Annotated in this window: 36 protein-coding genes and 1 pseudogene; 25 read left to right on the top strand and 12 right to left on the bottom strand. The window is 44.4% G+C overall.

The annotated features are described in order from the left end of the window. From NDI42_RS17995 to NDI42_RS17970, 6 genes and pseudogenes are all read left to right on the top strand, one after another. Nucleotides 1-105, top strand: a pseudogene (locus NDI42_RS17995) (IS1 family transposase); the annotation flags it as partial. A gap of 678 nt (nt 106-783) precedes the next feature. Further along, nucleotides 784-1,470 (top strand): response regulator transcription factor, encoded by a 687-nt coding sequence (locus tag NDI42_RS17990; RefSeq protein ID WP_190459229.1) that lies wholly within the window; start codon nt 784-786, stop codon nt 1,468-1,470. Between the two features lie 78 nt (nt 1,471-1,548). Beyond that, entirely contained in the window at nt 1,549-2,043 is a 495-nt protein-coding gene (locus tag NDI42_RS17985; protein ID WP_190459227.1) for an adenylyltransferase/cytidyltransferase family protein, read from the top strand. 124 nt (nt 2,044-2,167) lie between these two features. Then, nucleotides 2,168-2,908, top strand: coding sequence for a GUN4 domain-containing protein (locus NDI42_RS17980; protein WP_190459225.1), 741 nt, complete (start codon nt 2,168-2,170; stop codon nt 2,906-2,908). A gap of 270 nt (nt 2,909-3,178) precedes the next feature. Then, on the top strand, nt 3,179-4,783 hold the full coding sequence (locus NDI42_RS17975; protein ID WP_190459223.1) for a GAF domain-containing sensor histidine kinase: 1,605 nt from the start codon (nt 3,179-3,181) through the stop codon (nt 4,781-4,783). Between the two features lie 103 nt (nt 4,784-4,886). Continuing rightward, entirely contained in the window at nt 4,887-6,299 is a 1,413-nt protein-coding gene (locus NDI42_RS17970) for an IctB family putative bicarbonate transporter (protein WP_190459221.1), read from the top strand. 100 nt (nt 6,300-6,399) lie between these two features. Here NDI42_RS17970 and NDI42_RS17965 read toward each other — a convergent pair whose 3' ends face one another. From NDI42_RS17965 to NDI42_RS17955, 3 genes are all read right to left on the bottom strand, one after another. Continuing rightward, entirely contained in the window at nt 6,400-6,705 is a 306-nt protein-coding gene (locus tag NDI42_RS17965) for a WGxxGxxG family protein (protein ID WP_190459220.1), read from the bottom strand. Nucleotides 6,706-6,856: 151 nt separating this feature from the next. After that, a complete protein-coding gene (gene smpB / locus NDI42_RS17960) occupies nt 6,857-7,324 on the bottom strand; it encodes an SsrA-binding protein SmpB (RefSeq protein WP_190426023.1) in 468 nt (155 codons plus the stop codon). A gap of 165 nt (nt 7,325-7,489) precedes the next feature. Next, complete coding sequence (locus NDI42_RS17955) at nt 7,490-9,442, bottom strand: serine/threonine protein kinase (RefSeq protein ID WP_190459217.1); 1,953 nt, start codon at nt 9,440-9,442, stop codon at nt 7,490-7,492. 26 nt (nt 9,443-9,468) lie between these two features. Between NDI42_RS17955 and NDI42_RS17950 the strand changes: the two genes are divergently transcribed. The 7 genes from NDI42_RS17950 to NDI42_RS17920 all read left to right on the top strand — a co-directional run bounded on the left by NDI42_RS17950 (nt 9,469) and on the right by NDI42_RS17920 (nt 19,246). Further along, nucleotides 9,469-9,666 carry a hypothetical protein gene (locus NDI42_RS17950; protein WP_190459215.1) on the top strand — a complete coding sequence of 66 codons (198 nt, stop codon included), beginning with the start codon at nt 9,469-9,471 and terminating at the stop codon, nt 9,664-9,666. Between the two features lie 218 nt (nt 9,667-9,884). Continuing rightward, nucleotides 9,885-12,017, top strand: coding sequence for a tetratricopeptide repeat protein (locus tag NDI42_RS17945; RefSeq protein WP_190459212.1), 2,133 nt, complete (start codon nt 9,885-9,887; stop codon nt 12,015-12,017). A 138-nt stretch (nt 12,018-12,155) separates the two neighbouring features. Continuing rightward, the gene (locus tag NDI42_RS17940; protein ID WP_348231446.1) at nt 12,156-13,607 is read left to right on the top strand and encodes a protein kinase domain-containing protein; all 1,452 of its coding nucleotides are present in this window, start codon (nt 12,156-12,158) and stop codon (nt 13,605-13,607) included. 94 nt (nt 13,608-13,701) lie between these two features. After that, the gene (locus NDI42_RS17935) at nt 13,702-14,271 is read left to right on the top strand and encodes a Uma2 family endonuclease (protein ID WP_190459208.1); all 570 of its coding nucleotides are present in this window, start codon (nt 13,702-13,704) and stop codon (nt 14,269-14,271) included. A gap of 109 nt (nt 14,272-14,380) precedes the next feature. Beyond that, nucleotides 14,381-17,383 carry an excinuclease ABC subunit UvrA gene (gene uvrA / locus NDI42_RS17930; protein WP_190459206.1) on the top strand — a complete coding sequence of 1,001 codons (3,003 nt, stop codon included), beginning with the start codon at nt 14,381-14,383 and terminating at the stop codon, nt 17,381-17,383. Between the two features lie 503 nt (nt 17,384-17,886). After that, the gene (locus NDI42_RS17925; protein ID WP_190459204.1) at nt 17,887-18,474 is read left to right on the top strand and encodes a peptidoglycan-binding protein; all 588 of its coding nucleotides are present in this window, start codon (nt 17,887-17,889) and stop codon (nt 18,472-18,474) included. A 349-nt stretch (nt 18,475-18,823) separates the two neighbouring features. Beyond that, nucleotides 18,824-19,246 carry a hypothetical protein gene (locus NDI42_RS17920; RefSeq protein ID WP_190459202.1) on the top strand — a complete coding sequence of 141 codons (423 nt, stop codon included), beginning with the start codon at nt 18,824-18,826 and terminating at the stop codon, nt 19,244-19,246. Between the two features lie 320 nt (nt 19,247-19,566). Here the strand turns inward: NDI42_RS17920 and NDI42_RS17915 are convergent, their stop codons facing one another. After that, nucleotides 19,567-20,448 (bottom strand): DUF2927 domain-containing protein, encoded by an 882-nt coding sequence (locus tag NDI42_RS17915; protein WP_348231445.1) that lies wholly within the window; start codon nt 20,446-20,448, stop codon nt 19,567-19,569. 586 nt (nt 20,449-21,034) lie between these two features. On the opposite strand from NDI42_RS17915, the gene NDI42_RS17910 reads away from it, so the two are divergent. After that, the gene (locus tag NDI42_RS17910) at nt 21,035-22,357 is read left to right on the top strand and encodes a hypothetical protein (RefSeq protein ID WP_190459200.1); all 1,323 of its coding nucleotides are present in this window, start codon (nt 21,035-21,037) and stop codon (nt 22,355-22,357) included. An 83-nt stretch (nt 22,358-22,440) separates the two neighbouring features. Here NDI42_RS17910 and NDI42_RS17905 read toward each other — a convergent pair whose 3' ends face one another. Then, a complete protein-coding gene (locus NDI42_RS17905; protein ID WP_190459197.1) occupies nt 22,441-22,857 on the bottom strand; it encodes a C6orf136 family protein in 417 nt (138 codons plus the stop codon). Between the two features lie 384 nt (nt 22,858-23,241). On the opposite strand from NDI42_RS17905, the gene NDI42_RS17900 reads away from it, so the two are divergent. From NDI42_RS17900 to NDI42_RS17890, 3 genes are all read left to right on the top strand, one after another. Beyond that, nucleotides 23,242-26,055 (top strand): sensor domain-containing phosphodiesterase, encoded by a 2,814-nt coding sequence (locus tag NDI42_RS17900; RefSeq protein WP_190459196.1) that lies wholly within the window; start codon nt 23,242-23,244, stop codon nt 26,053-26,055. A gap of 140 nt (nt 26,056-26,195) precedes the next feature. Further along, entirely contained in the window at nt 26,196-26,825 is a 630-nt protein-coding gene (locus NDI42_RS17895; RefSeq protein ID WP_190425948.1) for a cytochrome b N-terminal domain-containing protein, read from the top strand. A gap of 112 nt (nt 26,826-26,937) precedes the next feature. Further along, complete coding sequence (locus NDI42_RS17890) at nt 26,938-27,807, top strand: alpha/beta fold hydrolase (RefSeq protein WP_190459194.1); 870 nt, start codon at nt 26,938-26,940, stop codon at nt 27,805-27,807. Nucleotides 27,808-27,940: 133 nt separating this feature from the next. Here NDI42_RS17890 and NDI42_RS17885 read toward each other — a convergent pair whose 3' ends face one another. Further along, a complete protein-coding gene (locus NDI42_RS17885; RefSeq protein WP_190459191.1) occupies nt 27,941-28,606 on the bottom strand; it encodes a Uma2 family endonuclease in 666 nt (221 codons plus the stop codon). 231 nt (nt 28,607-28,837) lie between these two features. On the opposite strand from NDI42_RS17885, the gene NDI42_RS17880 reads away from it, so the two are divergent. The 3 genes from NDI42_RS17880 (at nt 28,838) to NDI42_RS17870 (ending at nt 39,619) form a co-directional block, all read left to right on the top strand. Next, the gene (locus tag NDI42_RS17880) at nt 28,838-35,281 is read left to right on the top strand and encodes a CHAT domain-containing protein (protein ID WP_199311392.1); all 6,444 of its coding nucleotides are present in this window, start codon (nt 28,838-28,840) and stop codon (nt 35,279-35,281) included. A gap of 425 nt (nt 35,282-35,706) precedes the next feature. Further along, the gene (locus NDI42_RS17875) at nt 35,707-36,690 is read left to right on the top strand and encodes an Hpt domain-containing protein (protein ID WP_190459234.1); all 984 of its coding nucleotides are present in this window, start codon (nt 35,707-35,709) and stop codon (nt 36,688-36,690) included. A gap of 688 nt (nt 36,691-37,378) precedes the next feature. Beyond that, nucleotides 37,379-39,619, top strand: a complete 2,241-nt coding sequence (locus tag NDI42_RS17870; protein WP_190459190.1) for a PAS domain S-box protein — start codon at nt 37,379-37,381, stop codon at nt 39,617-39,619. Between the two features lie 174 nt (nt 39,620-39,793). Here NDI42_RS17870 and hisA read toward each other — a convergent pair whose 3' ends face one another. The 3 genes from hisA to NDI42_RS17855 all read right to left on the bottom strand — a co-directional run bounded on the left by hisA (nt 39,794) and on the right by NDI42_RS17855 (nt 43,758). Continuing rightward, complete coding sequence (gene hisA / locus NDI42_RS17865) at nt 39,794-40,567, bottom strand: 1-(5-phosphoribosyl)-5-[(5-phosphoribosylamino)methylideneamino]imidazole-4-carboxamide isomerase (protein ID WP_190459188.1); 774 nt, start codon at nt 40,565-40,567, stop codon at nt 39,794-39,796. A gap of 79 nt (nt 40,568-40,646) precedes the next feature. After that, nucleotides 40,647-41,594, bottom strand: coding sequence for a hypothetical protein (locus tag NDI42_RS17860; RefSeq protein WP_190459186.1), 948 nt, complete (start codon nt 41,592-41,594; stop codon nt 40,647-40,649). Nucleotides 41,595-42,063: 469 nt separating this feature from the next. Beyond that, nucleotides 42,064-43,758, bottom strand: a complete 1,695-nt coding sequence (locus NDI42_RS17855) for a transglutaminase domain-containing protein (protein WP_190459184.1) — start codon at nt 43,756-43,758, stop codon at nt 42,064-42,066. 381 nt (nt 43,759-44,139) lie between these two features. On the opposite strand from NDI42_RS17855, the gene NDI42_RS17850 reads away from it, so the two are divergent. From NDI42_RS17850 to NDI42_RS17840, 3 genes are all read left to right on the top strand, one after another. Further along, nucleotides 44,140-45,294 carry a DUF928 domain-containing protein gene (locus tag NDI42_RS17850; RefSeq protein WP_190459182.1) on the top strand — a complete coding sequence of 385 codons (1,155 nt, stop codon included), beginning with the start codon at nt 44,140-44,142 and terminating at the stop codon, nt 45,292-45,294. Nucleotides 45,295-45,722: 428 nt separating this feature from the next. Next, a complete protein-coding gene (locus NDI42_RS17845) occupies nt 45,723-46,496 on the top strand; it encodes a DUF928 domain-containing protein (protein ID WP_190459180.1) in 774 nt (257 codons plus the stop codon). 609 nt (nt 46,497-47,105) lie between these two features. After that, nucleotides 47,106-49,037: a ShlB/FhaC/HecB family hemolysin secretion/activation protein gene (locus tag NDI42_RS17840; protein WP_242017827.1), complete on the top strand. Its 1,932-nt coding sequence runs from the start codon at nt 47,106-47,108 to the stop codon at nt 49,035-49,037. A 68-nt stretch (nt 49,038-49,105) separates the two neighbouring features. Here NDI42_RS17840 and tgt read toward each other — a convergent pair whose 3' ends face one another. Beyond that, nucleotides 49,106-50,203, bottom strand: coding sequence for a tRNA guanosine(34) transglycosylase Tgt (tgt, locus tag NDI42_RS17835; RefSeq protein WP_190459178.1), 1,098 nt, complete (start codon nt 50,201-50,203; stop codon nt 49,106-49,108). A gap of 245 nt (nt 50,204-50,448) precedes the next feature. Further along, nucleotides 50,449-50,898: a hypothetical protein gene (locus NDI42_RS17830; protein WP_190440309.1), complete on the bottom strand. Its 450-nt coding sequence runs from the start codon at nt 50,896-50,898 to the stop codon at nt 50,449-50,451. Between the two features lie 202 nt (nt 50,899-51,100). Between NDI42_RS17830 and cobS the strand changes: the two genes are divergently transcribed. Then, complete coding sequence (gene cobS, locus NDI42_RS17825; RefSeq protein WP_190440095.1) at nt 51,101-51,880, top strand: adenosylcobinamide-GDP ribazoletransferase; 780 nt, start codon at nt 51,101-51,103, stop codon at nt 51,878-51,880. 78 nt (nt 51,881-51,958) lie between these two features. On the opposite strand, the gene NDI42_RS17820 is transcribed toward cobS, so the two are convergent. Then, nucleotides 51,959-52,402, bottom strand: coding sequence for a PPC domain-containing protein (locus NDI42_RS17820; RefSeq protein ID WP_190459176.1), 444 nt, complete (start codon nt 52,400-52,402; stop codon nt 51,959-51,961). A 579-nt stretch (nt 52,403-52,981) separates the two neighbouring features. Between NDI42_RS17820 and NDI42_RS17815 the strand changes: the two genes are divergently transcribed. After that, nucleotides 52,982-56,293, top strand: coding sequence for a CHAT domain-containing protein (locus tag NDI42_RS17815; RefSeq protein ID WP_199311390.1), 3,312 nt, complete (start codon nt 52,982-52,984; stop codon nt 56,291-56,293). Nucleotides 56,294-56,647: the final 354 nt, after the last annotated feature.

Genomic DNA, 56,647 nt, shown 5'->3' with positions numbered 1-56,647 from the left:
CGTTTGGTAAGAAAAACTCTTTCGTTCTCTAAAAAACTCTCCAATCATATAGGAGCTATTTGGTATTTTATTCATGAATATAACGCCAGTTTATCTATAGAATGAAAAACTGGCGTTATCATTACTATGCAGGACTACCACTTACTTTAAGTATTTATTGGGAAGTTTTAGGGCAAAAATATCCGAGCGAATTTGGAGAGGTAATCTAAGACATATTTGATAATTTCTGCCATTTTGGTGAAGTGAGGAAAGTTTAAATGTTAAAAAATATATGGTTAATGCTGCAATATCAGCATTAGTTTTAGAGAAAAATTTGGTACTGGTTGCTTAAGATACTGCGCTCTCAACCAAATGCTTAAGCAAAAATACTTAATAGTTTTCTGCGAATATTTCAGCTAGAACATCGCGCCTGCTTGATTTTCATCAACTGAAAGCCAGAAAGCGCTGACATGACAAAATAGGAAGAAAATTATAGCTCATAACAGCCATTTTTTGCTGTCAAATGCTTTTCGATGCAGCATTGAGCGCAGTCAGACATCAGCCATTATGCTGAAGTAGGGTAGAGCGAGCGCGATTGCCCCCGTGCGATACCTCTTTATACCCCAGTTTCACTACCACTGGTTGAGACACTGCTAAGAGTGCCGATTATTTACAAGCTGATATAAAAAAGATATATGCTGCACAACCAGCCTCTGTACTTTCCAATAACACAACTCACGATAAAGCGGGATAATCCAGTTTGCACATGGCTGATATGGATGGTAAGGGCCCTCTAGAATAACGATGAAAAAGATATTAGTCGTTGATGATGACAGAACCCTGCGAACCGTCTTGACACGCTACCTGCAAACCCAAGGGTATCAGGTTCAGGATGTAAGTTCTGGTATGGAGGCATTAACTGTTTTTGAACAAGATGCACCGGATGTAGTGGTTAGTGATGTCATGATGCCAGAAATGGACGGTCTAGAATTTTGCCGCCGTCTGCGAGGGATACCTTCAGGACAATTAGTGCCGTTTATATTTCTATCAGGAAAAGGAGAATTAGAAGACCGCATTCAAGGACACACCATAGGAGCAGATGATTATCTGACAAAACCTTTCGATCCACGGGAATTAGTTGCAAAAATTGAGGCACAGCTAGAGCGATCGCGCCGCATCAATGCAGAAATGGTACGGTTAATGCAGCAGCTGGCTACCAGCGCTGCCCCTGCTGAAGAGAAATCACAACACTCGGATGTTCCCCCAGTAATGTCGCTGCCCTTAACCCCAGCAGAGCAAAGAGTTTTTTGGGAGGTAATTCAAGGTTTTACCAACAAACAAATTAGCGATCGCTTGTTCATCAGTCCCCGCACAGTTCAAACCCATCTGAGTAACATCCTCGGTAAGCTGGAGCTAGATAATCGCTCTCAACTGGTTCGCTTTGCCTTTGAACGCGGATACCGCCGTCCCAGCAATGAGGAGCAATTATAGAGGAAAATGCTAGTTGCTTGTTCATTGCTAATTGTTAAAAGCCATTACCCATTAGTTATTAGCCATTAACTATTAGCCATGATTACCAGCGTCTACACATTGAGTGAAATAAGTCAAGCAATCGCGACCGATCATTCGCAATGGAGACCGTTAGTATTTACTAACGGGTGCTTTGATATACTCCATGCAGGTCATGTGAGATATTTACAAATAGCAAAGTCCTTCGGGCGATCGCTTGTGGTGGGGTTAAATAGCGATCGCTCAGTCAGTGCCATCAAACCGCACAAACAGGGATTGCCTCCTCGACCTATAGTTCCCCAACAGCAGCGCGCAGAAGTTCTCGCCGCCCTAAAGTCCGTCGATGGGGTAGTGATTTTCGACACCTTAACCGCCACTAGCTTAATTGAAGCACTCAAACCTGATATTTATGTCAAAGGAGGCGACTACAGCACAGAAACCCTGCCAGAAGCACCAGCTGTTTTGGCATACGGGGGGCGTATAGAATTAGTCAAAGTGGAAATTCCTACCTCAACCACAGCACTTATTGACCGCATCCTGCACTCAAGTCAATAGCTATAGGTCATTGAAACTTTGAAACGTTGGGTAGGGATTCTCGTTCTCACAACGCCTCCAGCGTCTCCAATCTTCAAACGTTCCAACGCTTACGGAAAAAAGACAACAGACTGAAACTTGCTTCATGATTGACCCAAAGACTGCCGATCTACCAGACACCACCTCTAACGATATCGCTGCCCTCCGCTTCAAGTTCGAGTCGGGTTCTCCAGCAGGGCAACTACAACTCATTCCGGAACTCATAAAAGCTGGAGAATCCGGTTTAGAGGTACTGATGGAATTTTTACTTCAAAGCAAGTCAAACCCTGCCACTTTGGTTGCTTTCAAAGCCTACCAGACCCTTGAGAGCGCCAACTCAAAAGTCGCAGATGAATTTCTGCAAACCCATTTCCCTAACGGGATCGTACCGCTAAACTCAGAACGCGGCATCGACTACACACCCCTGCAACAGCTGCTCAAAAAACAGGACTTTCTTTCAGCTGATCGGATGACCTTGCAAAAAATGTGTGAATTAGCAGGAGTTGATGCCGTGCAGAGAAAATGGTTGTACTTTACTGAAGTAGAAAACTTCCCTATTAAGGATTTGCAAACCATCAATAACCTTTGGTTCGTCTACTCAGAAGGGAAATTTGGCTTTGGAGTGCAGCACGAAATTTGGTTGGGTGTCGGCAAAAACTTCTTAAAATTCTGGCCGAAAATCGGCTGGAAGAATGGAAACAACTGGACTCGATACCCTAACGGGTTTACCTGGGATATGTCCGCGCCTAGAGGTCATCTCCCTCTGTCAAATCAGCTACGAGGTGTCCGGGTGATTGCCTCCTTGCTATCTCATCCCGCCTGGTCGAATAAAAGTCCTGAATCTTGAGTGTTAAAGAGCGATCGCATTGCGTTAGCGTTAGCGCTATTGTGTGGTTCGCGTCAACCGATAGCAGCGCTCTCGAAAACCGACTAAGTTAGCAATGTTGCGATCGCTCTTTAAGCTAACGCATCCTACCTATCTTCATCCTTGCTTGTTCAGCTTTTTAGGCAATCTTTCCTGAACGTGTTGATTATTGGCTTGATTCGGGAACGCTAAATATAGCTGGAAATTATTAATGATGTCATACAAGCAACGTGTATGGGGGTAGGGATAGTAATGGTAGGCCCAGAAAGTAGACTTTTTTGCCGTTTGGATGGTTTGACACCACAAGTTAGAGAACAACAAAGACTCAAGGCTTTGCGAGACTTGGGGCTACTGGAAACAGAAATGATTCCCGTTTTTGAGGAAGCTACACAAACAGCAGCCCGCTTTTTGGAAGCGCCAATCTGCTTTTTGGGTTTAATAGCACAAGAAACCCAGTGGCTCAAGTCAGCTGTGGGTTTATCGCGAGTGGGACTGATGAACGAGCTAGCGACTTCGCGGCAAATCCCACGCCATGAAACCTTCTGCGTTTATGTAGTAGATAGTCATCAGGTATTGGCAATTTACGATACTAATGACAAGCTTTGCCAGCCAATATTTGCTGAGAGTTTGCTGGTGCAGCACTACGGCATCCGTTCCTACTTAGGCACCCCCCTGTTGACATCTGATGGAATTTGTCTGGGTACGCTGGCAGTAATGGATTTAGTGCCTCGTAGTTTTACCAGCAAAGATATTGAATTCTTGGCACTCATGGCACGCTGGAGCCTCAGCGAATATGAGCGAAACCTTCTGCTTCTGGGAACACGGCAAGTGGATTCGCCACAGCGTATCAGCTCCAGCAGTCAATGGTTTGCTAAATCGTCGCTACACGCGCCACCAGACTCTTACGATCACTTAGGACACAACGCCCCTACTCCCCTGAATTCGAGTGATTTGCTTTCCCTGACCCGTTCAGCCCCCAACCCATCTGCAACTACCTCTGTTAAAGCTAAACTGCTATCTCAGCTGTCGCAGGAACTGCGAACCCCACTAACTTCGGTGATGGGAATGGCGAGTGTTTTGGGTCGCGAAGTTTACGGGCCATTAACAACTAAGCAGAAGGAGTATCTGGAAATTATCCACCACAGCGGACGCCACTTAGTTTCGCTAGTGGATGAAATTTTGTCTTTGGGAGGGCTAGATGAAGGTAGCCAAAAACTCGATTTTACGTCTGTAGACATTGAAATGCTCTGTCAACAGGCAATTAATAGCTTGGAACAGTTTGCGTCTGGGCGGCAGCAACAGATTCGTTTATCAATAGAACCTGGTAAGCGCATCTGGTTGCTGGATAAGGAGAAGGTGCGGCAAATTCTCTACTACCTGATTTTTAATTTAATTAACTCAGGCAGTGCGGGTGGTGTGGTTCGCATTCATGTCTCTCGCAAAGGAGAAAGGCTGAACATTTCTGTCTGGGTTTCTCACCCTTGGTTAGGAGATGGTCTGCCTCAGATTGAGTTTTACTCGCATTCGGAAGTTTCGACGCTCTCGGAGCGATCAGAAGTGGCGCTGCACGCCAGCATCATCCACGCTCAGCAATCGCAATCATCTATGTCGTGCCTCCAAGCAGCTAATCCAATGCTGCTGAATGGTTCTGGTACCGCTAATCTTCCCAGTCCGGAACCAGTACCTGGGCAGCAACAGAGCAATAGCAACTCTCGCGAAAATCTTGGACTTTTACTCAGCTGTCTGTTGGCGGAAATTCATGGCGGACAAATTTCTGTTCAAGGCTCTCCAGACGCAGGTTATCGCTATGTTGTCAGCTTGCCGCAAATGGAGAGTGAGGAAACATTTGACGATTGACTGACAATGGGCTATAGACTATGTACTTGGGAATAGGTAATGGCTAATTGCTAACGGCTAATGGCTAATGGCAATTAGCGCTTGAACAATTAGCAATTAGCAAATGACCAAGTACATAACTGTTTGGCAACGATTTACCATGTCCAATTTGCCGCTGTATCAGTGGCAAAGCACCAGCTATTTACATCGGTTGGTTGGTATCCTGCGATCTTGGCGGCAAAGTAGCTGGCTGATGCAGTGGGAGCAAGCGATAGGAGCTGTGTTGGTAGCTTTAGTGTTTGTTTTAGCTCCTTTCGTGTCAAATGTCCTGATCGGCGTGTTAATGGCTGCTGGTGCTGGTTTTTGGGCGCTGCTGACACTCTCGGATGATCGGGGGTACGTCCAAGGCTCCCCAAAGGTAACGCCTATTCACTGGCTGGTTTTGCTGTACTGGGGTATTGCTACGATAGCAACGGCTTTGTCTCCGGAGAAGGAAGCAGCTTTTAAGGGATGGTCGAAGCTAACGCTGTATTTGCTGTTTTTTGCGCTGATGGCGCGGGTATTGCGATCGCCTCGTCTGCGCTCAATACTTATTACTGTCTACTTGCACGTGGCGTTGATTGTCAGTGTATATGGGTTGCGGCAGTGGTTTTTTGGGGCAGAAGCTTTGGCAACTTGGACAGATCCCACGTCTCCCATGTCTAAAACTACGCGAGTTTACAGTTACCTGGGTAATCCTAATTTACTGGCAGCTTATCTGTTGCCTGCGATCGCTTTATCTTTGGCAGCTGTTTTCGTTTGGCGCGGTTGGGTTCCCAAAGCCTTAGCGTTGACGATGTTTGTGGTAAATTCTGTCTGTCTGGTTTTAACTTTTAGCCGCGGCGGTTGGATTGCCTTAATATTTTTGCTGGGCGCGTTTGGGATGATGGTGGTTTTCTGGTGGAGTATCCAGATGTCTCCTTTCTGGCGAACTTGGTCGCTACCGTTGTTATTGGGAAGTTCGGCGGTTGTACTATTGTTGGCGTTACTATTTGTGGAACCATTACGCGATCGCGTTTTCAGTATGTTTAGTGGTCGCAAGGATAGCAGCAATAATTTTCGGCTCAATGTCTGGAGTGCGGTGAAAGAAATGATCCGCGATTACCCGATTCTGGGTATTGGCCCTGGTAATGTTGTCTTCAATAAAATCTATCCGGTGTATCAGCTTCCTCGTTATAACGCTTTGAGTGCCTATTCTATCTTTCTGGAATTGCTTGTAGAAACTGGTTTTATCGGATTTACCAGTTTTATGTGGCTGCTAATTGTCACCTTTAACCAGGGATGGTTACAACTCACTCGGTTGCGGGAAGTACAAAGACGCGACGGGTTTTGGCTGATGGCGGCGATCGCTGCTATGTTGGGTTTGCTGGGACACGGATTGGTAGATACAGTCTGGTACCGGCCCGAAGTTAATACTCTCTGGTGGATGATGGTGGCGTTAATTGCTAGTTATTACGTTGTCTCCCCTGCAAGCGATCGCACTCTGCCCATGAGCTAGAGATATAGCGATCGCGTTTGATAATTTTCTCCTTCTCTTATGAAAAAAAAAGCAGAAAGATTTTTTCGTCTTTCTGCTTTTCTTTTAAATTTTAATCTTTTTACTCTCTATATCCAGTACTACCAGTGCGAGTTGCTGGATCGGGGTCGCGGTATGCTGTCGGCTCATTGTTCTTGCGGCCAGCCAACCCAGCTAAACCAGCTAGACCAAGTAAGCCCAGCCAGCCCCAATCGAAACCATCATCTTCGTTCTCAACAACAACATCTTGGCCCGAAGTAGCGGGGTCTACAGTAGTTGTATTATCGGGATTTGTTTGAGCAGAGGCGGGCATAGTTAAGGGGAGAAGTGCCATACTCACGGTGAGAACGCCAGCTCCAACAACTTTCGACAAATTAGAACGCTTCATAAGTTAAATTAAGTAAAGTGCTTTGTGAGTTCCTAACTTATAAAGGTATGCTTATTCCCCAAAACTAGAATCAATCTGTGGCTATAAAGTTAGCTGCTTGTTCCCTCTAACTATAGAGATAGAAGATGTACTTTTTCCGCACTTTCTGACTTTAGTAATTTTTCATCGCTCGTTCCATATCGCGTTTATCTTCACGTTTCTTGATGTCTTCGCGCTTATCGTGCAGCTTTTTCCCTTTGCCAAGGCCAATTGTTAGCTTCACCCAACCCCGCTTCAAATACATCTTCAAAGGCACTAAAGTTAAGCCCTGCTGTTCCACCTTGCCAATCAGTTTGCGGATTTCCTGTCGGTGCAGCAGCAGTTTGCGCGTGCGCCTGGGGTCGTGGTTGAAAAATTCGCCGATACCCTTGTACGGCGAAATGTGGACGTTTATCAGCCATACTTCACTATTGCGAATCAAAGCATAGCCATCTCGCAGATTAACCTGACCTTGGCGAATCGATTTAACTTCCGTACCAGTTAACTCAATTCCAGCCTCATAGGTTTCCAAAATTTCATAGAGGAAACGGGCTTGTCGGTTATCGCTAATAATTTTAATACCTTCGTTCTTTTCACTCATCGCAACCCAGCTGTGGAAAACCTTGTCTTAACGTAGCCTTAAAATGCAAGCGATCGCAACAACCCAGAAGAGGGAGACAGGCAAATTCTCCTGATTATCTCGGTTTTCAGTCTATAACTAGGAACGAGAATAATTTCCCCAGTTGCCAGTCCCTGCTTTGCACAACTATCGGGAACGGACTTTAATAGTAACTTCTTGGAGGCGGCTACCAGGGTTCATATCTTGATACTTCGCGTCGGTGTTGCTGGTGGATGACACTTTGTTGACTGAAGAAGACTTGGCGGTTGACATTGCAGCCTTTTGAGCCTCAGTCTGGATGTCCTGCTTTTTGGTGTACTCAGCAATTTTGGCTTGAGCTTGAGCGTAGGCGGGAGTGTCTTGAGGAATCTGTTGGAGATAGTTTAAGGCACCAGCAAAGTTTGTTTTGGCTGCTCTTTCGTATGCTTGTTGTAACAAATATTCGGATTTAATCCGCTCTTTCTCAGTATATTCTACCAATTTTTGTTGAATTGTTACATCGGCCGTATCTTTAGGAATTAATTTCAGATAGTTAACAGCGCTGGTAAAGTCTTTTTCTGAAGCTTTTTCATAGGCTTTTTGAATTAATTGTTTTGCTTCTGCTTCTATTTTGGGTTGCGCTTTTTGGAGGATTGGCTCGGCTTTCTTTTCCCAAAAAGGAACATCAGGCATCTTACGAGCGGCAACTACGACGTCTAACCATCGGCTTTCCTTAAATGCTTGTTCAGCCGCTTTAAATTGAGTAGCGGCGGTATGCCAATCTTGGCTCCACTCTTGGATGGCGGCTTGAGCTTCTGGATAGACGGTACTTTTTGAAGGAATGGAGTTAGCCAGCGCGATCGCGCCTTTAAAATCTCCGTTTTGATATTTTTCCTGCGCCGTTACTAAAGTTCCTGATGTTGATTCTGAGGGAAACGCTTGCAGCAGAGAATATACCCCACCCGCAATTACTAAACTATTAGCTGCAATACCTATGGTAACTCCAGTAAGAATAGGAGAAGTGGGAACTTTATAGGAGCGATTTTCTACACTTGGGTTAAATACATTTTGCCTAATAAGTTCTTTAGAGTTTTCTACGGGTGGGTTTATTAACACTTCTTGTATACTCGCCGGTTCCCCACCCCATACTTTCGAGAAGGGTAAGAGGCGACGTAAACCCGCTTCTACAATTACAGATCGGCTCAACAGTTCTTGCCTACCGGGCGACATTCTGATACAGTCCGCCTCTAGGACTTCTGGCTCCGAAATCTTTACGGTTAACGCTTGCAGCGCCTGTAATGTTTCAAATGCTGATTGGTAGCGGGTGCGGAAGTGATAGCGCACCATTTTTTTCAGCACCGAAATTAACTCATTTAGAGGTGATTCATACATCGCTTCTAGCGGCAAATGATGCTCCCAAATCACCTCCCCCGTAACCGGATCTTCTGTTAGTTGGGCTGGTTCCACGCCTGTCAGTGCTTGGATGGCAATCATTCCCAGAGCATAAATGTCGCTGTTCGGGTGGGCATGTCCTATCAGTTGCTCGGCGGGAATATACCCCAAGCCACTAATAGCCAGGGTAGTGTTACTCTGGGCTTTATCTATAGTAAAATGCTGCGATTGAACTGCGCTAAAATCGGTTAAAAATAACTTGCCATCTCCGGAGCGTCTAATGATATTGTTCGGTTTAATATCGCAATAAATGATACCTTGAGAGTGAACAAAGTCAAGAATGCACAAAATATCTTGCAGCATTTGTACCACTTGACTTTGAGTCCACCGTTTGACACAGCCTTTGCTGATGGGCAGTTCCGCACTCAGCGGATGACCTTGAATGAATTCTTGCACTAAGAAGAATTCTTGGTTTTCTTCAAAGTAGTCTAATAGTTGGGGAATATGCTCGTTATCTTTTAGTTTTTTCAAAGTGTCGGTTTCGCAGATAAACCTACGCTTTGTAATTGAAGAGAGGTTGGGGGCTGGAGTGGCAAAATTAAAGTGTTTGAGAACACATCTGGGGTTGCCTGTTTGGTGGAGGTCTTCAGCAATATAGGTTTGCCCAAAAACCCCAGAGATCAGGAGCTGGACAATTTGGTAACGACTTTTTACTATTTTGCCGATCATTGGGTGGATTGCCAGCTCCTTATACAGTGGCTTTTAAACGCACATCTAGATATATATATATTTTTTCGGGAATTTCCCTGTCTTTCCGGATCTTGTGGAAAGCGATCGCTTGCGGGTTGCATACCCTGAACCCCAGCAACGGCAAGGAAATCGCCCTAAACGCCGTACAATGCCCTCATAAGGTGGGATTGTATTTTTTGGTTAAGACGCGATCGCTTGCGTAAACCTTCTGTCACGTCCTCCTACTCAGCACTTTTTTCCAATAAGCTGTAACATCCAATAATTAGGGCGGATGAAAGCGCAAAGCTTACTTGCGGTGTCTGATTAATTGTTTCCACCCGTGTAGGTGGAGTTAGGCGCGTTGTTCTGTGCCAAAATCGTTTTCAGCCGTTGCGCGATTTTTTGCAAGACCCTTCCCTAACGCCAACTGTCACGAAACTGCATGAACTTAACTTTAGGACAAATACTAGGAGGACACTACCAAATCATCAACTCCTTGGGAGGAGGTGGGTTTGGTAAAACTTACCTTGCTAAAGATATGTATCTCCCTGGCAATCCTCCGTGCGTTGTTAAGCAACTTAAGCCCCAGTCAACCAATCCGCAGACTTTAGAAATAGCGAGGCGTTTGTTTGATACTGAAGCAAAAGTTTTGTATCAATTAGGAAATCACGCTCAAATTCCTCGCCTTTTTGCTTACTTTGAGGAAAATCAAGAGTTTTATCTGATTCAAGAATTTATTGAAGGCTATAACCTCAGCGAGGAACTCACTCCCGGTAAACAGTTGAGTGAAGATGAAGTTGTTTCCCTTTTACAAGATATTTTAGAAATTTTAGAATTTGTCCATCAGCAAAATGTAATTCACCGCGATATTAATCCCCGTAACTTAATCCGTCGTCAGGAAGACCATAAGTTAGTTTTAATTGATTTTGGTGCAGTCAAACAAATTAGCACTCAGATAATTAATGGTATACAGAGTAACGTCACTGTAGCTATTGGTACTCAAGGGTATCTGCCCAGCGAACAAGCTAACGGACACCCTAAATTAAGGAGCGATATTTACGCTGTGGGAATGATTGGGATTCAAGCTGTCACTGGGATATTTCCTAATCAGTTAAAAACCGATCCGGATACTGGGGAAATTATCTGGCGTAATCATTCATCAGTTAGCAATGGTCTAGGGAATGTTTTAGACAAGATGGTGCGTTATGATTTTCGGCAGCGCTACCAATCAGCATCTGAAGGATTGCAGGCACTTAAAGATTTAAAGATTCCTACTGGTGTCACGATGATGGTTTCACCAGTTGCTAAAACGCCAGTTCGTCCAACAACTCAGAAGAAAGCTAAAAAATCAGTCTCGATTTGGAGAAATGTTTTAATATTAACTGTTTTGCTTGGATTGGGGACAGTGGGCGGACTTTATCTGGTAAATTTTGTTAATTCTTCTAATGCAACTGATTTATATAATCGAGGCAAGACGCTATCTGAGTTGAACCGGAATGAGGAAGCGATCGCGCTTTACAACAAAGCTCTTAAAATTAGTCCAGATTACTTTGAGGCTTGGAATGGCCGCGGTAAATCTCTGTTAGATTTAAAGAAGTACAAAGAGGCACTTGATGCCTATGATAAAGCAATTCAACTGAGTCCAGTTTCTTTTGAAGCTTGGGCTGGTAGAGGTTATGTTTTGGATAACTTGCAGCGATACAAAGAAGCAATTTATTCTTTTGACAAAGCTTTGGAAATTAAGCAGAACTCGCCTGAAGTCTGGAATGGTAAAGGAGAAGCCCAGACTAATTTACAGCAATACGAAGAAGCAATAGACTCTTTTGATAAAGCAGTTAAATTTAAGCAAGATTATTATCAAGCTTGGTATAGTAAGGGCTGGGCAGAGCATAGTTTGCAGAAGTATGAGGATGCGATCGCGTCTTACGACAAAGCGATTGATTTCAAATCCGACTACGCGCAAGCTTGGCACAATCGCGGGAATTCGCTCATCAGCTTGCAACGTTACAAAGATGCTGTTGAGTCTTATGAGAAAGCTGTGAAATTTCAGCCGAATAATTATAATGCTTGGTACAGTCGTGGCAATGCTTTAGTTAATTTGCAGCAATATAAAGAAGCGATTGATTCATATAAACAAGTGAATAAAATCCAGCCAAGCTACTATAAAGGCTGGTACGCGAGAGGCTGGGCGCTGCATCAATTGGAACGTTACGAAGAAGCATTAGGCTTTTATCAAAAAGCGCTTAGATTAAATAATAATGATTATATAATTTGGTACAATCTAGGGAATCTATTGTATAACCTGAAAAAATACGAAGATGCGATCGCGTCTTATAACCGAGCTGTTGGTATTAGATCAGAACACTACGAAAGCTGGTTTAGTCGCGGCAATGCGCTATTTAATTTACAAAAATACGAAGAAGCCCTGTCTTCCTATGAGAAGGCAATTCGATACAAGCCAGATTACCAGCAAGCAATAGAAGCTAAACAGCAGGTGGAGAGTCAAAGGAAGCCGGAAAAGTTGACTCCAAAAGCAGGTAAAAAGTCAGATAAATCCGGAAAAGCTGACTCTTGACAGGAAGCAATAGGGGAGCATCTCAAATAAATTTCCCACAGGCTCAAGCCTCGCGCGAGTTTACTTGTTAGGCGTTTTTACAAAATTGAGATGCACTCCATCAGTATTAATTTGCTGCGCCAAGATTGAGAGACAGCGATGAATCAAATGAGTAACTATCCAGACTTTTCCCAGCTAGGTTATCAAGTCATCAGAGAATTAGGACGCAACCGGGAAGCAGGACGTATTACCTATCAAGCTACCGCCCTCAACTCGGATCAAGAGGTAGTAATCAAAGAGTTTCGTTTTGCAGATACAGCTGGTGACTGGTCGAGTTTTAAAGCTTATCAGCGCGAGATTGAAGTGCTGCAACAGATGCAGTATTCCCGCATTCCTCAATACCTAAATTCCTTTGAAACTCCAGCGGGTTTTTGTCTGGTGCAGGAATATAAAAACGCGCCATCTTTAGCAGAAAGATGCAGCTTTAATCCTGAAGAAATTAAGCAAATTGCTCTCTCAGTATTAGAAATTTTGGCTTACCTGCAAAGGCGAACCCCCCCAATTATTCATCGAGATATCAAACCTGAAAATATCTTGGTTGACCAACAATTAAATGCTTACCTAGTTGATTTTGGGTTGGCGAGAATTCGGAGTGGGGAAGTTGCGATGAGCAGTGTGGCAGCAGGAACTCCCGGTTTTATGCCGCCAGAAGAACAGTTTGGTCGTCCTCTCACAAAGGCATCAGACCTCTATAGTTTAGGTGTAACGTTAATCTGCTTACTTACTGGTACACGTTCGATTGCTATTGGTAACTTAATTGATGACAACTATCGTTTCGATTTCAAACAATTGGTTACTCAACTAAGCTCAAGCTTTGTTGAATGGCTAACAAAAATGGTGGAACCAAATCTGAAAAATCGCTTCGATAATGCTGTTGTTGCGATGACCGCACTTAAGCCTATTGATGTTGTCGGTGGTGGCCTAAAAAGTAGAAAAAAAGCCGCTGTGTTGGGCTTAACCAGCATTGGTATTATCGCCGGGTTGGGGGCTATGATGATTTACCCGGCTTTGACAACTCCCCGGCAGGAAACTTTAGTTAAGCGGTTATTGGAAACTAAAGAATGTGAAAAGTGCGATCTCCACGGTGTCAATTTGAAGGGTGCCAACTTGGGGAATGCTAACTTGCGAGATGCCAACTTACAGGGCGCCAACTTGGAGTTTGCCAACCTGGGAAATGCTAACTTGCAGGAAGCTTATTTGGATAATGCCAAACTGGGAAGTGCCAACTTGGGAAGTGCCAACCTGGAGTTTGCCAAATTGGGAAGTGCTGACTTGGGAAGTGCCAATTTGGGAAGTGCCAACCTGCGCGGTGCGTTCTTGGCGAGTGGAAACTTGCAGGGTGCCAACCTGGAGTTTGCTAACCTGCGGGGAGTCAACTTAGGAAGTGCCAACTTGGGAAGTGCCAACTTGGGAAGTGCCAACTTGAAAGATGCTTACCTGGAGGGTACTAACTTGGAGGGTGCTAACTTGAAGGGTGCCAAGTTAGATACCAAACTACGGAATGCAAATTTCAAGGGTGCAATTATGCCTGATGGCACTAAACATAGATAAAATATTTGCAGATGTGAAGGCGATCGCTTCTCCTTGCCAAGTAATTCTAAAAGCGATCGCTTAAAATAAAAGCATCATAAAGAAGCTATAAAATATGACCGTTAGTAAAAGCGATATCTACGTTTCCCCAGAAGATTATTTAGAAGGTGAGAAGATAAGTCCCATCAAACACGAGTACAGGCAAGGGGAAATTTATGCAATGGCAGGTGCAAGCGATGCCCATAATATAATTGCAGGCAATCTATTTGCGCTCCTTAGAAATCATGTTCGCGGTACTGGTTGCCGGGTTTACATGGCAGAGATGAAAGCCCGAATTGAACAAGCCAATATTTTTTATTATCCCGATGTAATGGTAACTTGTGATGAGCGGGATAGGAATCCTGATGATTTCAAGCGATACCCTTGCTTAATTGTTGAAGTGCTATCTCCAACGACCCAAGCTTTTGATAGAAGTGATAAATTTGCCGACTATCGAACGTTGGAAACGCTCCAAGAATATGTGTTAATAAATCAAGAAAAGGTAAGTGTAGATTGTTTCCGTCGCAATTCCGAAGGGCGTTGGGTTCTCTATCCTTACGGCAAAGACGAAGAAGTTGAATTGGCTAGTGTTAATTTTAGCTGTCCTATTGCCGCACTGTATGAGGATGTCTTAGAACTTAGTTGATGGCTTACTACTGACTTTCAGTTAGCCATCATTTCAGGAATCGGCTAAGTGATCAAAGTTTTGCAAAAGACAGCGTTAAGATCGTTAAGCACTGTTTCCCTCTGCCCTCATGTCTGACCGTGTAAATCTTTCAGATGCTCTACCAACCCAGTCCCCAAATGGGCATCATCCCACGGGCGTAAATCAGGAAAACCAAAATAAAATTCGCATTCGCGGCGCTAGGCAGCACAATCTGAAAAATATTGATTTGGAGTTGCCGCGCGATCGCTTGATTGTCTTTACTGGTGTCTCCGGGAGTGGTAAGTCTTCCCTTGCCTTTGATACCATCTTTGCGGAAGGGCAGAGGCGTTACGTTGAGTCTCTAAGTGCCTATGCACGGCAATTTTTAGGGCAGTTAGATAAACCCGATGTAGATGCGATTGAAGGCTTAAGCCCGGCGATTTCTATTGACCAAAAATCGACTTCTCACAACCCACGTTCCACAGTTGGCACGGTGACAGAGATTTACGACTACCTGCGACTGTTGTTTGGACGCGCTGGCGAACCGCATTGTCCGATATGCGATCGCTCAATTGCACCGCAGACGATTGATGAGATATGCGATCGCATCATGGAACTGCCCGACGGCACCCGCTTCCAAATTCTAGCGCCCGTAGTGCGCGGTAAGAAAGGCACTCATCAAAAATTGCTCTCCAGTCTAGTTTCTGAAGGATTTGCTCGCGTCCGCGTCGATGGCGAGGTTTTTCAACTGTCCGATTCTATTGAACTTGATAAAAATTATACTCACACCATTGAGATTGTCATTGACAGGTTGATTAAAAAACCTGGTATTCAAGAGCGTTTAGTCGATTCTCTGGCAACCTGTCTGCGTCATGCCAGTGGAATTGCGGTCATCGACCTTCTAAATGATACATTGATACCCAAACAATCCGAGCAAACAAATACTTCTTATGCTGAAAATACCGCAAAAAGCGAAAATGTGCAAGATACTTCTACAAATGGGGAAAATTCCTATCAGCAACCAAGCAACGAATTAGTATTCTCAGAAAACTTTGCCTGTCCAGAACATGGTGCGGTGATGGATGAACTTTCCCCGCGATTGTTCTCATTTAACTCGCCTTACGGTGCTTGTCCTAAGTGTCACGGGTTGGGTAACTTGCGGACATTTTCACCAGAATTATTGGTACCAGATCCTAATTCGCCAGTGTATGCAGCTATTGCACCTTGGTCAGAAAAAGATAACTCTTACTATCTTTCGCTACTGTACAGCGTCGGACAAGCTTATGGTTTTGAAATCCAGGCACCCTGGAACAAGTTAAATTCAGAACAGCAACACATGATTTTGTACGGTTCTGATAAATCTATCAAGATAGAAGACCGTAACGAATATAGACGATACGCTGGAGTAATTCCGATGCTTCAGAGACAGTATGACGAAACCAATTCGGAACTGGTTAAACAAAAGCTGGAGCCATATTTAGTAGATCAGCTTTGCGAAGTATGTCAGGGAAAGCGATTGAAACCAGAAGCGCTTTCTGTGCGATTGGGACAATATAGAGTTACCGATTTAACGAGTGTTGATATTGGGCAATGTCGGGAACGAGTTGATAATTTAAAGTTAAGCGATCGCCAAACCCAAATCGCCGATTTAGTTTTAAAAGAAATCAGAGCTAGATTGCAATTTCTTCTTGATGTTGGTTTAGATTACCTCACCCTCGACCGTCCGGCGATGACACTTTCTGGGGGAGAAGCCCAACGAATTCGTCTCGCTACTCAGATTGGTTCTGGACTCACGGGGGTACTCTACGTTTTGGATGAACCGAGTATCGGACTGCATCAAAGAGATAATGGAAGATTGCTGCAAACTTTGACCAAACTGCGCGACTTGGGTAATACATTAATTGTGGTAGAGCATGATGAAGAAACCATACGTGCTGCTGACCATCTTGTTGATATTGGCCCCGGTGCAGGCGTTCATGGCGGAAGAGTTATTGCCCAAGGTGATTTAGAGACATTATTAACAGCAGAAGAGTCTCTGACTGGTGCATATTTGTCAGGAAGACAGGTAATTGAAACGCCAGCACAGAGGAGAAATGGAAACGGGCGATCGCTTGTTCTCAAAAATGCCTACCGTAACAACTTAAGGAATATAGATGTCGAAATTCCTTTGGGTAAACTTGTCTGTGTCACTGGCGTTTCTGGTTCCGGAAAATCAACGGTAGTTAACGAATTACTTTACCCAGCATTACAGCACCAACTCACCCGCAAAGTTCCTTTCCCGAAACAGCTAGATACTATCAAAGGACTCAACTCGATTGATAAAGCGATTGTCATCGATCAATCTCCCATCGGGCGAACTCCCCGTTCTAATTCTGCTACATACACGGGTGTTTTTGATGCGATTCGCGATGTTTTTGCCCAAACAATTGAAGCGAAAGCGAGAGGCTACAAACCAGGGCAATTTTCTTTCAATGTTAAGGGTGGACGTTGCGAAGCTTGTGGCGGACAGGGCGTGAACGTAATTGAGATGAACTTCCTGCCGGATGTCTATGTACAATGCGAAGTGTGCAAAGGCGATCGGTACAATCGGGAAACATTACAAGTGAAATATAAAGGCAAGTCTATTTCTGATGTTCTCAACATGACAGTAGAAGAAAGCCTAGAGTTTTTTAAAAACATTCCGAAAGCAGCAACGCGGTTGCAAACTTTGCTTGATGTCGGGCTAGGTTACGTTCGCTTAGGACAACCCGCGCCCACATTATCCGGCGGTGAAGCGCAGCGGGTGAAGTTAGCATCAGAACTTTCTCGCCGCGCTACAGGAAAGACGCTGTATTTAATAGATGAACCGACGACAGGGTTATCTTTTTATGATGTCCACAAGTTGCTAGATGTCCTGCAACGTTTAGTAGACAAAGGTAATTCAATATTGGTGATTGAACACAACTTAGATGTAATTCGTTGCGCTGACTGGGTAATTGATTTGGGCCCCGAAGGTGGGAATAAAGGTGGAGAATTAATTGCCGTAGGTACGCCAGAGAAAGTAGCAGAGAATCCAAGGTCTTATACGGGGCAATATATCAAGCAGGTGTTACAGCAGCATCCAGCAAAATGACAGTTTTTAACAAAAATAACCGGCTTTGAGAAAGCTATACCGATTCCCACTTCGGTGCAATACAAGTTTACCTTTCCCCAACCCGCCCTCTTGTAGAGGAGGAGAGGGGCTAATACCTCCTATAGAAGTATTGAAATGTAAGTTATCTCCAAAATTAGCGATCGCATTCCCTACATCCCCTAGCTCTAAACAAACCCACAGTTTACTAGATAAACTAATTCCAGAACGTCAAGAGAAAGGGGTACGCGAGTAACATTAATTTATAAACGTCATTTTTGCATCGTCTCTCTGGTTGCGATCGCTGCTGCACTACCTGCCAGCTTGAACCCGCCAGCCTGCCTAATATTATTTTTTAATTAAAAAAATAATATCTAACCGAAAATTGCTTTATATCATTGTAGTTAATCTCAGTAGTTACACCCATGCGATAACGACTAACTGAGAAAAATGGCGGTGACAGCCTTTTTTCAGTTGCATTAAGCAATTTTTTGGAGAATAAAACAATGGAAACACTTGCATACATCCATTTGTCTGTAGCCCATGAAGAAGTCACCCTCAATCCGGACGCATACGAGGTGACATTATTCAAAGGATTAAACTTGAAACCGCCAAGCTCAGCTTGGATTGGTTTATTATCTGCCATTATGGCGCTCTCAATTGTCAGCTTAGCCAATAGTGCTATGGCAGCCTATGTGAGAACCAATGGGAGTTCCCTGAGAGTCCGTTCCAGCCCTAATGGTGCGGTTGTCGGTAGCTTGCGAAATGGAACCGATATCTCCCTAAGCGGTCGCTATTCAGGAGGCTGGGCGCAGCTTTCTAATGGCAACTGGGTATCTGCCGCTTGGGTAGGGGGTAGCACTGGCGGTGGTACTACTGGTGGTGGTTCTCCATCAGGTCTGTTGCGATTTGGTATCAGTGGCCCCGGCGTGGTTAGCGTCCAGAATCGTCTGAGAGATTTAGGTTACTTTAGTGGAACCAGCACGGGATACTATGGTTCTGTAACAACCTCTTCAGTAAGAAGATTTCAGGCAGCAAACGGATTACGAGTAGACGGCGTTGTTGGGCCACAAACTCGTGCGGCTTTGTATTAAGAAAGAGTCTAGGAAGTTGACAGCGTCCTAGCTAAGCGAAGGTGTCACGAGAAGTGATGGACTTCTATCACTTCTTGCAAAGCACAACAGCGATTGATCTGTAACTAACCTCCAGTATCGTCTTTAATTTTAGGGTGTCTACAGCGGTTTGGTAACGAAATACGGTAGTGGTAAACAGGTAGTGATATTCAATGCTCAAAGCCTTGTACGGTAGGGGGTGAAAGTGGATTTATCACTACTTCTATACCACTACCAGTCTTTTTATTAAAATTTTTGCTTTTGGTTTATCACTAATTGTTAGCAAACGATTAGTGAAAGATACTTACGAATTCTTGAATTCAAAAAAAAGATGCAACAACCTCCTGAACAAAATAGCCGACGACCTCCTGAAGTGAAAATTATTTCTATTCTTTGTATTTGCTCGAGTATTTGTTGGCTAATGCTCTTTTTAGTTTTCTGGCTTGTTTTGTATATAGGACAAGTATGGGCGGATGTGGAAATAATACCTTTCCCCTTTCCATTTATTATTCTTATAATGCTAATCATTGTTGTACTTTTAGGAAAAATTAATTTTGACTTTTTGAGGTTAAAAAAATGGGCATTATTCGCCATGTTCATACTTCAATTTATCTATATTATTAGCTCAGTTTATGTGATTAGTGGCATAGGAATATCCTTTATACAAATAGTTTCAAATTTTAATATTGGAATGTCAGCCCTGATTTTGTATTACCTGAATAAGCCAAGCGTAAAACGAGCATTTGGCTTATAGCCCACATTCCGCACTTCAAACTGTAGGATAAAAAATATAACTTAATTGAGATATTGCACCATTCTCAATAAGCCTGATAACCCGCCAAGAACTTAAGGATACTGTTGGCGAATTAAGAGGGGGTGTCAGCTTGTGTCAGGGTAAGCTCATGAAGTTAAGCGATCGCTCTTTTCGTGTTTTGCACCTTATTGCACCCCATTCGCACAATCTTGAGGTACTTTCAGCTTTTAGACAGCTTCCTATCGCTATTCGGGGAATCTCTCTTAACTAAAGAAAGACCGTGCAGATTTCCGGCTTTCCTTAGTTAAAAAAGATTCCTCTTACTTAGTGCTACTATCACAAAATGATTCAACCGAAAAATCAAGAGCAGGATTTGCATCCGTTGGTCTACAATCAGAATTAGGTGCGATTTCTTCTTGTATATCCATTGTTCTCAACACCTCCAGCACTTGTGCCTTACTCATTCCAGAACGGATTTCTGGTCGATAAAGCATTTTGATAAGAGCTTTATCAATCTCAGCATACTCTGTTGAGTCAGTCCAACCTTGATAGAAGATACTATCTGCGTATCTGTCAGAATCCCTCATTAACCCTAAAGATTGGGTGAGTTCTTCGCGGATCAGATGAGAGCGTTCTTTCTGGGTAATTCCAACCGTAGAAATCAAAACTCTCGACTTATAAATAGCATCATTATTCCACCCAACCCAGCAAAAACCATAATTTAACGCCTTATAATTTGGCTCGTATTTCGCAAATTGTGAGACAGGAACAAAATAAATTTCTAGGTTGGGATTATTCGCATCGTATGACAAGTTAATATTACCTGAGGTAAGAATATTGATTTCGTCAATTACTGCTTGCAAACTTGTGAGGTCTTCAGGAGTTGGCGAACCAATAACTTTAATCCTTATATCCCTATCCCATTTTTTGATTGTGGAACTTGAGCCTTCGTACTCAGTTCCCATAGCCACTTCCAGAAAATAATTAATTGCCAGAGGTGTGTATTTTCCGTTGATGGAGGTACGATTAACTGCCTTTTCACTCGTCTGGGTATCGAACTGCTTATTATTCCCATAGTTGGGTGGCTGATAAGCCAAAAGCATCAAACAGCTTACAATTAAACTACAAAGAGTTCGCTTGGTTACTGGCATATAAAATTTCAGCATGGTCAGAAGACGGCGGGTTAAATTGACGTTCTCCAATCAGAATAATGTTCCCTGGAATTGCTGCTTCTTAGTTGTTTAGTGTATTTTAACGCCGAGAAGTTAACTTTTAAGTGGCGATTGGGTACTAGGAAAGAGATATTTTTATCTCTTCTTGCGAATATAGTTAATACTTGTTATTCTAATGTGAGGTGTATATTAAGTAGGTGTGCTGCGCTACGAGAAGCCGGAATTACCTCTAAACGGCGTGTAGTTAATCAGCAATTCGCTAGGAAGCGATCTCTACACCTCGGCTTCAGCTAGATACAGCTTACTACTGGTGCGTCCCAAACCTCTTCTCTACAGTAGAGGTTTGCGATTTCATTTTCCGCTACAGCTGTACAAAAAAAAATCCCCCAACGGAGAAAATTCCCACAAGCCTTAAAGGCGATCGCTTGCGTGACTGGCGTCACATTGCTATAGTATCCCTCCTCACCCATTCATGAGGTGGCTGTCATACGCTATCGCTGTTTTCCATCACAAAGTCTTGTTGAGAAACAGTCTACATTTAGAATAAAGAATCTTCGACAGCACCATGCAATCCCAGAGCGTTTTACCTCAACTCACAACCAAGCACTCAAGAGTTATGACGACTCCGAAAATCCGGGATGTTTTACCAAATTCTTATCAGCCTAAGCCATTGCCTAAATCAAACAAGTCGGGCAAAAATATTCTTCCTGAGCAAGAAATTATCTGCCGTTTTTTTCTCAGCATTGTTAAAAAATGGTCGCCAGACTTAGTTTTATATGAGTTCAACCAGTTATTTGTTGATCCGGCTAAGGCTGTTGCTTCTGAGCCTAGACAAGCCCTACAAAAAATAATATTTGTTAATGCTGAAAAAGAATTTAGAAATACTTTAAAACGTTGTTGTTATATTTTAATTAATAATTGGATTGCCGCTAGGCAATCCAAATCAGCACAAGATTTAGTTCAACTGTTTTCTAATTTATCGCCTAGCAATAGCTTCTCGTCCCCAACTCGAAGAACCCTCAATGCGTGGCTGTTAAATTTTGTCAATAGCCCAGATTACCAAGAACTCAAGTTATTTGTTTTTAAATATGAAGTTGTACAGAAAGACCATTGGAAATACCGTTATGCTTCTTATTTACTAGCACCTGAGTATGTAAATTCTAAAAACACCCTAGAACAGCGTCAAGCAGCTAAAGGACTAGCAAAGCAGCTAAAAGAACAATTCAAATTTGAACTGGCGATGTATACAGCTCGTTCTCAGCCTGTTACAGTTAATGATACAAGAACCCAAAACCCTACGGCTCTTGGTGATGACGCACTGCGCTTAGTGAAGAAAGTTTTGGCAAAACGCGGCTGGTTCAACCATGCAAGTCTAGCTAATATTTTTCTCAAACAAACTCAACAGCTTAAGTACAAGTATTTTAAGCAAAGCCTACTTAAATATTTATTTTATTCTACAGATAACCAAGGTTTAGTAGAGACTCTACAAACAAAAGTAAGTAAAGCCCTAGAATCTTTCTATGAAGAATACTCAGAAAAAGAGTTAGATAGCTCTCTGCTACTCAAAACTTCTAATCGAGTTATTGAATGTTTAACGGTTAAGAGAAACGGGGAACCTTCTTCGCTGTTTATTTCCTTAGCTTCTCAAGGAAAATCCGTAACCTTAGCAATGCTTCTCCTCAAAATAATTCTAATTTCTCCCTATAGCCGTACTCATTTAGAAGTTTGTCTTGCGAAAATTATTCAGTATTATGAATGTTATCCGCAAGAAGAATGTTTTTGGGTAATAAATTTTTTGGAAGTGTCAAAAGTTACATTAGCAATTCATACGGAAAATGTTCAATACAATTTGGTGAATATGGAAGACGATGATTTAACCGAGCCTTGTAATGTAGACGAAAATGCTTATCGTGTTTTTTCTCACAAATGTGAACGCTAAAAAAGGCAAGAATCAAAAATTGAAAAGCGATTATAAGCACGTAGAGGCAAATACGCAACTAAATTTATTTTTTGCCTTTTTGCTTATTTGCTGATGAACTGCTTCAGAATTTCGCTTGGTTTACGATCCCAAGTATCGATGTGATTGTATATTAAACCATCTTTATTAAGCGTATAAGTAGAATAGCCATTAAAGAATATGCGAGCTTTCCAGGGAACTCGCAACACGCCTCGAACAGTCCAATTTGCCAAAATCGTATCCTGATCTGTTTGAGATACATCATGCAAATCAAAATAAATTTGGGTAAAAAATAGCATGGCGTGAAATCGCAAAGTCCAAAAGATAATGTGATAGTTAGATTTTCCTTTGAATTTGTTTACAGGATCTTGAAAGTAAATATCTTTTGCATAAATTTCGTACGATATATCTTTTTCAAAAAGCGTCGGTAAATCTTTCTTTAAGGTTTCCATCGCCCGATTGACTTGCAATTGATATTCCATGCGTTAATATCATCCTCCGAGCTATTTTATTTTGGTGCGTAGCGCTTGTTCATTCTATCTGGAGGGTATACGGGTGCCACCCTAACGCACCTGCCTCTGGATGAACTCATCCCAAAAGTAAAGAGCATCAACATTAATTTTAAACTTTATCTGTGATAATTATTAAAGCTTGATAAAGTAAAAGTTACAAAAACTTGATAGTAAGATAACATACAAGCCCTGCGACCTACGAACATCTTGTTTCAGGGCTTGCTTAAGGAATTTTGTGATAAAGGTACGGGATTTATGTGATTTAGATCCCTAGAGGTGCTATCTGATTTGAGGTAAAACTAAATACCGCAGGACTAAATGTAGCTAACCTGGCAAAGGACAAACTAAATATATATGGCAAATCTGAGCCAGATAGGGATATTTGAAGCGAAAGCTAGTGCTAAAGAAGATGTCACCAACATCCAATCTGGAGAAACATCAAGAGTGAAAGCACCAATACCTAGCAATGAACCTGCAAGGCTTCAAGCTCTCTGCCAGTATGAAGTTCTTGATACTCGTCCAGAAGGGGCTTTCGACGAACTGACCTATTTGGCCGCACATATCTGCGAAACTCCGGTTGCGCTGGTGAGCCTAGTTGATGCGAATCGTCAATGGTTCAAGTCAAAAGTAGGCGTGGAGGTATCAGAAACACCGCGAGATATTGCGTTTTGCGCCCATGCCATCATGCAATCCGATTTGTTTGTCGTCCCAGACGCTTCAACCGACAATCGGTTTGCAACTAACCCTTTAGTGGCGTCCGACCCGAATATCCGATTTTATGCGGGTGCGCCTTTAATAACGCCCGCAGGTTATGCACTGGGAACGCTTTGTGTAATTGACTTTGTACCGCGTCAACTGAGTTTGGAGCAACAAGAGGCTCTCTTAGCGCTTAGTCGTCAAGTAGTCGCGCAACTCGAACTGCGACGTAATTATGCAAACCTGCTAGAAGCGACACTAGAACGCCAGCACACAGAAGCAGCGCTTCGTAAAGCCCACGATGAGCTAGAAATCCGGGTTCAGGAACGAACCGCCGAGCTGGAAAAAGCGAATCAAAAATTGCAAGCTGAGATTAAAGAGCGCGAACTGGCACAACAGGCGCGGCGGATGTCAGAAGAAAGGTTTTTTAAAGCCTTTCGTTCCAGTCCCGATGCGATCGCTATCACCACCCTAGCAGAAGGACGCATTATTGAAGTCAATGATGGTTTTCTACACCACACTGGCTATAGCCGCGAAGAAATTATCGGTATTACTTCATTTGAGCTAAACCTTTGGGCAAATGCAGAGGATCGTACTCAGGTGATGCAGACTTTACAGCATCAAGGGACAGTTCGCAACCAGGAATTTAACTTTATTATTAAGTCAGGCGAAGTGCGTGTAGGGCTGGTATCAGCAGAAATTATTGACTTTGATAATGAATTGTGCGTCATCAGCGTTATTAGAGATATCACTGAGCGCAATCGAGCTGAGGAAGCATTGAGAGTACAACAAGAGTTTCTTCGCTATGTAATTGACGGAACTTCAAATCTAATTTTTGTCAAAGACTGCGATGGAAAATTTATCCTAGCTAACAAAGCACTAGCAAATATTTATGGCACAACAGTCGAAAATCTGCTTGGCAAAACCGATGCAGATTTCAATTCAAATTCAGCGCAAATAGATCAGTTTCTTTGCGATGACAGAGAGGTGATAGGAGCATCTTACGAAAAAACTATTCCAGAAGAAATCATTACAGATTCCACAGGTAAAGTACATTGGTTTCAAACAATCAAGAAATTGCTTGTATCGCCTGATGGAAAAACTAGACAAATTCTTGGTGTTTCTACAGATATTACCGATCGCAAACTTGCAGAAGAGCAATTAATACACGATGCCTTTTACGATAAGCTGACAGGCTTACCAAACCGTGCTTTGTTCATGGATCGACTAAAACACGCGAATGAGTTGAAAAAACGGCGTAACGATTACTTGTTTGCCGTTCTTTTTTTGGATCTAGATCGCTTTAAAGTCGTCAACGACAGCCTGGGACACATGAGCGGAGATCAACTGTTAGTAGAAATCGCTCGTAAGCTGGAAACGTGTGTGCGCCATGTAGATACAGTTGCTCGTTTGGGGGGTGACGAGTTCGCAATTCTCCTAGACGATATTACAAATATCAGCGATGCCACCCGCGTTGCCAACCAAATTCAAAATAAACTGGCTTTACCTTTCAATCTGGACGGGCAGAGAGTGTTTACCAGCGCCAGTATTGGTATCGCTTTGGGTACAACAGATTACGAAGAGCCAGAACACCTGTTACGCGATGCTGATATTGCCATGTATCGCGCTAAGGCATTGGGTAGAGAGCGTCATGAAGTTTTTAACATAGCGATGCACACCCGCGCCGTGGCACTTTTGCACTTAGAAACTGACCTGAGACAGGCTGTTAATCGCCAAGAGTTTCGGCTTCACTATCAGCCAATTGTTTCGCTCTCCACAGGTCAAATTACCGGGTTTGAGGCGCTAGTGCGCTGGCAGCATCCAGAGCGGGGTTTGGTTTCTCCAGGGGAATTTATTCCGGTGGCGGAGGAAACAGGGCTAATTGTTCCTATCGGTTGGTGGGTATTACAGGAAGCTTGCCGTCAGATGCGCCAATGGCAAGGAAAATTCTTGGGCAACTCACCCTTAACTATTAGCGTGAATCTTTCTAGCAAACAGTTTACGCAACCCAATCTAGCTCTAGCAGTCCATCAGATTTTACAAGACACTGGTTTAGATGCTGGAAGTTTGAGGTTGGAAATCACTGAAAGCGCCGTGATGGAAAATGCTGAATCTGCAATTTCCACGCTCTTGCAGCTGAAAAAATTAGGGGTACAGTTATATATTGATGACTTTGGCACGGGTTATTCATCTTTAAGTTATCTGCACCGATTTCCAATTGATACTTTAAAAATTGACCGTTCCTTTGTCAGTAGGATGAGCGGCGATAGTGAAAATTCGGAAATTGTCCCCACCATTGTGACGCTGGCGCATAACTTGGGTCTAGATGTGATTGCAGAAGGGGTGGAAACATCTGAGCAACTTGCCCAGCTCAGAGCGCTCAAATGCGAGTATGGTCAGGGATATTTTTTCTCCCGGCCCCTGGATGTTAAGGCGATAGAAGTATTGATGGCGCGAGAGTGTCAGTGGTGATGGGTGGTAGGAGAGTAGGAGAGTGGGAGAATTTCCAATTTAGGGAAATGAGAAATTTAATATTTTATTGGCATTAACTTAAGAAAAATACATAAAATAAGTATAAATACATATTCAGCCGACAAAGGTTGGAATTAGCCATGAAAAATGTACAGTACCCTTTCGTACTTCAGAGACTGGCTACTATTTTGGCTGTAGTTATTCTGTCTTTAACCCTGATTGCAGCCATCACCGGAATTCTTCTGTCTTTCTACTACGAACCTACGGCGGGTGGAGCCTATAACTCCTTAAACGCAATTAAAGCCGAAATTCCCAATGGCTGGTTAGTTCAGCGTATCCATGACATTGCTGGTAATGGATTAATTGGTGTTTCTCTGATAGAAATTGTTGTGATGTTTTTGGGAGAGAAATTTCGCCCTAGTTGGCTAACAGCTTGGATCAGCGGAATTTTATTGACTTTAGTTGCGATCGCTCTCGGATGGACTGCTATGCTCCTCGACTGGACGCAGCTGGGATACTGGCGTTTCCAAATCGAGTTAGGCACAATAGAAACCATTCCTCTCATCGGTTCCGTACTGCGACAAATTCTTACAGGCGGTGGCGCAATCAACACTGTAACAGTCGCGCACCTTTACACTTTGCACAGTTATGTTCTCTCCATCGGAGCGCTGATTCTTGCCATTATTCATCTAGCAGGATTACTGCTACAGGAAAAAGAAGAGAAGCAGACGTTGATGGAATCAGATGCTCAGCTATCTTTGCCTGAGTAACGAATATCTTACTGTTTGTACCAGGATCAAATTGCGGCAGAGTTTCAATAATCTCGTTACCAGGTTGAGCCTGGTAACGAGAGGAAATCCACAATCGTATGAGGTGATATCAATGTCAGTGCTAGAAGGTTCTTGGAAGCACGAATACATCACGAGTAACGGCATCAGGCTGCACTATGTCACGCAGGGAGAAGGGCCTTTGATGCTGATGCTGCACGGATTTCCTGAGTTTTGGTACTCATGGCGGCATCTAATACCCGAATTTGCCAAAGATTTTAAAGTCGTGGCTCTCGACTTGCGCGGCTACAATGAAAGCGACAAACCAAAAGAGCAATCAGCTTATGTAATGGCTGAATTTATCGAAGATGTGAAAGGGGTAATTCAAGGGTTAGGATACGATAAATGCGTTTTGGTTGGACATGATTGGGGAGGCGCGATCGCTTGGAATTTTGCCTACGCATACCCCGAAATGTTAGATAAGTTGATAGTGCTAAATATACCTCATCCTGCCAAGTTTGCCGAAGGTTTCCGCACTCCTCAACAGTTGCTACGTAGCTCTTACATCTTCTTCTTTCAAATACCGGGACTACCAGAATTACTCTTGCAAGCGGGAGACTACCAAGCAATTGAAACTGCTCTCAAGGGTATGGCAGTTAACAAAAACGCTTTCACTAATGAGGATATTGAGGCTTATAAAGATGCTGCCTCCAAACGCGGTGCATTAACAGCAACGCTGAACTATTACCGTAATGTAACTCAGCAGAGAGTTCTAAGTTTAGATTGGAGCGTTCTCCAAGTTCCCACGCTGATGATTTGGGGAGAGAAAGATACAGCACTGGGTAAAGAACTAACCTATGGAACTCAGGAGTACGTTAAGGACTTTACTATCAAGTACATCCCAACTTCTAGCCATTGGGTGCAGCAAGAGCAGCCAGAGTTGGTAATTCAATATATGCGAGAGTTTTTGACAGCTAGAAATTAGCAAATATAAACTCTCATTCCCAATACAGTTCGGTTAACAGTAGCCGTCACCCTAAAGGGTGCGGCTACACAAAAGCCTGCTATAGGCAGGCTTTTTCTGTGGAGGCTTAGTGGTTAAGAATCTAGTTTTAAAGCTATTCCTCCTCTGGCAATTCACCAAAGCGATCGCGATAACGCTCCACCAACTCCTCTGGAGTAGGAAACCGATTTCCCCTTTGATCAAACCAGTACAACCACTCTCTTTGAAATCCTAGATGATAGCCGATACCTCGTCCAATTCCTAAACCGATTTCTGGCATCCAAAACGGCTCTCCAATTTGACGTTGATAAACTCCATCAATTAAGCGATAAACTTCAAAAGGTTCCTGGCGATCGCGTCGCCAAAAATCCGGGTTATAAATAACGTAATACAACACTCCTAACCGAGCATAAATAGTCATTTTATCGTCGTACTCGCCTCCGGTGGTTTGAGAAACGACTTCCAGAACAAATCTGGGGACAACCCCGTTTTCTTCCCACGTTACGTAACTTTTACGTAAATTATTCCCCTTGACCCGTTCGACTCCTAAGCTGAGAAAAGCATCAGGAACAATGGGAACTCTAGGATTTAAACCTGTGGTATGGTAAACGCCCATATTGACACCAAAAAACCAATCAAAGCGATTAGCCCAGATAAAACCTAGAATTAAACTCAAGAAATTGGGGACGAGAGTTTGTAGTTCATTATCCACAGGGAGACCATCAGAATCAGGTAATTCATCGCTTGAGGGTAAACCCAGTTTTGGGTCAAATTGTACCATACAGATTTACTTTTAAAATATGTTTTTATATTAGCTTGTTTGCACAGTAGACGACGCACGTTTTAGCAGTGTCAAATACAAATTGGCATTTTCTGATTTAGCAAATTTGAATTTGCTAAATATTATTTAATTTTGCTTAGACATCTACTTAAAGGAGTATCTTAGAGCAGATAGTTTGATTATATGTAGCACAACTTTCGGCAACGAAAGTTAACAATTTCGGAGTAGTCCATGCCTGTACCGATTTCCCTAGTTATTACTACCTACAACCGCGATCGCTATCTCGGTGCGGCTATTGAGAGTATTCTGACGCAGACTAGGCATGACTTTGAGCTAATTGTTTGGGATGACGGTTCTACAGATAAATCTGTGGAAATTGCCAAGGAGTATGCTAAACGCGATCGCCGTGCGCGGGTAATAGCGGCAAAACATCAAGGCAGAATACCGTCATTGCAAAATGCGATCGCGCACGCCAAGGGAACCTACATCGGGTTTGTAGACAGCGACGATTTGCTTGCACCCACAGCACTCCTTGAAACAGCAGCTGTACTAGAGGCAAACCCAGAAGTAGGTTTAGTCTACACAGACTACCTGGATATTAACCAACGCGGCAAGATTCTCAGCTACGGGAAACGGTGCCAAATTCCTTACTCCAAAGAGCGGCTATTGCTCGATTTTATGACCTTTCACTTCCGCCTGATGCGGCGGGATGTCTTGGAGCAAGTGGGAGGTTTTGATGAGTCAATGGCATACGTAGAAGACTACGATTTATGCCTGAAACTCTCAGAAATTACCGAAGTGCGCCACGTCAAAAAGCCGCTGTATTACTATCGGTGCCATCTAGGGAGCGATTCTCAGCGATATACCAAGCAGCAGGCGAAAAACTCAGCACAAGCGATCGCTAACGCGATTCAGCGCCGGGGAATGAGCGATCGCTTGGCGATACAATTGCAAATTCTAAACCATTTTCCCTTTCAATCAATAGTTAAATTAATTCCCAAAAATAAGTCACTTATAGATTTTTTCCCAATACCCCCACAAGTTGAAACCTGCGGCTACGCAAACGAAGCCAGCCTCCGCAAGCTGAAACTAATTCAGGCGGCGGAAGCAGCCTTTGTTCGTGTAGCCGCACCCTTCAGAGTGACAGCTAAAAAAGTGGGAGTACCCCTTCTATCTCTCGCTTTTTGCCTTTTTCCAACTTTCGTCAAAGCACAAATCACCCCAGGAAACGACACCAACACCAACGTCACCACCACAGGCAATCAAATTGATATTAGCGGCGGTAAACTTTCAGGAGACAAAGCAAATTTATTCCACAGTTTCAGCGAATTTGGACTCGGCTCAAACCAAATAGCTAATTTCTTATCTAAACCATCAATTCAAAACATCCTCGGTCGCGTCAATGGTGGCAATCCCTCGATTATTAATGGTTTGCTTCAAGTTACAGGCGGCAACTCTAATTTATTTCTGATGAATCCCGCTGGCATCGTTTTTGGCAACAATGCCAGCTTAAATGTTCCCGCTTCTTTTACCGCCACCACCGCTACAAGCATCGGTTTTGGTAATAATAACTCGTTTAATGCTTATGGGTTGAATAACTACGCCAACTTGACAGGAATACCCAACACCTTTACCTTTAGTACACAACAGCCGGGGAGCATTGTCAACACAGGTAACTTAGCTGTAGGAACTGGATATAATCTCAATCTATTGGCTGGGACAGTCTTAAACACAGGAACTCTGACGGCACCAGGAGGAAATATTACCATTGCCGCTGTACCGGGTGAAAGTTTAGTTCGCATCTCTAACGCGGGAAATGTATTAAGTTTAGAAGTCAGTCCGTTGGTAGGACAAACCTCTGGCCTGTCAGATGTCCCCGGTCAGTCTCCACAATCTTTGCCGCAATTACTGACGGGTGGAAACGTAATTAATGCTACTGGATTAATTGTCAATAGCGATCGCATTCAGATAACTGGTTCTGGGATTAGCGTACCAGTAGAATCGGGAAACGCGATCGCATCCGGTAAACTAGACGCATCCAACACCCAACCAGGAGCAACAGGCGGTGCAGTAGCTGTACTAGGAAATAAAGTTGCTTTAGTCGGAGCCAACGTTAACGTCTCCGGCGATGCGGGTGGCGGTAGAGTATTGATTGGCGGCGATTATTTGGGAAAAGGCGGTGTTCCCAATGCTGCTTATACCTATGTTGGCGAAGATGCAAAAATTAATGCTGATGCTATTACTAATGGCAATGGCGGTAGAGTAATTGTCTGGGCAGATGAAGCCACCCGTACTCATGGCAATATTACTGCTCGTGGTGGCTCAGAAGGCGGTAACGGTGGCTTTATCGAAACTTCCGGCAAAAATTACCTGGAAGTTACTAAACCCGCCGATGCTAGCGCTCCTAAAGGTCTTCCCGGCACCTGGTTGTTAGATCCGCGTAACGTAATTATCCAGGCATCTCCTACTACTGGCGGTGCGTTTAGTGGCGGAAGTCCTGATATTTTCACTCCAACTAATGATGATGCAATCGTTGACGTGGCGACGATTAATTCGGCCTTTGCTTACGGAACTGATGTCACCATCACGACGGGAAATACAGGCGCTCAAGCGGGTGACATTACTCTAGCATCAGGAGCCGAAATTGTCGGGGGCCCTGCAACCACTCTGACTTTGGAAGCAGCCAATAACATTATCCTGAATGGCTCAATTAGGTCTAACCATCCTCGGGGATTGTCTGTAGTGCTTCGCGGTGCAGGTGGTGCGGGAAGCCGAGCTAATAACATCACAATTAATGGGAGAATTAGCACTCAAGTGGGCAGTTTCCAGAGCAGTAGCTTTAACTTCAATAGTCAGCTTGGCACCATTACTACTCTTCGCGCAGATATTGACATCAATGCTACTAACAGTATTAATGTCGGCACTCTTATCATCGAGTCTGATAATTTGGATGCTGGAAATATTAACCTTACAATTGCCCCCACAAGTACATCGGCAATTATTATTAACGGTGCGCTAAATGCTATTGGCGGTGATTTTGGTAACGGGGGCGATATCAATATTAATGGCAACGTGGTACTCAATAACAACGCTACATTTACCACGACAACAACTGGTACTGGTTATGGTTATACGGGCGGTAACATTAACATCACAGGGACGCTGGATGGAAATGGTGCAGGCGGTCAAAGTCTGACACTGGAGACAGGCCAAGGTTATATCACTTTTGGTAACGCCGTTGGCGACACCACACCGATAGGCAGCTTAACTGTCAATAGTAATAATGTCACTCTTAATGGCAATGTCAAAACAGCCCCCGGCAGCACTATTAATTTCAACAGTGGGCTGACGTTGAATAGTGGGGACGATACAGCACTGATAGCTGATGAGATTGACTATGGCGGGATTATCAACGCTGCCAGCACAGGCAGGCTAATCCTCGCACCCGCAACAGCTAACCGAAATATTCAGGTTGGTGGGGCATACAACAATTTACCAGGTTCTCTGACCCTGACCTCCAGCGATCTTAACGTATTCACCGCTACTAGACAGTTCGTCATCGGAGGCACCAATAGCAACGGCACTATCACAATTGATCTACCAGGTACCTCGTTCTTCACAGACGGAACGATTCAAACACAAGGCGCGATCGCAGTCAATGGCACAATTACAAACTCAAACGGCTTTGTCAATCTAATTGCACCGACTACAACCCTAAACGCAAACATCAACGGAAATAGCAGCATCTCTATTGATGGCAACGTGTTACTTGGTAACAACGTCGCACTCAGTGCCAGGGGATACGGATCTACACCCATCAGCATCACTGGAACAGTGGATGGCACTGGTGCAGGCGGACAAAGCTTAACTTTGTCGGCAGGCACTTCTCCCATCACATTCGGTGGTGCTATTGGCAATACCACCCCCATAGGCAACTTCACTATTGTGGATGCCTTCGCCACCAACCTAAACGGCAACATTACCACAACCAGTGGTAGCACCATCAGTTTCGACAGTAATATAACCTTAAATTCAGATGTAGCGCTGACGGCAGATGAGATTAATTTCCGACCACTTCCAACAATCAGCGGCACGGGTAACTTAACTCTACAACCAGCAACTGCTAGCAGAAACATTGAGATTGGCGGAGCATACAATAACTCCAATGCTTTGAGCGTGACAGCAGGCGATATTGTGGCATTGAGTAGCTTTAGGAATGCTCTTACCATCGGAGGAGCAACAAGTAGCGGCAAAATAACACTTGCTGATGACACAAGCTTCTTGTCTCAGGTTACCTTGCAAGCAGGCTCAATTGATACCGCAGGTTTTGAAATTCTAGGGTCAGGCAGGGCGATCGCACTGCTGGCAAATCAAAATATTACCACAGGTAATATTACTAACCCGGCAGGAAATATTACTCTAACTAGCAGCAACGGCACGATTGATACCACCGCAGGCAGAATAAACTCTAGTTATAGTTCTGGTTCTGGCTATGGTTATGGTTATAGTTCTGGGAATGGGGGCGCGATCGCATTCACCGCCCAAGACAACATACTAGCAGGCGATATCATATCTAATTCCATCAATGGTAGTGGCGGCAATATCAGCCTCACCAGTCAGACAGCAGCCGTAGAAAGTCGAGATTTAACCGCCACAGGCACCACAAATGGCGGAGACATCACCATTTCTGCCACCACTCGCATCACCGCAGGAGAAATCAACTCCAGTGCCAGCACCGGAAATGGTGGTAATGTCATCCTCGATCCTGAAAATGACATCTCTGTTAGTTCCATTAACGCCCAAGGCGGATCTAGAGGCACAGGCGGCATTATTGACATTACCACAGGTAGATTTTTCCGTGCCACCGACACCTTCACAGACACAAATGGTCAACAAGCAAGCATTTCTAACGCCGGAGGTCTTGGAGGTAATGCCATTACTATTCGTCATGGAGGCAACAACATTACTCCTTTTATTGTGGGAGATGCTGGGACTAATGGAACTCGCGGCCTCATTACAACTGGTTTCGACAATAGCATTATCCCTACTCAATCTTTCTTAGATAGCTACTCCCAAGGCACTGCACCGAGTGAGATAAAAATAATTACCGCTTCACTACCACCATCCCCACCGCCTATACAGCCAGATCCACAGCCAAATCCACAACCAGCACAACCAGACCCAAATCCTATACTACAGCCAGATCCACAACCCTCAACAGCACCAAATTCAGTGCCTGATGAGGCAACACCGCCAGAGGAAAACGAATCTCCACAACTTTCCCTATTTACTACCATTCCTCCAGCGGAACTTGACACACTCTTTGTTGACTTAGATGAGTCATTCACGCGCTCATTTGAGCAATATATTGGTGAAAGTGGCGATACTCCTGTAAAAACTCTAACCGAAGCTCGCGATATTCTTCTCTCAATTGAGAAAGCAACTGGAATTAAACCGGCCCTAATCTATATCAATTTTGTTCCCGCCACGGGGACACCAAAAGCAGCAGCAGACAAGACTATTTCGCTACCAATATCGCCAGAATCCGATGTTATATGGCAATTTAATGCCCAAGGACTAGCACTCAATCAGGTTTCCCAGCAACAGGTTACTACCCCTCCAGCTAATCGTCCCGCCCAAAACAACGACCAACTGGAACTTGTAGTCGTTACTGCCAAGGGATCGGCAATTCGGAAACGGGTAGAAGGGGCAACACGCGAACAAGTCATGAAAGTGGCTAAAACATTTCGTGGCGAAATAACCAATGTCAGAAATGCCCGTGGCTACCTGGCACCATCCCAGCAACTTTATCAGTGGATGGTGGCACCCCTGGAAGCCGAATTAAAAGCTAGAGGGATGCAGAATCTAGTATTTATGATGGATGCGGGTTTGCGAAGTTTACCAATGCCTGCCCTCCATGATGGTGAAAAATTCCTGATAGAAAAGTACAGCATCGGCACCATGCCCAGTCTCAGTCTCACTGATACCCGCTACGTAAATATCAAAAACACCCAAGTTCTAGCAATGGGCGCATCAAAATTTGCTGAACTCAATCCTTTACCAGGCGTGCCTGTAGAATTGTCGATTATCACCCAGAAACTATGGAAGGGGAAATCTTTCCTAAATGAGAAATTTACCCTGGATAATCTCAAAGCACAGCGTCGCCTAGTGCCATATGGAATCGTTCACCTGGCAACTCATGGAGAATTTAAGTCTGGATCAGTGGAAAACTCTTACATCCAGTTATGGGACACCAAACTGCGGCTAAACCAGCTGCGTCAACTCGGTTGGAACGATCCACCCGTAGAATTGTTGGTACTGAGTGCCTGTCGCACGGCACTCGGAGATGAACAGGCAGAGTTAGGGTTTGCTGGCTTAGCTGTGCTGGCAGGGGCAAAGTCAGCTGTCGCCAGTTTATGGTCTGTCTCAGATGAGGGAACCCAAGGATTGATGGCGGATTTCTATGCACAATTGAAAAAAGCCCCTATCAAAGCTGAGGCATTGCGACAGGCGCAAGTGGCCATGCTTAAGGGGCAAGTGCGTCTGGAAGCAGGTCAACTATTCTTACCCACAGGGAACCTACCTCTGTCGCCAGAACTCGCTAAGTTGGGAAACAAAGAACTGGCCCATCCTTACTACTGGGCAGCTTTCACGATGATTGGCAACCCGTGGTAAAAAGCCACTCATGTAAAAGGCTCTCATACAAAAAAAGAAAAAATCAGTAGCGCAGGTATCTTGCCTGCAACAGTAAGAAAATTTAGGAAAAGTTACATATGGTGTTGTTGTATGTTTTATAGGCTTTCGTCCGCCTTTTTTATCCCTATAGACAAACTTACTTGACACAAGTGCAAAAATATCACTTACAAAGTTAGGTATTGCCACTAAGCACTAAATTTTCGGTTTCGGGTATTTTAAGAACAGTCCTAAGCGTATTCACAGCTTTGTAGAGACGCGAGATTAGATCCTGCCTCTACAAGCCAAAGGAAAGGGGTGCCGCGATGAACCGGGGTAAACAGTGTCAAGTGCAAGAATCATTGCCTGGAACGACTCCCCCAATGAACAGGTGAGTACAGAAAATCGTTGTTTTGAGGAATACTGCCGTGGAGTCGGGAAAAATTTTAGGTTTTTTTATCGAGGAGGCAAAAGAACACCTGGAAACCCTGGAAAAAGGGCTAATGGATCTGCAAAGCGTCATAGCAGATCAGGAAAGGGTTAATGAAATGTTTCGCGCTGCCCATTCCGTTAAGGGAGGGGCGGCGATGCTAGGCTTTAACAGTATTCAAAAAGTTTCCCACCGATTTGAGGATTGTTTTAAGATTCTCAAAGAGCATCCTGTCACCATTGACCACCAGCTGGAGTCAATGTTTTTAAAAGGATACGACACGCTTAAGGAATTAATTGACCGCCTGCAAGGGCCATTTGGGCTGAGGGAAGATGAAGGTGAGAAACTTGTGCAAGCGGCAGAGCCTAATTTTGCACAATTGCAGGCATATCTGGATCGCTTAGTAGGTGGGGGAGTAGGAGCAATTGATGAATTACCCCTACAGGCAGAACTAGCGAAACCTGTGGCGAAAATGCCGCCCCCAAATTTCTCGGTTCAGGTGACGGCGGTTCTAAAACAGATGTTGCTGCTGTTTAAGGGAGCAGAAACGCCTTCAAGTCGCCAACAACTTCAAACTTTGTGCCAACGGCTAGCGCAGCTAGGAGGTGGGATAGGAACTTGGACGATGCTGGTAAAAACGGTACATCGAGCGATCGCTAATCCCAAAAATCCTTATTCTACTCTGGCACCCATTGCGATCAAAGAACTCAAGCAATCTAGCGACTTGTTGCAAGCTGGGAAAGGTAACGCGATCGCTCCTAGTGCCAGTCTACGGCTGCTGGCAGCTTCTCCAGAATCAACCCCTGCCCCTACTACGTCGGTGGCAAAAACACCCGTACAGGCACCAACACCCAGCCCTTCCTCCCCCAAGGAAATTACTGTTCCACTAGAACCCAGAGGAGCAGCAAAGGCTTTGGCTCAAGTTTTTAATAAAGAGCAACTGTTAATGCTAGCTAAGTTACTCCACCAAGCTAGCCGCTGACCATCCTTAGCTAAATCCCTGTAGGGCAGGTAGGTATTTTGCCTGCTCTATCGCAATTCTAGGGTCGGGTGCGATACACCTTGGTAGAGACATGGTATTGCCATATCTCTACCAAGGTGGCCCGAACGTTAGATTAGAACCGCGATATATTCCACCCAACGGAGAAATGCTATACCACTGATGATTTTCTATATTAAATTACACATCGCATTAAGATTTGTTCTATTTTCCGTAGCCCTTAGTGTAAAAACCTACTAAAAATTTATAGTTACTTAACTCCAATTTGCTTCTATATAAGCATGGTTTAATTTTTACGATTAAGAAAAGTAAGTTTTTATTTAATTAAATAAATTATTATGCTTAGAATAAATACTTATAAAAAGTTAATAGAGAAAAAATGTATTTATTAAACTGTTGAAGCCTGTATTAATAAAAACTTGTTAAGATAGAAATTATAAAAAACCAACATCAAAGCCAAAAACGTATCCATACAGATTAGAATTGTCCCTTAAGGAAAAATCTGCATCTGTCTATTTGAAGAAAAGTGTAAAACTAGTTTCTTCAGAGAATAATAAATTCGTGAAATAATTACTACTCAGGGTGTATCCAGTTTAACGGTATAACGAGTTATACCAGAATAGACATAACAAATACTCCAGGTACTCACTTAGTACCTTGGCTGGAAGATATGCCCCCTTTACACACTAATCAGCAAAGCAGTGCCTTAGCGCCCCGGATTGACAACCTGCCCCCAGCGCTCCTCAAAGAATTACCAGTGGGTGTATTAGTAATGGGAGTTAGCGGGGAAATCCGCATGATGAATCAAGCGGCCTTGAACTTGCTGGGGCTAACCGAAAGCCAGCTGTTAAATCAAGAGCCTCTTGACTCAGATTGGCACGTTATTCAAGAAAATGGAACACCATTTCAGCTGAAACTCCATACGGCACCAGTCAGAGCAAAGCAAGCATTGCTGCTACTTTCGACGCGCCAAGCGCTGCGAAATTTAGTTTTAGGGGTGTATCGACCAACGAATAGCGATCGCGTCTGGCTATCCGTGAATACCGAACCGCAGTTAAATACAGATGGTACTGTCGAACAAGTCATCTGCACGTTAAGCGACATCACCAACCAAAAGGCAGGCGAACAACTCTCAAAAATTAATGAGTGCTTTTCCAGCCTTAAGTCTGACCCGGATGATAACATTAACCGTCTCACAGCACTGGCAGGAGATTTACTCGGCGGAGCTTGGGCAGTTTACAATCGACTGCATGAAGGCTTGCTATGGGCATGGGGACAGTCGCAAACGCCGCCAGACTTCTCCAATGTCAGAGAACCGGAAGGCAACATTTGCTATGACGTTATCCAGCAAAGCAGCGACCAAACTTTTGTAGTTCAAGATTTGCAAAACACTCCCTATGCCGAAAGTGACAATTGGGTAATTCCCTACCAATTGCAAACCTATATTGGGCAAGCTGTCAAATGCGCTGGTGAATACATCGGCTCAGTATGCGTAGCATATCAAAATCAATTTATTCCCTGTGAAGCTGACAAAAAGCTGATGGGGATTATTGCCTCTGCTATTAGCGTTGAAGAAGAACGCAAGCGGGAAGCTGTGGTTTGGGGGCAGAACGAAGCCAAATGGCGAAGTCTTCTGCAAAATAGCTCCAACCTGATCACCATTTTGGAAGGCGACGGCACCATTAAATATGCCAGTCCTGCCATCGAACGCATTTTAGGATATAAGCCAAAAGAATTAATTGGCAAAAATACATTTGACTTTGTTCACACAGATGACATCCCCTTTTTAGAAAAAGACTTTCAAGAAGTTCTGCAAAATCCCACAACCGCTTTAACAATTGAATTTCGGTTTCGGCATAAAGATGGCTCATGGCGTTATATAGAATCAACCCATAGCAATCTCCTAATGGATGCACCGGGAGTCCGCATGGTGGTCAACTCTCGCGACATCACAGATCGAAAGCTAGCCGAGGCAGCATTAATAAAATCGGAAGCGCAACTGAGAGAAAAAGCAACTCAGCTAGAACAAGCTTTGTATGAACTGCAACAAACTCAAACCCAACTTGTTCAAACCGAAAAAATGTCCAGTTTGGGGCAGTTAGTGGCTGGCGTGGCCCATGAAATTAACAACCCTGTTTCCTTCATCTACGGCAATCTTCCCTACGCCACTGAATACACTCAAGAGTTGCTCCACCTTATTCGCCTCTACCAGCAGCAATATCCCAACGCAACACCAGTAATTAAAGAAGCCCTAGAAGAGATTGACTTAGATTTCGTCAGCGAAGACCTGCCAAAACTGATGAACTCAATGTTGGTAGGAGCAGAGCGCATTCGTCAAATTGTTCTGTCACTGCGTAATTTCTCCCGTGTAGATAAAGCAGCAAGAGAGCCTTTTGATTTACACAATGGAATTGACAATACCCTACTTTTATTACAGCATCGCCTGAAACCTAAAGCAGGACGACCACATATCCAGATCATCAAAGATTATAGTAATCTACCAATAGTGGAGTGCTATGCTGGGCAACTCAATCAGGTATTTATGAATATCTTGAGTAATGCTGTTGATGCCCTGGAAGAGTCAATGGACTGTGGAGAAACCGACAACGGACAACTGACAACTAACGCTCCTATCATTCAGATTCGCACAGAAATGGTAGATGACCATAAAGTGGTAATCAGAATTGCTGACAATGGGCCTGGGATACCGCCCCATGTGCAGCAAAATATATTTGACCCATTCTTTACTACGAAACCAGTAGGACAAGGTACGGGATTAGGTTTATCAATCAGCTATCAAATTGTTGTCGAAAAACACGGCGGTGTTCTAAGTTGCCAATCAAAACCGGGAGAAGGAACAGAATTCTATATTGAGCTTCCGGTACAGCTACCACATGACGAAGCAGTATGAAAAAGTTAAGTAATTTGTAGTAATTCGTAGGTTGGGCCTACCGTCTGGAAAGTCAATAACTCACGCTTGCTTACTAGATGTTGGGTGAGGTTCCAATGGCTCAATCTACGTTTTACTCAGGAGGGAGAGACTCTAGATGAGAGTTCCCAGGCTGAGGCTGGGAACTAGAGTTAATTAAGCAAAGGTGGAAAAGCCTAAATCTGGGGGGACATCCTGAATACGTCCTTGTCCCACTGCTTGTATGGCTGATTTGAGCGAAACATCACCAGTGTAGATGGCTCTGCCAACGATAACGCCGCTTACTCCCAAAGGTTCAAGAGCTAGCAAACTCAAGAGGTCAGTAATGGAACTGACACCGCCAGAAGCAATGATGGGAATTGAGACAGCATTAGCGAGTTCTCTTAATGCTTCTAAGTTTGGCCCGGAAAGGGTGCCATCGCGATGAATATCGGTGTAGATAATCGCAGCTGTCCCCAGATGTTGCATCTGCTTAGCCAAGTCAATTGCCCTAACTTCAGAAGTTTCTAACCAGCCTCTAGTGGCAACTTTTCCATTACGAGCATCGATTCCCACAATAATTTGCCCAGGAAATTCTTGGCAAAGTTGTTCTACCACCTGGGGTTGTTCAACTGCAACGGTTCCCAAAATTACCCGTTCAACGCCCATGTCTAGCAGCTGACGAACTGCGCTTTTGTCGCGCAAGCCACCCCCAACTTGTACTGGCACTTGCACCGCTTGTAATATCGCTTCAATTGCCTGCCGATTTACCAGAGAGCCAGTTTTAGCGCCGTCAAGGTCTACAATATGCAGCTGGGTTGCTCCTTGGTCTACCCAGAGTTTAGCTACATGAGCGGGGTTGTTGTCAAAAACTTGCGATCGCTCGTAGTCTCCCTGATACAATCGCACACACCGCCCTTCTAGCAGATCGATCGCTGGAATTACATTCATCTTCCGCTATTTAAATAATCAAGTCAGTAGAATAGCCAATGTCTACCCTACTCAATAAAGACTAACAGTTAATAGGCTATCAACTAGCAGCTAATCTCTCGTGTGGCGGTAAGCCAAACAACTTTACAAGATCCTCATTACTTAGAGTTTGGTTCCACCGACGCAACTGCACCATCAATCGCGCAAATGTAAACACCAGTTCTACAGCGTACAAGGCATATCCTAATTGCAATAGTTCCTTGGTGTGAGTGCGTTCGCCTTGGTGGTGTTGCAGAAGACTCATTAAATTTTTAGTAGTACCCCGCAAGCGAGTCAGATAAGAATCTCCAAAAGCCCAACGGCTGATCCCCCAAAATTTTGCCAGATGATTGATCTCGTCTTGTAGGGGTTGCGCGATCGCTTGTTGTAATGCTCCTGTTGAGTGCGCCATTAACCACAGATATACAGAAGTTGCGCCCCATTCGGTGGTAATTCTGCTGAGTGCGTGTTTATATACATCTTCCCGAATATTGCCGCTAGATTCGTAACCTTGGACAGAGTTTGACTGCGGATTTAGTTTTTCCCCTGTCAATTCTTGATATATTTTGCTAAAAGCAGGTCGGTGCTGTCTTTCTTCTTTCTCCCATAATCCTACCTCTAGCACCGTTCCATCCGCCGCAAATGTGCCGCCTACAAATTTTGCCATTTGGGGATGGGTTGCCTGCAAATAATCCCAGCTTTCTTTGGCATAAGCGCGAATCGGCGTTTCTATTTCCACCGCATTAGCGATCGCGGCTGTAAATAGCGCAGGTTTAACACCTATAATTTGATCTGGCTTAATTGCTTGCCAATCAATCGGTTGCCAAGGTCGCTGATGTGGTTTTTCAAACTGTCTGGGTAAATCTACTAGGCAATTCTGGAGAATGTCTATTGATAGATATCTTTCCACCAGCAAGTTAATACGCGATCGCGTTTGTAAATAATGCGGCTCTTGGTATTTATATCCTGCTAAATCAATCGTTTGCTTGGCAATTTTAGATTTTTCCATTTTCTCACATTCCATGCTTAATAAATTCTTGATAACTTTTTTATTAACATTTTTGTGCCAATAGTTTCCTTAATTACAATAGTTTTTATGAGAATCAAAACTAACTAAATCTCTTATTAAGATATAAAATTCTTAAGAGTAATTTCCTGCCACTGTTGAACAAAGTAAATTTAGTATTAAGTTATTATTTATGCAGGCACTTGAATATCAGGAAAAGTTTGTGACAGTTTCAACATTGACCTATGCGGGCAATATCAGGAAAATTTAAAATAAAAAAAGTAGATAAGTCACGCGACCTACCTACTTAAGTAATTTTATAAAGAAGGATAAATCAATTCATATCAAGCGCAGTTGATTACCTGTGATAAAAGAACCCAGCCCCGCCATCGCCTCCCCGATCTTCCTAGAGGGTTTCCAGGTTCCTCTTAGTTATAGGTAATTAACCGGACATGATATCATCCCTCATTCTTCATCCTTCGCCTCCAGGTTGTAATTCCTCCAGAATGGTGAATATTACATGATTCAGAGCTAAATCGCCAATAGAAACTTCCTGCTTATTAACTCTCTCTCCCTGGCTCATCAAACTTTCAAACGTGATACCTTTGCCAATCTCAGCGTGATACCAAGAAAGACCCATAAAAAACCTCGATGGATAAGGGCCTTTATCCACAACATCATCAGGATTTGATTCCATCGGCAACCAACCAAAACCAGGCAAATAAAACTCCATCCAGACATGATTAAAGTCCGGTTGCAACGGCACATTCTTTAATTCAGGATGGGGAGGGCATTTGTAGCGTCCAACAGTGCGACAAGCAATCCCATTAAGTCGTGACAGCGCCAGTAAAACACCTAGATATTCGCCGCAGGAACCAACGCCCCTTTCTAAAGCAACATCTGGTGAATCAATGTGAGGTTTAATGCCGTAGGAGAGCGCATCGTAAGTAAAGTTGCGAATTTTGTAAATTTTCCGCAGTAGATTAGTTTCAGTGCCAATTGCATCTTTAGCAGCACTGCGGATAATATCTGTGTCCATTGCCAAGTCGTCATCATCCACCAGATATTTATCCTGCAATGGCGATAGATCCGGAAGCTTTTCAGCATCTCTGGGTGTGAGGCGATATTTGATGCTCCAGACTTCTAGCAAAGCTTTCCAACCGAATATATGGCGATCGCCTGTTTTCAAACTGTCAAATTTGAACACAGCCACGCGCTGTCCGTCCTGAATTTCCTCAGTAAAAGGCAATCCCACCCATTCAATTGTCCTTACCTTCTGCCGATGAGTTTCCGAAGGCAAAGCAATTCGCCATTCGACATCTGTTAACTCCACATTGTCGAGGGGGGAAAGTTCCTCAACATAGGACAACTCAATCAAATAGCCATTAGAGAGAGCATAGCCTTCAGCTTCGTTGTAGTGAAAATATAGGGGGTGGATAAACGTGCGATCGCGATATGCTAATTCAAAATTGGGGTCAGCGTTCGGATTATCTCGGATATACGGTTCCTCACCCGCATAAGCAACATAAAGAATATCCTGCCCAGTTTCCGGTTCAGTGTGAAAAGCCAACCCCGTCGGACGCTCAAACGGAGTCAGTACACTGAATTTAATTTGCCCTGTAGCCCGATCTAAGCAGTAAACCGTCTGTTCAATATCATCGGAAACCCAAAGTTCCTCGTCCTTAACCGTAATGTTTTCTACCCCAACCCCCGGTGCCGGAAACCGGGCAATCTGTTTACCTGTCTCGCGGCTAAAAACTAGAATATAGCCAGACTTCCGAGAAGTAACGTAAACCGTCGATTCCGCAACAGCAATGCCATCAGCAGGGTAGGACAACGTAACAAATTGTTCCGGTGTCAAATCAGTTGTTGCGATCGCATTAAGTGCATCTGTACAAAAGAAAACACTATCGTCCTGTGTACACCAAAGAGTGTCTTCCCAAAGAGCCAAGCCAGTCACACCCAGAAAATCTGGTAGATGATTAGCATTTAGGATAGTTGTGTTGTCGCTCTTGGGGTCAATTTGTAGAAGATATCCGCTAAAAGCGTCAATAGCGATCAGCGCATCTTTCCGAAAAGCCATGCCATGCAAAGCGGAGGCTCCAATCGGTCTAACTGTCCGCCGCCAAGGATTCTGTTTGACTTGTAACGCTGAATTAGGAATCATCTTAAATCTCAGTGAAGATAATGTAGGAGTGGACACCAAGCCGAGTCTGAGCGATTTTGCCTCATCGGAGTTTATGTGCCTCCGATGATGGATTCAAGGCCAATCTAAAATTGGTTTGACCCTAAGAAAGCAGCCCAAGTTACCATAATTGCAACCAAGACAATTCCTCTGTGCGAACCTGAGTAATATTTTATTGGTCTGTGTCAATTGGGAACTCAGGCGACCGTCAGGGCATCATACATAAATGATGACCCAGCTAATTTTGAGATGGCTTAATTGCGCCTAAATCCCTCCCAATGGGGATTCTTGCAACAAGCGTAAAGATTATAAGTCGATGTTTGAAAAGAAAAAGATATTTTCTTTAGATGGTTTGATATAATTATGGACACGCAATCAGACCGCCTTGCTGCTCCAAAGCAACATCAATCTAGCGATAGATTGTTAAACAGACCTTTCCAACGTCAGGGAGTGCAGATTCAGCAGCCAAAACTGCCTGGAGTGCTAGACTCTTCAGGTATCAAAGTAGAGAGAGTTTTTGCATCGACGCCGGACACTGCGCTAGAGAAAAAATTAGGGGATTATGACAATACGCCCCGACAGGGACATAAACCACGCAGGCAACTTGGAAACAGTTTCAATTTGTTAAACGGACTCGTTGAAGCGAACATCCCACGGCTAAAGCCTTGGAAAGTGTCAACAGAAAACAATTCTATTATGGCTCAGATTAAACGCTACTCAAGTATTACAACCTTAGTTGTTTCCTTCTCGCTGGGGCTGGCTCTGAACGTTCCCGCACAGGCACAACTACAATCACAATCTTCCTCGCTCAGTCGCAGCCTTCCGGATAGTTGGGGATACACGCCGCCAGAGCGTGGCAACCCTGACGGCAGAGAACAGGGTGCAACACGCGGCAACGGAGGTTGCATGGTCAATAATAGTAATAATTTTGTCGGGAATAATAGTAAGCAACTCACCGCCTTGATCCCCAAAAGATCAGGTGATGGGTCAGTGGGCGTGGGTCTGACATCAGCCGACTATCCAAGTTTCTTTTGGTATATGCCACCAACAACCGCCAAAGAGGTGGAGTTTGTGCTGAAAGAAAAAGACGAAGACGGCAAAGAGGTTTACAAAAACAGATTTGCCATCAAAGGCACTCCTGGCATTTTGAGCTTGCAACTGCCTGCCTCCGCCGATGTTCCACCCCTACGGCAGGACGAGCAATATTATTGGGAAGTGAACGTAATTTGTAATGCTAAAGACCGCGAACAAGATATAGCGGTCTGGGGATGGATAAAGCGCGTCGCCGTAGCTCCAGAGCTTAACAATAAACTCCAGCAGGCAAGTCTACAGGAGCGCGTTGCTTTGTATGCAAAAGCTAACTTTTGGTATGAGACGCTGGAAACATTGATGGATCTACGTCGCTTGCGTCCCAACGATCGTAATTTGGAGTATGCTTGGGAAAAATTGCTGAAGTCAGCAGACTTAGACCCGGTTGCTAAAGAGCCTCTGACTCAGGGCGCAGCTAGTCCGAATTAACACAAAATCGCCTCTGTAAGAAAGTTATGAGTTATGAGTTACGAGGCCAAAGGAGCTTTTAACTCTTAACTCCTAACTTTTTCCCAATTCCAGAAAGCGATCGCTCTCAAACAGGAAAACTAAATACATAACAGCTTCAACGATTTCAGAGTGCTACACCCGCCCTTCTTCACACGCATCGGCTCTTCAATTGTCAAATAACTGCCTTTTACAGATAGTATTTTCTAGCCGCAAAAGACAGCGCCACAATGGAAAGCAATACCATATCGATTTGCTGAAGCTCCCTACAGGCTAGGGTTTCACAAGCCAAAATCCCAAATGGTATCAGGGGTTTACCCCTAAATATTCAAAACTCAAAATTATCTCAGAACAATTCTGTTATGGCCTGGATGAAGTCCCCTGTTGTAAGAAAATCCATAGCCTTATCTATGGAACTGGTGCTACTGACGGGTTTCTCAACGTTGATAGGCACACTGGAGCCAAAAAGCGCCCACGCAATCCCACAGCGCTTGTTAGTTGCTGATTACGAACCTCCAGTCAACATTAGCGCACCAGGACGACGGGAAGGAGGAGGAACGCGCGGTGGGAACTGTCCTATAGCAAAAAAGCCACTAACTGCGCTCATCCCCGCTAACAACATTGGGTTTACAGTCGCTCAAAATCCAGTTTTATTATTTTATCTGCCGGCAATGCCTCCCCAAGCCAAGCCCCTGCCAGTGGAGTTTGTGCTGAGGGATGGAAACGAGAAAGAGATTTATGCAACAACTTTTATGATGCCTAGAAAGTCAGGTATTGTCAGCGTCAGCGTCCCAGTGTCAGCTGATGTACCACCCTTAGAAGTTGGAAAGAATTATCATTGGTTCTTATCGATACTGTGCAATCCGCTAGAGCGATCGCCTAATATTTTTGTAGAAGGGTGGATTCGGCGTGTGCCACTCAACGCCACGCTGAATAATAATTTAAAGCAAGCCACACTCAAGGATCGCCCGGATATTTATGCAGAAGCGGGCATTTGGTTCGACGCTTTGAATACTCTAGCAGCTTTGCGCCAGTCAAACCCGAAAGATTCAGCCATATCATCTGAATGGGCAAAACTCTTGAAGGCAGTTGGGCTGGAACACATGGCAACTGAACCTCTAGTTCCCATTAGTCCGATACCGAGTAACAACGCGACGCTTTCCCAGCCATCGCCGAAAAATTAGTAGTCCAAGGCATTGCCACTGATGACACCACCCAGGATATTCTAAATAGCGGGGCTGAAAAGAAAATTCAATTTTTTGATTTAGGATTAAAAATCCCCCGAACCCCTCTAAAAGTCAAAAGGTGCTCATGTAAAAGGCAAAATAATTCTTAACTTTTGCTTTTTCCCTTTTATGGAATTAGATCCCCCCAAACCCTTCGATGGAGAAGGGCAAGGGGGGATCTCTGCGTAACACATCAAAAGGAAAATAGTATTAGCTGAGTAAAACTGGGTGAAGTTGTGGAATAGATTTGTGCGTGAAGCGTTAGCGATCGCTACTACATAGTACCGTCAGTTATATCTAAACGCTTAACTGGTGGCACAGGCATCCAGCCTGACACAACTTATGCCATAAAATCTCTCTGGCAAAGGTGCTAAATAATACAATTCATTTATTTTTTGCTTAAACTACCATTGCTACTGTCATAAAGCTATCAGTACATTTGAGCAACGGAGTAGGAAGCAATGAAAAGACAATTGAAATTTAGCGAGGAAAATCCAGATGAGATGACAAAAATATGGTATTTGTACAAGTTTTTAGCGGATTAAACGTGTGGGGAAGATAGTTGCCATGCAATCAAGGTTTAAAGTGTTTTGGTGTGGAGTGTTAATTGAGGACGCGATCGCCCTTGGTGTATGCGTATCAACGCTGTTGGGGTGTGTTGCTACCAGCAGTGCGAATGCTGCGACCAGAGAAGCAAAGCCAGTGCTAGATGGATTAAATTTACAAAGCGAATGGGAGACGATGCAGACAATCCCAAGCGCCGAGATGGACAAAGACCAAAATCCCGATTCATTGTTGATCCCGGATTCTTCTTTAGAGGGTTCTGAACAGAGGCTGGTGCAAGCGCCGCAGATACCACCATCTATCCAGCTTCCGCCGCAGCCCGATCCTAATCGCGATCGCTTCCCGCAACCTGTACCCACCCCAGAACCGCTGCCCCAAGAGTCACCGCCGCCTGTACTGACGCCAACACCAACCCCGACACCCACTACAGCGCCCGCCTCAGACAGTCTTCAAGTTAACAAAATTCAAGTCATCGGCAGCACCATCTTTGATCAAGATGAACTGAACCCCATTACCCAAAAATTTGAGGGGCGCGTTGTTACCCTAGAGGAACTCAGAAACGTTGCCGATGCTATCACTCAGCTGTACCTAAACCAAGGCTACATTACCTCAAGAGCAATTCTTGTAGACCAAGCCGTTACCGATGGTGTCGTCCAAATTCGCGTCATCGAAGGCACCCTAGAAGAAATTAGGGTAGAAGGAACGCGCCGCCTAAATCCAAATTACGTCCGTTCCAGGGTGCGCCTGGGGGCTGGTAGACCTCTCAACACAGGCAAACTGGAAGACCAATTAAGGCTTTTGCGTATCGATCCCCTATTTAAAAACATAGAAGCCAGCCTCCGGGCTGGAAGTGGGGTTGGTCAAAGTATTCTCGTGGTGCGCGTCACCGAAGCTAACCCTTTAGAAGCCAGTTTAGGCGTTGACAACTACTCGCCTCCCAGCGTCGGTTCAGAACGATTGGGAGTCAACCTGCGTTATCGCAACGTAACTGGGCTTGGGGATGAAATCGCTGGCTCCTATTACCATACGACGACCAGTGGCGCTGATATTTTCGACTTCAGCTATCGGATACCACTCAACGCCATGAATGGCACCCTGCAACTGAGAGCAGCACCTAATCGCAACAAAGTTACCCAACGTCCCTTTGATGTGTTTGACATTCGAGGGGAGACGGAACTTTATGAAATTAGTTATCGACAGCCGTTGATCCGCTCACCGCGAGAAGAATTTGCCCTTTCTTTAGGCTTTACTTATCAAGATGGTCAGACGTTCACCTTTGCCGGACCGACTCCTTTCGGATTTGGGCCAGACGAAAATGGTGTCAGCCGTACCAGCGTGGTTAAGTTTGGACAAGATTATTTACGTCGGGATGTCAGGGGTGCATGGGCGTTGCGATCGCTCTTTAGTCTCGGTACCGGATTATTCGATGCTACCGTGAATGAAGATCCCGTTCCCGATGGTCGTTTCTTGAGCTGGCTAGGTCAAATCCAGCGAGTACAAGTCCTGAATAACGATAACTTTTTAATTCTTCAGGCAGATGTCCAGCTATCAACCAGTGGTTTATTACCCTCCCAACAGTTTGTAATTGGCGGCGGTCAATCGCTGCGCGGCTACAGGCAAAATGTCCGTGCTGCTGACAATGGCGTGAGATTTTCTATTGAAGACCGAATTACCGTCCAGCGAGACGAAGCCGGAGCTGCTATCATGCAGGTTGCCCCTTTTATAGACTTGGGGTGGGTGTGGAATGTGGATGATAACCCCAACCCATTACCTGATGAAAGATTTTTAGCAGGTGTCGGCTTAGGGTTAATCTGGCAACCGATACCCAAGCTGAACATCAGGTTAGACTACGGCATTCCCTTAGTTGAGATTGATGACCGAGGCGAAAATGCTCAAGATCAGGGTTTTTATTTCAGCGTTAACTATCAACTTTGACACACTTTATCGTTCCCAGCCTCTAACTGGGAACGATAAAGTCAATGCTTAACTCCTCGGTTAGCGTGTCATAGCCATTGAGCAAATTCTTCGGTAAAGCGATCGCCTAAAATTGCTTCTCTTATCTTTTCGGTAAAGCGAATTAGTTCGGTGATGTTGTGAATTGAGAGTAAGGTGTAAGCGAGAATTTCGCGCGATCGCACTAAATGACACAAGTAAGCGCGGCTAAAATTCTGACAAGTGTAGCAGGGACAACTGGCATCAAGGGGTGTAAAATCCTCTCGGTACTGAGCGTTTTTCAAATTCCAACGTTCACCCCCTACCACAACAGTACCGTGACGCGCCCAACGAGTCGGAATCACGCAGTCAAACAAATCTATCCCGGATGCGATCGCTCTTGCCATTTCCCGATAAGTCCCCACACCCATCAGGTAACGCGGCTTTTCCGGTGGTAGCACTGGCGCCGTCACCTCTACAATCTGGTGGATCAGTTCCGCTGGTTCCCCCACACTCACGCCGCCAATTGCGTATCCCGGCAAATCTAACCCTGCTAACGACTCAGCCGCACGGACACGTAAATCTAAATAGACACCACCCTGAACAATTCCAAACAAAGCTTGCTCATCTGGACGTTGGTGAGCCTTTATACAGCGCTCCAGCCAGCGGTAAGTCCGTTCTGTTGCCGCCTCCACATCTGAGCGTTCAGCGGGGTAAGGAGGACATTCATCAAATGCCATGATGACATCTGCTCCCAGAGTGTTCTGAATTTGGATCGAACGCTCCGGCGTTAGGTTAATCATCCGCCCATCGCGGGGAGAGCGAAATATTACACCCTCTTCAGTAATCTTACGTAACTGGCTTAAACTAAACACTTGGAAGCCGCCAGAATCTGTCAGCATTGGCTTCTTCCAGCCCATAAACCGATGCAGCCCCCCAGCACCCGCGACAATCGCTTCCCCTGGTTGTAGGTGGAGGTGATAGGTATTCGATAGCACCATCTGAGCGCCTGTTGCTTCTAGCTGGGCTGCTGTTATACCTTTGACAGTCGCTAGAGTTCCCACAGGCATAAATTTAGGAGTTTCCACCAAACCATGAGGTGTGGAAAAAATTCCCGCCCGTGCTTTGGAATGGCTACAACGCGCCTGACATTTAAAAGAAAATCCCACTTACTTATACCAAATCGCGTTCTAACTTTTCACAATAATTTATCATTTGTCGGGCATTGGACAAATGACAAAAATGGTATCTCTGGAAAGCAAAATGGTATTAGCCAGTACCACTAGCAAAAGTTTTTAATCCTTAGTTTTTAGTTCATTGTTACGAACTAATGACTAACGACTGACAATCAAACTTAATAGTTATTAGATTGTTGCTAATAACTAATGACTAATCACTAATGGCTAACAACTACTTAGAATGAGCAATCATCGTCATCAAATTGGACATCCCACTTAGCAGACAGCACTTGCGTTACCATCGCTTCTAAGGCGGCGGCATTGATGCTAGGCGTGGCTTGCTCTTGGAGTGGGTTAGAAAGCGGTATCAAACGTAATTGACGATGGTCTTGAATCAAGTCAAAATAAGATTCCTGATCTGGGGACTGGTGCAGTTGCAGATAATCAAAACTGTAGACATTAAGATAAATTGCCTGGTTGGCAATCATCGTAGACCGTTGATCGTCAGCAAATACATCCAGCACATACCCTTCTCCCTGGCTCTGAACGTTGCCATCAAGACTATGAATGTAGCGGACGCGGCCTAAATCAGCCAGCAGTCGCCGCATATCTTGCTTATTAACGACAATGCCGAAGTCAATTATACAGGGAGCTGGTAGCTTGGGCGGAGATTGGTCGTGACTCATCATGGGAAACAGCCTTTAGTTCAAACCAGCCCGATCTTGTCTGGTCGTAGTAGATGCTTTCCTACTTGGGGAAGCAGGTAGCTAAATAATCTAACGCCATAGGCGCTATGCGCGAGATCGAACTGCTACGAGACAATCTTAGCCCAACATTTATCGTCTGCTCCTACGCTAATCTACTGAATTTGTATTCGGAAAGTAAGAAGTGTCTTTTGTATTTTTTGTGATTCAAGTTTCTTCGTTTTGGCGATCGCTGCTAGGGGCGATCGCGTTCTATACTTGTATACCCCTTCCTGCGGGCTGGACATTGGAATTTCAGCGCATTGCCCGCCATGCTCCGCTAGTAGGCTTATTAATTGGGGCGCTTCTGTCGCTTTGCGATGTCTGTTTGCAACAGCTGGGCGTACCCGTACTGACTCGTTCAGCCTTAGTGGTAGTGATGGGGATTGCCATCACCGGAGGTTTACACTTAGATGGGGCAATGGATACCGCAGATGGGTTGGCAGTGCAAGATCCGTCACGGCGTTTAGAGGTAATGACGGATAGTGCGACTGGTGCCTTTGGCGCGATCGCTGCGATCGCACTCATACTTTTAAAAACAGCAGCCCTGACAGATATTGAATCTAACCGCTGGCTAGCGCTGATGGCAGCCGCGGGATGGGGTCGGTGGGGGCAAGTGGTAGCGATCGCTCGTTATCCCTATCTCAAACCTACTGGCAAAGGTGCTTTTCACAAAGAGTTTATTCGCACCCCCCAGGATATCTTGCTGGGATTGGTCTTACTACTGCTTTTAAGCGGATTACAGCTCATTGTGTCACCGACTCGCCCTCTATTGGCGGTAATCATGGCAGTCGCAGGATGCCTTGTCGCGCTTTTAACTGGTGCTTGGTTTCACCACCAGCTGGGCGGACACACGGGAGATACCTACGGCGCAGTCGTAGAATGGACAGAAGCTTTGTTACTGTGCCTACTCACCACAATCTAACGATTTTAGCTTTTAACTTTAAGGAGTTTGTAACTCACAAATAACCCAAGCAATCCAAAATCCTGGCATCCAAAATCGTTAAATTGGCTTCAGGCGCGTTATCTTCAGCTTAAAAGACCCGCCGCCCGTTTCTCCAAAAGCCCGAACCCGAATAATGTATGAACCAGTCTCGCTAATTCGGGAAAACAGCACAGAATTTGTGCTGCCGTCTGGGCCGTCATCGTTTTCCGCTACAGTGGAACCATCAGCAGCCATCAGCGTAACAATCGAGTCAAAGTTATCTGAGGTCAAGTCAATAGCCACCTGATCTCCAGCGTTCAACTTCACCAAGTAGTCACGGGCAAAGCCTCCCTCACCAGTAGGAATATCGTTTTCTGTAAGCGTGTCGGCAACTTCGTTGTTTGTCAGTACAGGAATCGGATTATATACTTTATTTTGCGCTCTGGCTGATACAGCGCCAAGACACAGAACAAGCAAAGTTGCAGGAACAATTGGGGTGCGGTGCCATCTAATTGCTTTCATCGTTGGTCATAATGCTTCCCGCTAGACATCCATCCCTTTTCGGGGGTTGGCAGGAAAGCGGGGCGGGGTGTACCGCTTCCTAAACAAAGAATGTTTTTACGTTTTAATTTATGCAGGAAATCTGGAGAAAAGCTCTGTCGCTTACTTTATAAGTAGTTTGGTTCGAGGGTCAGCAACCAGAAACACTTGCATAAGCTATTACTTTGTGGGTTTTACCACAAGGCTAGGGTTTTTTCCAGAGTGGTGAGGTTTGCCCAACGAGAGCTAGTTAACCAGCTTATACCTTAAAGGGGATGGGTTATTGACCAAACTCCTGTTGACTAGGGTTAAGCCCGTCCATTATAAGAGGCGGCGGTAAAACTTACTCGTTTCTTATCCCCATTAATTTGCCTTTACGGGCAAAACGATACAGTGAACCGTTGCAGATTAAAAGTATCAATTTAGACTGGTAAACATTTAAAACGGCAGCTAGATAATATCTAAAACACTACTTATAGTGTATTCATGGCACAATTGCATCAGGTGTGCGGATACTTCTTTGGAAGCTAGCGTAGAAGAATTAATAACTAGGGCAAAGGCGTGTTTCCTGTCAGAATCGGCACCATGAAATTAGCTAAAAAAAGAATTAAGTTGTGGCTGGTAGCACTAAGAGGAACTGGGGACTGGGGGCTGAAAGAAAAGTCTCGCCCTACCTCTACCCTCCAATCCCCAATTGGTGGTAAAAAAAGCTGGAAATTTCGGTTTTGCTTTTTTTCCTTGAATATTCAGGGAAGCAAAGCTAAAAGTTTGGTAGCTTTGTTTTTTGCCCTTATTCCCGCATCAGCAACAGCACAGTCAATAGTTCCGGCGGTTGATGGTATCGGAACTATTGTGACACCTGACGGGAACCGCTTCGATATCGAAGGCGGCACTAGATCGAGCGATCGCGCCAATCTTTTCCACAGTTTTACCCAGTTTGGGCTTAGTCAAGACCAGATTGCCAATTTTCTCTCTAGCCCATCTATTGAGAATATTCTGGTGAGAGTAGTAGGAGGCGATCGCTCGGCAATCAACGGCTTAATTCAGGTTAGCGGCAATTCCAACCTCTTTTTAATGAACCCTGCTGGTATCATCTTTGGCGCAGGAGCCAGCTTGAATATACCAGGAAGCTTCACCGCCACCACTGCGAATGCAATTGGTTTTCCAGACGCGATGAATCCCGCCTCTATAAGATGGTTTAATGCCACCGGGTCTAATCACTATGCCGCTTTGGTGGGGACTCCCAGCACCTTTGCCTTCACGACTCCTCAGACACCCGGAGCCATTGTCAACTTGGCGCAGCTAGCTGTTCAACAAAATCTTAGCCTGGTTGGTGGCACCGTTGTCTCACTGGGTAGTCTGACGGCACCAGGCGATGATATCGCGATCGCATCTGTAGGAGGCAAGAGTATGGTTCGTATCTCTCAGCCGGGAAGTCCGCTAAGCTTGGAAGTTACTCCCCTCCCCGCCTCTGTTCCTCGCTCTCCCTCTGCTTCCCTCCCCCTTTCCCTACCTCAGTTGCTAACTGGTGGGGGCATCGGTAATGCTACCGAACTAACTGTTAACAGCGCTGGAGAGGTGAAACTTGTTGGTTCTGGCATCCGGGTGAATGCTGGTGATGTTGTGGTGCGGGATGTTGTGGGACAGTCAATACAAGCTGATTTGGTGCCACCTTTAGTGAGTGGTTTTGTAAATTTGTCTGCAACTGGCAGCATTACAGTATTAGGAAAAATCGATACTTCTACGACTGTCGCTGATACTGCTGCTGGTTCGGTAACTATGTCCGCTTTTAGCGATATTAATCTTCTGAATTCGCCTGGAGACGGAATTTTTACTAATGCTGATTCGGGTGATGGTGGCGATGTTAATATTGTAAGTCAAACAGGTTCAATTAATATTGCAGAAACGATAAACTCGTCCTCAAATCTTGGTGATGGCGGAGCAATTAGTCTGACGGCTCTTGACCAAAATAATAATAATTTGCCTAATAGTAGGGCAGGAAGAATTAATATTACCGGAGCGATAAACTCATCCTCAAATTTGGGCGATGGGGGCGCGATCGCGATAAAAGCCCGCAACCAAATCAATGCTGATGTTATCAACTCTAGTTCGGCTTTTGGTAATGGTGGATCTGTGATCCTCGATCCGGTTGGGGATATCCAAGTTACCTCCATCAATGCCCAAGGCGGAACTAACGGCACGGGGGGAAATGTTGATATTACGACAGATCAATTTTTCCGGGCTGGGGGTAGTTTTTTAGACCAAAATGGTGTCTTAGCAAGTATTTCTAATGCCGGAGGTGTTGGGGGAGGCGCGATCGCTATCCGGCACGGTGGCGGTTCCAGGTTAGTTCCCTTTTTAGTGGGAAATCCCGCCGCTAACGGCACATTAGGGGCAGTTACTAATGGGCAATCCCCAATTACTACCTTTCAATCTTTTCCAGGTAGGGGTGGGCAAGGAAATATTCAATTTGTTACCCCTACTCCAAATCAAACACTAAACCAAACAGAATTGGTTGGTGACAACGATGAAGAGGAAAAATTACAACTACCGCAGAATGTTCCAAACATTGAGATTGATGCCCTAGTCACTGAAAGAGAAGACAACTATACTCGCGAATTTGCCGAATATTTGGAGATAAAAAATATTCCCACTCGTGTCAATTCTCTACTAGATACCCGTCAAACTCTAGATAGAGTTGAAAGAGAAACAGGCGTAAGACCAGCTATTTTTTATATTTCTTTTGCTACCCCAGATATTATACCTGAAGGGGAGATAGAGAAAGGGGAAGAAAAGGGGGATTTGCTTGTCACTAATTCCCAATCATCAACACAAAATTCGAGTGATGAGCTTGAAGTGGTGCTGGTAACGGCACAGGGAACACCAATTCGCAAGCAGTTTTCTGGAATTACGCGATCGCAAGTTATCAAAGCCGCCGATGAATTTCGCAACGAAGTTATCAAAATCAAACGAACTCCCACCTACCTTTCCTCAGCCCAACAACTCTATAAATGGATAATCACCCCCCTGCAAGCCGACTTGCAAGCTAGAGGCATTCAGAATATTGTCTTCGTGCCAGACACCGGGTTGCGATCTATTCCCTTGGCTGCCTTGCATAATGGTGAACAGTTTCTAGTGGAGCAATATAGCGTCAGCTTGATGCCCAGTCTCAGCCTCAGCAACACCGAACACCGCGACATAGTAAACGCGCAAGTCTTGGCAATGGGGGCATCAAAATTTACTGACCAAAAGCCACTTCCCGCTGTACCAGTAGAATTATTGGCCATTACGCCTGAGCTGTGGCCTGGTAAATCCTTCCTCAACAGCGGCTTCACTCTGAAAAATCTCAACACCCAGCGCCGCCTACAACCTTATAGAATCGTTCACTTAGCAACCCATGCGGAATTTCAGCCAGGTAATCCTAGCAACTCATACATCCAACTGTGGGACAGTAAGCTGTCATTGAACCAGCTGCCACAGGTGGGCTGGAATGACCCCCCGGTAGATTTGCTGGTACTAAGTGCCTGCCGCACAGCGTTAGGTGATGAACAGGCAGAGATGGGCTTTGCGGGGTTGGCGGTGCAAGCTGGGGTGAAGTCGGCGCTAGCAAGTTTGTGGTATGTGTCAGATCAGGGAACTTTGGGACTAATGGCCCAGTTTTACGAAGAATTGAGAAAAGCTCCCGTGAAGGCGGAGGCGCTAAGACAGGCGCAAATAGCAATGATCAAGGGGCAAGTACGCATGCAAAATGGTAAATTGCTTACTCCTGACGGGGAGATACCGCTAACGCCGGAACTAGCAAAGTTGGGAAATCAAAATTTGTCTGATCCTTATTATTGGGCAGCTTTCACAATGATTGGAAATCCTTGGTAAACAAAAAGGTAAAGAAATAAAAAGTTATTCAATTTTTTATTTTTTAACACAAGAAATTATTCTCAACTTGTATTCCCCCAATCAATAAAAAGTTAGGTAGTATGCCACAGGTAATGGCAGCCAATTTTTTGGGAGAAGTTTATCAATTAAACTTTTAATCAAGGGTAAAATTACTTATTGTCAAAATTTTTAACAAATTGTCTGCCACAGTTGCGGCATAAAAATATTAGCTTATATTGTGTATAGCGTTTCCTAGTCTGCTGAGGTACAGTAACAGCAGTGTGTAAACCAATTTTGGATGTCCTTCAAGGAGAGCTTATTAAATGCTTCCTCTATGGCTTTGGCTAAGTCAGG

The sequence above is a fragment of the Funiculus sociatus GB2-C1 genome (genome assembly GCF_039962115.1).
GTDB lineage: Bacteria > Cyanobacteriota > Cyanobacteriia > Cyanobacteriales > FACHB-T130 > Funiculus > Funiculus sociatus.
Note: the sequence above shows the minus strand (reverse complement) of the source record. Positions and strands in the feature narration are given on the sequence as shown.

Coding starts and splice junctions, on each gene's coding strand:
- NDI42_RS17905 (WP_190459197.1), bottom strand. CDS start 22,857: ATGGAATATCAATTGCAAGTCAATCGGGCGATGGAAACCTTAAAGAAA.
- NDI42_RS17940 (WP_348231446.1), top strand. CDS start 12,156: ATGAATCAAATGAGTAACTATCCAGACTTTTCCCAGCTAGGTTATCAA.
- NDI42_RS17895 (WP_190425948.1), top strand. CDS start 26,196: ATGAAAAATGTACAGTACCCTTTCGTACTTCAGAGACTGGCTACTATT.
- NDI42_RS17925 (WP_190459204.1), top strand. CDS start 17,887: ATGGAAACACTTGCATACATCCATTTGTCTGTAGCCCATGAAGAAGTC.
- NDI42_RS17840 (WP_242017827.1), top strand. CDS start 47,106: ATGCAATCAAGGTTTAAAGTGTTTTGGTGTGGAGTGTTAATTGAGGAC.
- NDI42_RS17920 (WP_190459202.1), top strand. CDS start 18,824: ATGCAACAACCTCCTGAACAAAATAGCCGACGACCTCCTGAAGTGAAA.
- NDI42_RS17900 (WP_190459196.1), top strand. CDS start 23,242: ATGGCAAATCTGAGCCAGATAGGGATATTTGAAGCGAAAGCTAGTGCT.
- NDI42_RS17855 (WP_190459184.1), bottom strand. CDS start 43,758: ATGATTCCTAATTCAGCGTTACAAGTCAAACAGAATCCTTGGCGGCGG.
- NDI42_RS17970 (WP_190459221.1), top strand. CDS start 4,887: ATGACCAAGTACATAACTGTTTGGCAACGATTTACCATGTCCAATTTG.
- NDI42_RS17965 (WP_190459220.1), bottom strand. CDS start 6,705: ATGAAGCGTTCTAATTTGTCGAAAGTTGTTGGAGCTGGCGTTCTCACC.
- smpB (WP_190426023.1), bottom strand. CDS start 7,324: ATGAGTGAAAAGAACGAAGGTATTAAAATTATTAGCGATAACCGACAA.
- NDI42_RS17820 (WP_190459176.1), bottom strand. CDS start 52,402: ATGAAAGCAATTAGATGGCACCGCACCCCAATTGTTCCTGCAACTTTG.
- NDI42_RS17990 (WP_190459229.1), top strand. CDS start 784: ATGAAAAAGATATTAGTCGTTGATGATGACAGAACCCTGCGAACCGTC.
- NDI42_RS17910 (WP_190459200.1), top strand. CDS start 21,035: ATGACGACTCCGAAAATCCGGGATGTTTTACCAAATTCTTATCAGCCT.
- NDI42_RS17880 (WP_199311392.1), top strand. CDS start 28,838: ATGCCTGTACCGATTTCCCTAGTTATTACTACCTACAACCGCGATCGC.
- NDI42_RS17830 (WP_190440309.1), bottom strand. CDS start 50,898: ATGAGTCACGACCAATCTCCGCCCAAGCTACCAGCTCCCTGTATAATT.
- NDI42_RS17980 (WP_190459225.1), top strand. CDS start 2,168: ATGATTGACCCAAAGACTGCCGATCTACCAGACACCACCTCTAACGAT.
- NDI42_RS17955 (WP_190459217.1), bottom strand. CDS start 9,442: ATGATCGGCAAAATAGTAAAAAGTCGTTACCAAATTGTCCAGCTCCTG.
- NDI42_RS17935 (WP_190459208.1), top strand. CDS start 13,702: ATGACCGTTAGTAAAAGCGATATCTACGTTTCCCCAGAAGATTATTTA.
- hisA (WP_190459188.1), bottom strand. CDS start 40,567: ATGAATGTAATTCCAGCGATCGATCTGCTAGAAGGGCGGTGTGTGCGA.
- uvrA (WP_190459206.1), top strand. CDS start 14,381: ATGTCTGACCGTGTAAATCTTTCAGATGCTCTACCAACCCAGTCCCCA.
- NDI42_RS17860 (WP_190459186.1), bottom strand. CDS start 41,594: ATGGAAAAATCTAAAATTGCCAAGCAAACGATTGATTTAGCAGGATAT.
- NDI42_RS17890 (WP_190459194.1), top strand. CDS start 26,938: ATGTCAGTGCTAGAAGGTTCTTGGAAGCACGAATACATCACGAGTAAC.
- NDI42_RS17975 (WP_190459223.1), top strand. CDS start 3,179: ATGGTAGGCCCAGAAAGTAGACTTTTTTGCCGTTTGGATGGTTTGACA.
- NDI42_RS17845 (WP_190459180.1), top strand. CDS start 45,723: ATGGAACTGGTGCTACTGACGGGTTTCTCAACGTTGATAGGCACACTG.
- NDI42_RS17870 (WP_190459190.1), top strand. CDS start 37,379: ATGCCCCCTTTACACACTAATCAGCAAAGCAGTGCCTTAGCGCCCCGG.
- NDI42_RS17985 (WP_190459227.1), top strand. CDS start 1,549: ATGATTACCAGCGTCTACACATTGAGTGAAATAAGTCAAGCAATCGCG.
- NDI42_RS17885 (WP_190459191.1), bottom strand. CDS start 28,606: ATGGTACAATTTGACCCAAAACTGGGTTTACCCTCAAGCGATGAATTA.
- NDI42_RS17850 (WP_190459182.1), top strand. CDS start 44,140: ATGGACACGCAATCAGACCGCCTTGCTGCTCCAAAGCAACATCAATCT.
- NDI42_RS17945 (WP_190459212.1), top strand. CDS start 9,885: ATGAACTTAACTTTAGGACAAATACTAGGAGGACACTACCAAATCATC.